The organism is Lentzea sp. NPDC006480 (assembly GCF_040611995.1).
Lineage (GTDB): Bacteria > Actinomycetota > Actinomycetes > Mycobacteriales > Pseudonocardiaceae > Lentzea.
Map to the genome: position 1 here is coordinate 57,672 of NZ_JBEXPJ010000005.1, position 54,837 is coordinate 112,508.

Sequence of the window (54,837 nt, forward strand, 5' to 3'; positions counted from 1 at the left end):
TGTCGCCTGCTACTCATCATTTTGGTAGCCCACCGGTCGTTCCTTCCTCATGGGTGCTGACTGCTCACCGAGACGACCTCGCCCGTGAGGTAGGACGAGTAGTCGCTGGCGAGGAACACGATCACATTCGCGACCTCCCAGGGCTCGGCGGCGCGCCCGAAAGCCTCCCGGGACGCCAGTTCGGTCAGCAACTCCTCACTGGTGACCTTGGCGAGGAACGGGTGCGCCGCCAAGCTGGGCGCGACCGCGTTCACCCGGATGCCGTGCTCGGCCACGTCCATCGCGGCGCAGCGCGTCAACGCCATGACTCCGGCTTTCGCTGCCGCGTAATGGGCTTGACCCTTCTGGGCGCGCCAGCCGATCACACTGGAGTTGTTAACGACGACACCGCTTCGTTGGGCGACCATTTGGCGTAGTGCGGCCCTGGTGCAGCGGAAGGTGCCGTTGAGCGTGACGTCGAGGACTTTCGCCCACTCGTCGTCGGCCATGTCGAGCACCGACCTCTCGCCGCCGAGACCCGCGTTGTTGACCATCACGTCGATGCGGCCGAACCGCTCGACCGTGCCATCGACCAGCGCCTGGACCTGCTCCTCGTTGGTGACGTCGCACGGGATCGCGTGCGCGGTGCCGAGTGCCTCGTGGGTCTCCTTCAACCGGCGCTCGTGCCAGTCGGAGATGATCACGGTCGCGCCTTCTTCGAGGCAGCGTTTCGCGGTCGCCGAGCCGATGCCCGTGCCCGCCGCGGCCGTCACGACGACGACCTTGTCCTTGAGCAGGTTGTTGTTCATCGCGGCAGCCCCAGGATTCGATGGGAGATGATCTCGCGCTGGATCTCGTCCGAACCGCCGTAGATCGTCTCCGCGCGGCTGAACAGGAACATGCGCTGCCACTCGTTGCCGTCGAGCATCGACTCGGGGCCGAGCGACTCCATCGCGAGCTCGCCGAGCCTGCGGTGCCAGCCGCCCCAGAACAGCTTCAGCACGGACGCCTCCGGGCCGGGGTCGTCGTTCATGGTCCTGAGCGTGTGCGAGCGCATGACGTGCAGCTCCAGCCACGCCCTGGTGAGCTTCTCCCGCATCTCCTCCGGCGCTGACGCCATGATCGCGTCGAGCTGGCGGCGGAAGCTCACCTGGTGGCCGAGCATCGCGGTGCCGCGTTCGAAGCCGAGCGTGGCCATGGCGATCTTCCAGCCTTCGCCAGGTCGGCCCACGATGTTCTCCGCGGCCGTGACAGCGCCGTCGAAGAACACCTCGTTGAACTCCGAGGTGCCGGTGAGCTGGCGGATCGGCCGGACCTCGATGCCCGCCTGGTTCATCGGCACGAGCAGGTACGAGAGGCCGTGGTGGCGTTGCGAACCCGGTTCGGTGCGGCACAGCACGAAGATCCAGTCCGAGTAGTGCGCGTTCGACGTCCAGATCTTCTGGCCGTCGATCACCCACTGCTCATCGACGAGGGTGGCCTTCGTCTGCACGTTCGCCAGATCGGAACCCGCGTTCGGTTCCGAGTAGCCCTGACACCACAACTCGTCGAGGCTTTTGATCTTCGGCAGGAAGCGTTCTTTCTGCGACGGCGTGCCGAACGCGATGAGCGTCGGGCCGAGCAGTCCCTCGCCGACGATGTCGACCTTCGCGGGAGCGTCGGCCTCCGCGTACTCCTCGTGGAAGACGACCTGCTCCTCCACACTGCGCTCACCGGGCCAGCCGAGGCACGTCCACCCGCTCCTGGCGAGGTGCCGGTGCCAGCGCAGCCGTCCCTCGAACGCCTCGTGCTCGCGACCGGGTCCACCCAGGCCGCGCAGCTCAGCGAACTCACCGACGAGGTTGGCGGACAACCATTCCCGCACCTCGCGCCGGAAGGACTCCATGGGCCATACTCTAACCTACCAAGCACTTGCTTTGGAGGACGTCACAGTGAGCGATCCAAGCAGGCAAACGGTTTCAGCCGCGCTCGACCGAGCAGCTGCTTCGTACATCGACGCGGAAGCGTTGGTGGACGGGGAAGTCAGGCTCACCTATCCCGCGCTGCGCGCCTCCGTGCACGAGGTCGCGCGCGCTCTCGTCGGAATGGGTGTGCGGCCCGGCGATCGGGTCGCGTTGTGCGCGCCCAACTCGGCTGACTGGGTGATCGCCGCGCTCGGGGCTCTTCGTGCCGGGGCGGCTCTCGTCCCGATCAACACCCGGTTCACCGCCACCGAGACCTTGGACGTGGTGCACCGCAGTGCCGCGCGGGCCTTGATCGTGGCAGGCGAGTTCCTGGGGCGGGATCGGCTCGCCGAGCTGCGGGCGTTGTCCGCGGATCTGCCCGAAGTGCTGGTGCGACTACCGATCACGTGGTCCGCGCCGGACGTGGATCTGCCCGAGACGTCTCCGGATCAGCTGTGCGACGTCATGTACACGTCGGGGACGACCGGGCGCAGCAAGGGGGCGATGAGTGCGCATCGGCAGTCACTCGGCGTGGCTGCGGCCTGGGGTGCTTGTGGTGAGCTGACTTCCGCCGACCGGTACCTGATCGTCAACCCGTTCTTCCACACCTTCGGTTACAAGGCCGGGATCCTGGCCTGCCTGCTCACCGGGGCGACGATCGTGCCGCAGCCGGTGTTCGACGTGGTCGAGACGATGCGGCTGATCGAACGGGAACGGATCACCGTGCTGCCCGGGCCGCCGACGATCTTCCAGACCCTGCTCGACCACCCGGAGCGCGGCTCGTTCGACCTGTCCAGCCTGCGGCTCGCGGTCACCGGTGCCGCTGTCGTGCCCGTGGCGCTGATCGAGAGGATGCGCTCGGAGCTCTCGCTGACCGTGCTCACCGCGTACGGGCTGACCGAGGCCGTCGTCGCGACCATGTGCCGTCCTGGCGACTCACCGGAGACGGTCGCGCACACGTGCGGGGCACCCATGGCCGGCTTCGAGCTGCGGCTGGGTGAGCAGGACGAGGTGTTGCTGCGCGGGCCGAACGTGATGCTCGGCTATCTCGACGATCCCGAGGCGACCGCGGCAGCGGTTGACGCCGACGGCTGGCTGCACACCGGCGATGTCGGGAAGATCGACGAGCGCGGGTATCTCTCGATCACCGACCGGCTCAAGGACATGTACATCTGCGGCGGGTTCAACGTGTATCCGGCGGAGATCGAGCAGGTGCTGGCCCGGCTGCCCGGCGTTGCGGAGTCGGCCGTGGTGGGGCTGGCGGACGCGCGGCTCGGCGAGGTCGGCGTGGCGCACGTCGTGACGTCTGCCGGGTTCGAACTGACCGAGGCCCAGGTCATCGAGTTCTGCCGGGAGCGGCTGGCGAACTACAAGGTGCCGCGCGTGGTCGAGTTCGTGCCCGCGCTCCCCCGCAACGCCATGGGCAAGGTCCTCAAAACCCAACTGCGCAAGGAGAACGCGTGACAGTGGAGTATGAGCGGCGGGACGCGGTCGCCGTCGTGACCATGAACCGCCCCGAGTACCGCAACGCGCAGAACTCGGCGATGACCTACGCGTTGGACGAGGCTTTCACCCGCGCGGTCAACGACGCCGAGGTCAAGGTGATCGTGCTGGCCGGCGCCGGCGACCACTTCTCGGCGGGCCACGACATCGGCTCACCCGGCCGGGACGTCGACGTGTCGTTCGAGCGCAAGGCCGTGCTGTGGTGGGACCACGTGGGCCGCGAGGGCGGTGATCTCCGGTTCGCCCGCGAGATGGAGGTCTACCTCGGCATGTGCCGGCGGTGGCGGGAGATCCCGAAGCCGATGATCGCGATGGTGCAGGGCGCGTGCGTGGCCGGCGGCCTGATGCTCGCCTGGGTGTGCGACCTGATCGTGGCCGCCGAGGACGCGTTCTTCGCGGATCCCGTGGTGCGCATGGGGATTCCGGGGGTCGAGTACTTCGCGCACCCGTGGGTGCTCGGGCCGCGCGCCGCCAAGGAGGTGCTGTTCACCGGCGACCGGTTCTCCGCTCAGCGCGCCTACGAGTGGGGCATGGTTTCGCGCGTCGTGCCGCGTACGTCCCTTGAGGACGAGACCTTCCAGCTCGCTTCGCGGATTTCCGCGATGCCGCAGTTCGGGCTGGCGCTGGCGAAGAAGGCGGTCAACCAGTCCGAGGACCTGATGGGCATGCGGGCCGGGATGGACTCGGTGTTCGGGTTGCATCACCTGGCCCACGCGCACAACGCCGAGGTCAGCCCGGACGCGCTGGCGGGGATGGACGCCCGGTCGATGAAGAAGGCCTCCAGCTGATGGATCTCTCCCTCGACTCCGCCACGCTGGACTTCCAGGCCGAGCTGCGGTCGTGGCTGGCTGCACACGTGCGGCCCTTGTCCTCGATGGACACAGCTCTGGGCTTTGAGGAACACCGCTCGTGGGAACGGCTGCTGGCTTCCGAGCGCTTGTCGGTCGTTTCGTGGCCCGAGGAGTTCGGCGGCCGCGACCTGGGGTTGTTGCAGTGGCTGATCTTCGAGGAGGAGTACCACGCCGCCGGGGCGCCCGGCCGCGTGTCGCAGAACGGGATCTTCCTGCTGGCACCGACGTTGTTCGCGCACGGCACCGACGAGCAGCGTGCTCGGATCCTGCCGTCGATGGCGCGCGGCGACGAGGTGTGGGCGCAGGCGTGGTCCGAGCCCGAGGCCGGGTCCGACCTGGCTTCCTTGCGCAGCACCGCAGTCCGGACCGACGGTGGCTGGCTGCTGCGCGGGCAGAAGACCTGGAGCTCGCGGGCGGCGTTCGCGGATCGGGCGTTCGGGCTGTTCCGGACCTCGCCCGAGGGACGTCACCGCGGCCTGACCTACCTGATGTTCGACCTGCGGGCTGACGGGGTGACCGTCCGGCCGATCGCCCAGCTCGACGGCGAGCCGGGGTTCGCCGAGATCTTCCTGGACGACGTGTTCGTGCCGGACCGCGATGTCATCGGCGACGTCGGCGACGGCTGGCGGGTCGCGATGAGCACCGCGGGCAACGAGCGCGGGTTGTCGTTGCGCAGTCCCGGCCGGTTCGTCGCGGCTGCCGGGCGGTTGGTAGAGCTGTACCGCAAGAATCCTGATCCGGCGTTGCGTGATCGCGTGGTCGACGCGTGGATCGGGGCCCAGGCGTATCGGCTGCACACCTTCGGAGCGTTGGGGAACCCGCCCACCGGACCGGCCGCCAGTGTCACCAAGGTGTTCTGGTCGGAACTGGACGTGGAGTTGCACGAGACGGCGATGGACCTGCTGGGTGAGGTCGCGCCGGGGTGGCGGGACGGGTGGCTGTTCTCGTTGGCCGGGCCGATCTACGCGGGTACCAACGAGATTCAGCGCAACGTGATCGCCGAACGGATCCTGGGGCTGCCACGATGATGTTCACGTTGTCCGAGGAGCAGACCGACCTCGCCGCGGTGCTGCACGGGTTCCTCGCTTCGGGGAAGCGGGACCTGGCCGAGCTCGGCGTGGACGAGGTGACCGACCCGGTCGACCTGGTCGTGGTGTTCGAGGAGCTGGGACATCACGCGGTCGCAGGTCCGCTGATCGAGTCACTGGCGGTCCTGCCCGCCCTCGGTGTTGGTCCTGGCTCGGTGGCGTTCCCGCCTCATGTCCCGCACGCCGTCAAAGCCGACCGCTACTTCCTCGTCGAAGCCGGCACGCTCCACGAAGCCTCCCCCGTCGCCGAGCTGTCCTCCGTGGACCCGGCTCGCACGCTCGTCGAACTGACCGCCGGCGCGGTCATCGCCACCGACGTGCCTGCGCGCGCCTTCGACCTCGGCGTCCTCACCTGCTCGGCCCAGCTCCTCGGCCTGGGCCGCGCCATGCTCGAAATGACCACCGCCCACGTCAAGGCACGTACTCAGTTCGGCCAGCCCATCGGCCAGTTCCAAGCCGTCAAGCACCACCTCGCGAACGTCCTCATCGGACTCGAACTCGCGCGTCCGCTGGTGTTCGGCGCGGCGGTCACCATGACCCGACGCGACGTCTCGGCGGCCAAGGTCGCCACCTCCGACGCTGCCTGGCAAGCTGCCCGCACCGCCCTGCAGGTCCACGGCGCGATCGGCTACACCGCCGAGCACGAGCTGAGCCGGTTCCTGCTGCGGACCCGAGCCCTGCGCACCGCGTGGGGCAGCCCGTCGATGCACCGAGCGCGCGTGCTGGAGGCGTTGTGACACCGGAACAGGAGGCGCTCCGCGACGCCGTCCGCGGCCTGCTCGCCAAGCACTCGGACGTCCGCGCGGCCATCGAGACCCCGCACGGCTACGACAAGGCGTTGTGGGCCAGGCTGTGCGACATCGGCGTGCTCCCGATCCCCGAGGAGCACGGCGGATCCGGGGCGACCCGAGCGGAAACCCGGGTGGCGCTGGAAGAACTCGGCCGCACCCTCACCCCGTCGCCGCTGCTCGGCTCGATGATCGCGGCCCAAGCACTCCTGACCACCACCGGCAACGGCATCCTCCTGCGCCGCATCGCCGAGGGAGCCATCGCGACGGTCGCCTGGGACCACACCGAGATCACGTCGACGGACGCGTTCGACTACCCCGAGGTCAACGCTCGCAGCGACTACCTCGATGGCACCGCGCGCTACGTCCTCGACGGCGACCTCGCCGAGATCCTCCTGGTCAGCGACGGCCGCTCGCTCTACGAGGTCGACCTGGCCGGCGTCACCCGCGAACACACCCCGACCGTGGACCAGACCCGCCGCCTGGCCACGATCCACTTCGCCAAGACCCCCGCCACCCGCCTGGGCCCGTGGAAGCCGGAGATCCAGGACATCGCCCTGGCCGCCCTCGCCGCGGAACAGGTCGGCGCGGCACAGCGAGCCCTCGAACTCACCGTCGAGTACACCAAGACGCGTGTCCAGTTCGGACGGCCGCTCGCGTCGTTCCAGGCGTTGAAGCACCGCATGGCCGACATGCACGTGCTCGTCGAGACGGCCCGCTCAGCCGCCCGGGCCGCCAACGACGAGGTGTCCGCGGCGGTCGCGAAGGTCTACTGCTCGGAGGCGTTCCTCAAGGTCGCGTCCGAGATGGTCCAGCTGCACGGCGGCATCGCGATCACCTGGGAGCACGACGCCCACCTGTACTTCAAGCGCGCCCACGGCAGCAGTCAGCTGTTCGGGAGTCCGGCAGATCACATCAAGCGCCTCACCCGTTCCGCCCAACTGTGATCATTTTCGTGCTTACACTCCCGGCCCGTGGACGAACGCATCTTGGACCCGGACGGCGCGCGTGAGCGTTTGGCGGCGTGGAAAGGCCGGATAGACAAGCTGGCCGCCGACACCAAGTCCATGAGCGAACAGCTGCGGGGACTGCGGATCACGGCGCACGATCCGGCCGGCATGGCCGAGGTCGCGATCGACTCGACCGGCACGATGGTGAGCCTGAAGCTCACCGACCGGATCGGGAAGGCGACCCCCGACACCGTGGCCGCGACGATCATGGCCACGCTCAACACCGCGCGCAGGCAGCTCGCGGAGCGGTCGAAGGAGATCGTCGCCGACACCGTGGGCACCGAGTCCGCGGCCGCCAAGGCCATTGTGGACAGCGTCAGCCGCAACCTGGGCACGGCCGAACCCGAGCCCGTGCGCAACGACGACCGGACCGACCGCACCTACACCGAGGAGCGGTGGTGAGCGGGTTCAACGTCGAGGCCGAGCAGCTGCGGTCGCACGCGGGCAACATCGACGCGCTCAAGCAGCGGCTCGCGAAGGTCAAGGCCGCCAGCGCGCACATCACCGGTGACGACCAGGCCTACGGGCTGCTGTGCGGATGGATCTCCGGGGTGCTGGAGAGCCGGCACACCGAGGTCGACGACGTGATCGCGCAGGTCGACACGAACCTGGAGCTGGTCGCGAAGGAGCTTCGAGCCAGCGCCGAGACGTACGAGGTGGCCGACGGTGACAACGCCGACCGCATCACCGCGGCCGGAGGTGACGCATGAGCGACCTGATTGCTCCGGTCCAGTCGTCCCGCGAGGCGTGGACGGGTTCCAGCCTCGCGGACGGCGTCGAGGGCCTGGTCGACGCGATCAAGAGCGAAGGCTGGGTCGACGACCTGCTCGCGGGTGCGTCGCTGGGAGTCGACGTCGCGGCGAGCGTGCTGGACCCGTTCAGCGCGCTGCTCTCGAACGGCCTCGGCTGGGCGATGGAGTACTTCGATCCGTTGCGGGAGATGCTCGACGAGCTGACCGGCGCGCCGGACGTCGTCAGGTCGCACGCCGCGACGTGGAACAACATGGCCACCGAGCTGCACGACATGTCCGCCGACCTGCGCGCGGACCTGGAGAGCGACCTGGTCGGCTGGGAGGGCGACGCCGCGGAGGCCTACCAGCGGCTGATGGGCAACAACGTGGAGGCGATCGGTGGCCTGGCCGCGATCTCGGCGGCGATGGCGGCCGCGACGGAGGGTGCGGGCGGCCTGGTGGAGATGACCCGCGAGGTCGTCCGCGACCTGATCGCGGACCTGGTCGCCAGGGTGATCGTGTGGGCGGTGGAGGCGATCTTCGTCGTCACGATCCCGGTGATCGCGGCCCAGATCACCGCCGCGGTGGTCAAGTGGGCGGCGCGCATCATCGGCTACACCACCGCGTTGATCTCCAGCCTGACCAACCTCACCAAGCTGCTGAACGGATAGGGCCCGATGACCGGCAAGGCCAAGAACCCAGGCCCTGGAAAGAAACCTGCGCAGACGCACGGGCACATCAACGCGGGCGCGGGCCTGTCGAGCGCGACGAAGGCCGCCAAGCAGGCGGCGACAGCGGGCCAGCCGGGCGGTGGCGGCAAGCCGGGCACTCCGGCGGGCAAGGGCAACAACAAGCCGCCGAAGAAGCCGCTGCCGCCGAAGCCCACCTCGGACCCGAAGCCCGAGGACATCCACCACAGCGAAGCGTCCAAGAAGCACATCATCCACGGCGACGGCGGCAAGCAGGGCGGCCACATCGCGGGCACCGGCTTCTCCGGCAAGACGGAGTTCCCGCCGAGCTGGAAAGAACCGAAGATCCTCGACGCCGCGTACCAGGTCACCCAGCAGGGACCGCCGGTGTCCGGGCCGAAGCCCACGAAGGACGCCAACGGCGACCCCGCCTGGGCCTACAACTACGAGGGCGTGGTCGACGGCGTGATGATCCGCACGACGGTGCTGTCGACCGGCGAGATCCGCACGGCGTTCCCGCCCGACTCGACCAACCCCGGCGTGATCCTCAACCCGCCCGCGCCCAACCCGGCGCCGGACGGCGTGCCGCAGAGCACCCCGCCGCGCTACAGCCACCCGGACGTCGGCGGTGACAAGAGCTGGACCTGGGAAGGCCCGAAGGGTGATCGGGTCATCCGGATAGTCCAGGACGAACACGGTAACGTCACCAAAACCGACCTCGGCCCGCACAAGAAGAAGTGACTCTCATGGATGTGAAGACCTACGCCACGGTCACGGACCTGTGCGCGCGGCTCGCCGGCCGGTTGGAGGACGACACCCTGCGGTCGGTGCGCGAGGACTACTTCGGCGGAGAACCCGCGCAGGCCGAGGGCACTCTGCTGCTCTCCATGGCGTACGAGAACATCGGCATCACGGCCGAGGAACGCGCGCTCATCGCGTCCACTTTGGATGATCCGGACAGCGACGACCTCGCCGCGGTGCCGGGCATCGACGAGGTGCCGCCGGTCGCGTACCGCTTCACCGCCCAGGCACCTGCCGACGCCCCGGACCCGGGCAAGGCCGACATCGTGCTGACCGCCGACGCCGCACGACACGGCGGCCGCCGGTTGCGCCGGGTCTGGCGCGAGCCGCTCGAAGGCGCACCGGACACCGCGAAGTGGGTGTACGTGCTGCAGGTCGCCGAGGGCGCGAACCTGCTCGGCGCGTTCGCCGGTCTCTCCGGACGGTTGTGGGTCGTGCTGAAGGAGAAGTGGCCGATCGAGGTCGTGGTCGAGGGCAAGCCGCTACCGCCCTACCAGGCCGCCGCCGTCACCGTCGCGCCGCAGATCTGGAGCGTTTAGCACGCGCTGGAACGAGGGACACTCCAGGTGGGACGGTGCCGGGCAGGCTGCCGCGTGCCGCAGGTCGTCCCGCATGGACGCGAGCCTGCGGATGGTCGCGTCCAGCTCATCGGCCTTCGCCGCGAGCATCGCGCGGTTCGGGCTGGGGCGGCCGTCCGGGGCGAACATCAGCAGGATCTCGTCCAGCGAGAACCCCGCTGACCGGCAGACCGCGATCAACGCCAGCTGTTCGAGCACGGTGGTCTCGAAGACACGGGCGAGGCCGCGGCGGCGAACGCAGCTGATCAGGCCGCGTTCCTCGTAGTAGCGCAGGGTCGAGGCCGGCACGCCCGAGCGGCGCACGACCTCTCCGATGCCGATTTCGACATTGTCCACGACACTTGACCTCAAGCCGACTTGAAGCAGGACGGTGGGAGCATGACAGCAGAGGTCAACAGCGAACAGGCCGAGTGGTGGAACGCCGCGGGTGAGGGCTGGGCGAACGCGCAGGACATCGTGGACCTGGTGCTCCGGCCGTTCGAGGAGCTGCTCGCCGCCAAGGCGCTGGAGCGGCCGCGGGACCGGGTGCTCGACGTCGGATGCGGCACGGGCGCGGTGACCAGGGCGATCGCGGACGCGCTCGGCGACGGTCCGGAGTGCGTCGGGCTCGACATCTCGCGGACGATGATCGCCGGCGCCGCCCAGCGCGGCAAAGTCCGGTTCGTGGTCGGCGACGCGCAGGTGCACCCGTTCGACGAGACGTTCGACCTGGTCGTGTCGCGGTTCGGGGTCATGTTCTTCGACGATCCCGTGGCCGCGTTCCGCAACCTGCTGCGCGCCACCACGCCCGGCGGTGAGCTGTGCTTCATCACCTGGCGGTCGGCGCGGGAGAACTCGTTCATGACGACCGCGCAGAAGGCCTCCGCGCCGTTCCTGCCGGACGCACCGCCGCCGGACCCCGACGGGCCGGGGCCGTTCTCGCTCGCCGACGCCGACAGGACGCGCGAACTCTTCGAGCAGAGCGGCTGGAGCGGGGTCGTCATCGAGCCGGTGGACCGCGTTTGCACGATGCCCGAGGAGCTGCTCGTGCCATACGTCAGCAACCTCGGGCCGATCTCCCGGGCGCTCAGGGCGGCATCCGAGGCCGACCGGCCGCGGATCATCTCCGAGGTCCGCGGCGCGTTCGACGAGTTCGTGCACGGTGACGAGGTGCGGATTCCGGCCGCCTGCTGGCAGATCACGGCCTCAGTGCCATTCTGACTGGCGTTGCCAGGTCAGCAGGTTGTCGAGAACCTCGCCCGACCAGCCACGCGGGTCCAGTTCGGCGTGCGAGGCGTAACGGCCGCGGTAGAACAGCAACGGCTGCGCGTCCCGTGTCGGCCCGAGCTCCACGACCGAGCCGATGATCATGCGGTGGTCGCCGGCCTCGTGCACCGCCGACACCTGACAGTCGACCCAGGTCAGGGCTCCGTCGAGCACAGGAGAACCGGTGCTCGACGGCGCCCACGCCACGCTGGCGAACTTGTCCTCGCCCGCGCGTCCGAACACAGCGGAGACCTCTTTCTGGTCTTCCGCCAGCACGTTCACGCAGAAGGAGCCGCTCGACGCCATCGCCGCCCAGCTGCGCGAAGTCCGTTGTGGACAGAACAGCACCAGCGGCGGGTCGAGTGACAGCGCCGCGAAGGCCTGGCAGGCGAATCCGACCGGGCCGTCCGCGGACATGCCGGTCACCACGGTCACTCCGGTGCAGAAGTGACCGAGTACGGAACGGTAGCGGGCCGCTACTTCTGACTGCACCAATTCTGGCTGCATCACTTCTGGTGGCCAACGCTGAAGTCGTGTCCCCACAGGCTCACCGCCGTGCTCTCGCGTGCGATCCAGTCCTCATCGGACACCTGCCGTCCCTCGCAGCCGAACTCGACGTCGAACCCGCCGGGTGTCTTCATGTAGAACGACAACATGAGGTCGTTGACGTGCCGGCCGAGCGTCGCCGACATCGGCACCTTCCTGCGTAGGGCCCGGTCCAGCGTCAGGCCCACGTCGTCGGTGTTCTCGACCTCGACCATCAGGTGCACGATCCCGCTCGGCGTCGGCATCGGCAGGAACGCGAGGCTGTGGTGGCGCGGGTTGCAGCCGAAGAACCGCAGCCACGCCGGTGGCCCGTCGGCCGGACGCCCGACGAACTGGGGAGGCAGCCGCATCGAGTCGCGCAGCCGGAAACCCAGCACGTCCCGGTAGAAGTGCAGCGCGGCCTCGTCGTCCGAAGTGGACAGCACCACGTGACCGAGGCCCTGCTCCTCGGTCACGAAGCGGTGGCCGTATGGAGAGACCACCCGCCGGTGTTCCAGCGCCGCGCCGTGGAACACCTCGAGCGTGTTGCCGGACGGGTCCTCGAACCTGATCAGCCCGTTCACCCGCCGCTCGGCCAGGTCCTCCGCGGTGCCCTCGGTGTAGGACACCCCGGCCGAGGCCAGCCGTTTCGCCACTTCCTCCAGCTCGGCCTCGGTCGCGGCCTCCCAGCCAGAGGCCTGCAACCGGTCCTTCTCCCCCGGCACGATCACCAGCCGCGCCGGGAAGTCGTCCATCCGCAGGTAGAGAGCGCCTTCGGTGGAACCCCTGCCCTCGACCATGCCGAGGACCTTCAGCCCGAACTCGCGCCACCGCGCCATGTCGGTGGCCTCGATCCGGAGATAACCCAGCGAGCGGATCCCCATCACGCCTCCGTCAGGAAGTCGGTAGCGAGCCTGTTGAACTCGTCGAACTTCTCCAGCTGTGCCCAGTGCCCGCACCCGCCGAACACGTGCAGCTGCGCCCGCGGAATGAGCTTCATCGCCAGCAACGCGCCGTCCAACGGATTCACGCGGTCCTCGCGACCCCACACGAGCAGAACCCGTTGGCGCAGCTTGTAAGCCTCACGCCAGAGCATCCCCTGCTCGAAGTCCGGCCCGGCGAACGACTTGCCCAAAGCCGCCATGGCCCGCAACGACTCCGGCTGTCTCGCCGCCTCGAACCGCTCGTCGATCAGCTCCTCGGTGACCAGCGACTGGTCGAACACCATGATCCGCAGGAACTCCTCGATCTTCTCGCGCGTCGGCGTCCTGGCGAAGGCGCTGAGCTTGCGCACGCCCTCGGTCGGATCCGGCGAGAACACGTTGAGGGACAACCCGCCCGGCCCCATCAGCACGAGCCTGCCCGCTCGTTTGCCGTGGTCCAGCGCGAACCGGACCGCGGTGCCGCCTCCGAGCGAGTTGCCCAGGATGTGCGCCTGCTCGACGCCCAGTTCGTCGAGCAGGTCTTTCAACGCCCTGGCCGCGAAGGTGAAGTACTGGTCGTGCTCCGCGGGTTTGTCCGACTGGCCGTAACCGGGCAGGTCGACGGCCAGCACGCGGAACGACTTCGCGAACACCGGGATGTTCGCGCGGAAGTTGCTCATCGCCGACGCGCCGGGCCCGCCGCCGTGCAGCAGGACCAGCGTCTCGGAGTGGTCCGTTCCGGCTTCGTGGTAGTGCAACCGAACCTTCACAGCACTCCCTCACCACAACCCGTCGCGGACCTGGATGCCGAGCTCGTTCTTGCCGTACAGCACGAGCACGCGCTCCGGGTCGTTGGCCGCGTGCACACGTGCGGCGTGCGCGTCGCGCCAGAACCGGGGCAACGGCAGGCCCTGGTTGATCGCCTTCCCGCCCGCGCTCTCGAACAGCCGGTCGATCGCGGAGATGGCCCGCGCACTGCCCAGCACCTGGTCACGCCGGGCCCGCAACCGCAGGTCGACCGGGATCTTCGTGCCCGCGACGGCGTGCTCCCACTCGTCGTTGACGTCCTTCTCCAGCTGCCACCACGCGGTGTCGATGTCGTTGGCCGCAGTGGCGATCCGGACCTGTGCGAACGGGTCCTCGACCGCCTTCTCGCCCAGGTACGCGGCCCGGACGCGCTCGCGGGTCGCGCCGACGTGGATGTCGTACGCCCCAACGGCCATGCCGATCATCGGCGCGGTGATCGCGTACGGGTGGATCGTCCCGTACGGCATGCGGAACAACGGCCCTGGGTTCACGTCCTGGCCGGGGCAGATGCACCGCGCGGTGTGCATCATGCTCAACGCGCGGTGTTCCGGCACGAACACGTCCTCGACCACGATGTCGTTGCTGCCCGTGCCGCGCAGGCCGACCGTGTCCCACACGTCGTTGATCGTGTAGTCGGCGATCGGCAGCAGGAACGTGCGGAAGTCGACCGGCTTGCCCTCGTCGTTCATCACCAGCCCGCCGAGCAGCACCCACGTGGCGTGGTCGCAGCCGGACGAGAAGCTCCACTTGCCGCTGAACCGGAACCCGCCCTCGACCGGCGTCGCCCGGCCCGTCGGCGCGTACGACGAGGAGATCCGGGTGTCCTGGTCCTCGCCGAACACCTCTTCCTGGGCCTGCACGTCGAACAGCCCGACGTGCCACGGGTGCACGCCCAGCACCGACGCGACCCAGCCGGTCGACCCGCACGCGCTCGCGATCAGCTTGACCGCGGTGTAGAAGTCCAGCGGATGCGACTCGAAGCCGCCGTACCGCACGGGTTGCAGCATCCGGAAGAACCCGGTCTCCTGCAACGCCTTCACCGACTCCGGCGGCACCTTGCGCAGCTCTTCCGCCTCCGCCGCGCGTTCCCGCAGGCTGGGCAGCAGCTCCCGCACCTTGCCGAGGATTTCCTCGCTCATCGGACTTTCTCCCTGCTCAGCTCCAGTGCGATGTCGATCAGCTGGTCCTCTTGCCCGCCGACGAGCTTGCGTTCGCCCGCGCGGACGAGGATCTGCGCGCCGGACACGCCATAGCGTTGTGCCTGCGTGTACGCGTGTTTGAGGAAGCTGGAGTAGACGCCCGCGTACCCCATCATCAGCGCCATCCGGTCGAGCAGGCACTCCTCGGGCATGACGGGCCGGACGACGTCCTCGGCCGCGTCCACGATCTTGAAGAAGTCGACGCCGGTGGAGAACCCGAGCTTGTCGCACACGCCGACGAACGCTTCCAACGGCGTGTTTCCCGCGCCGGCACCGAATCCGCGCACGCTGCCGTCGATCTGCTGCGCACCCGCTCGTGCCGCGGCAACGGAGTTCGCGACGCTCAAGCCGAGGTTCTCGTGGCCGTGGAACCCGACCTGCGCGTCGTCACCCAGCTCGGCGACCAGCGCTTCGACCCGTTCGGAAACCTGTTCCAGCACCAGGGCTCCGGCCGAGTCGACCACGTAGACGCACTGACAGCCCGCGTCGGCCATGATCCGCGCCTGCTTCGCCAACGCCTCGGGCGGCTGCGAGTGGGCCATCATCAGGAACCCGACGGTCTCCAGCCCGCGCTCCCGCGCCAACTGGAAGTGCTGCACGGACACGTCGGCTTCGGTGCAGTGCGTGGCGATCCGGACGATCGAAGCGCCGTTGTCCTGCGAGATCAGGATGTCGTCCTTCACGCCGACGCCCGGCAGCATCAGCACGGCGATCTTGGCCTGCCGGGCCGTCTCGACCGCGACCTTGATCAGCTCCTGCTCGGGCGTGTGGCTGAAGCCGTAGTTGAACGACGACCCGCCAAGGCCATCGCCGTGCGTCACCTCGATCACCGGCACCCCGGCGCCGTCGAGAGCCGCCACGATCGAGCGCACGTCGTCGGCCGTGAACTGATGGCGCTTGTGATGCGAGCCGTCACGCAGTGACGTGTCGGTCAACCGCAGAACTGGACGCTGCTGCACGGGCGATCTCCTCCCCCACCTTGGTCGCGGCGGCCGTCATGATGTCGAGGTTCCCGGCGTACTCGGGCAGGAAGTCGCCCGCTCCCGCGACCTCCACGAAGATCGCCACCCGGCCGGCGTCGTACTGCGGTTCGCGCAGCAACCGGAATCCCGGCACGTACGAACGGATGTCGGTCTCCATGCGGGCGATCGAGTCCGTGATCGGGTCCGGATCGGCGTCCTCGGGAATCGCGCAGAAGATCGTGTCGCGCATGATCATCGGCGGGCTCGCCGGGTTCAGCACGATGATCGCCTTACCGCGCGCAGCTCCGCCGATCGCCTCGATGCCGTGGCTCGTCGTGCGGGTGAACTCGTCGATGTTGGCCCGCGTCCCCGGTCCCGCGGAGACGCTTGCCACGCTCGCGACGATCTCCGCGTACGACACCGGAACCACGCGGGAAACCGCGTGCACCATGGGAATCGTGGCCTGACCGCCGCACGTGATCAGGTTGATGTTGGGCGCGTCCTGGTGCTCGCCGAGGTTCACCGGGGGCACCACGTACGGGCCGACCGCGGCCGGTGTCAGGTCGATCGCCCGGATCCCCGCCTCCGCGTAACGCGGCGCGTTGGCCCGGTGCACCGCCGCGGACGTCGCCTCGAAGACGATGTCCGGCAGCTCGTCCTGACGCAGCAACCACTCCGCGCCGTCGACCGACACCTCCAGGCCCAGCGACGCCGCGCGCCTGAGCCCCTCGCTGGCCGGGTCGATGCCCACCATCCAGCGCGGCTCCAGCACTTCGGAGCGCAGGAGCTTGTAGAGCAGGTCGGTGCCGATGTTGCCGGACCCGACGATGGCCGCCTTCACCCAGTCACCTCACTCGAATTTCAGGTCTACAGAACCAAGTCCGGCGAACTCGGCGTGGAACTCGTCTCCCGGCCGCGCGTCGATCGCCCGCGTGCACGACCCCGGCAGCACGATGTCCCCGGCCAGCAACCGGACGCCGAAGGAAGCCACCTTCTCCGCCAGCCACGCCACCGCGATCGCCGGATCACCCAGCACCGCGTCTCCACGTCCCTCGGCGACGACTTCACCGTTGCGCCGCAACGTCGCCGCCACCGAACATATGTCCAGTTCGGACGGATGAACGCGCTCGGTGCCCAGCACGAACCCGGCCGACGACGCGTTGTCCGCGATCGTGTCCTGCAAGCCGATCTTCCAGTCGGCGATCCGGCTGTCGATCAGCTCGATGGCCGGCGCCACGAACTCGGTGGCAGCCAGGACGTCCTCGACCGTGCAGCCTTCACCGGGCAGGTCCTGGGCGAGCACGAACGCGATCTCGACTTCGACGCGTGGATACAGGTAGGCCGAGGCATCAGCAGTTCCGGCCAGTTGCATGTCGTCGAGCAGGTGGCCGTAGTCCGGTTCGTCGACACCCATCATCTGCTGCATCGCCAACGACGACAGCCCGACCTTGTGGCCGATGACATCGCGGTTGCGGTGCCGGACGTTGAGCAGCTGGATCTCGTACGCGTCGACCACGTCGATCTCGGGGTACAGCTCGACCAGCGGCCTGATCGGCACGCGGTCCCGTTCCGCGACGCGCAGCAGCTGGGCGGCCGCTTCCCTGTTCTGGATCGTCAGCACCTGGCCTCCTTCACGACGTGCTGCCCGGCACGGCGGCCTGAAAAGACGCAGTCGGCGAGGGCGAGCCCGCTGACGTAGGACTCGGAGCAGACCCCGACGGCCGACCGTCCGGCCGCGTACAGCCCGGGAACCCCCTGCACCTGCCCGGTTTCCTCGTCGACGACGAGCCCGCCGAGCGTCAGCATCGGGCACGGGTAACCGAACCCGGCCCGCACACTCACGTTGATCAACGAATAGGGCGGCGTTCCGAACGGTTCGGGCGTGCCGATGCCGGCCTTGGCCGCGACCTCTTGCACTGTGGGCGCGGTGACCAGGCCGCGGTTCAGGAAGTACCGGACCTGCCACTTCTGGAACGACGCGGTCTGCGTCTTCACCTGAGCCCGGGCCACGCGCAGGATGTCGTCGTCGATCAGCAGCCACGCCTTGCCGCCGCGTTCGACGATCTCGCTCCCGATGGCCGCGCCGTACCGGGTCGGGTCAGCGAAACGCTGACCCTTGACGTCAACGAGCACCCCGCGTTGCAATGCGCTTGGTGGTGTCACGAACCGCCACACCGAGACCTTGTCCAGCCGCGCGGCCTTGCCACCAGCGGAGATGCCGAGCCGGATGCCACTCCCGTCATCACCGGGTGTGCCCAGCGCGAGACCACCACGGTGCGCCGGAGCGTTCTCGTGCACCATCTTGCGGTTCGCGATGAACCCACCCGCCGAGATGACGACACCCTGTCGTGCGGTGATGGTCTGCGAGCGGCCGAAGCGGCGTTCCAGCCACCCCGCCAGCCCGAACAGCCTCCTGCCGAGCGGCGGGTAGTAGAGCCACGGCTTGGCGCCGGCCCTGGTCAGCGCGCCATGGACAGCCCGCGGCAGCCCGGTGAGAGTGCGGCACCGCACGCCCGTCACGCGCCCATCGGTCGTGATCAGCTCTTGAGCACGGGTCTGCGGCATGACCTGCGCACCCGCACGTCGAGTCGCCTCGGCCAATCGAGCGAAGAAAGCCTTGCCGGACGTGCCCTTCGCCCTGGTGCGGTGCCCGCGCGGGGCCGGATTCGGCCAGGCGTCCTCACTGCCGGACTGGTACAGGTAGTAGTCGTCCGTCGGGTACGAGGTCTTGAACGGGCACAGGCTCGCGTCGAACGGCACTCCCTGATCCTCCAGCCAGGCCAGCATCTTGGCGCTGTCCTCGCAGAACCGCCGCAGCGTCGCCTCCGACACCGCGTCCCGGACCTCGTGCTTGAGGTAGGAGAACATCGCCTCGGGCGTGTCGGTGACCCCGGCCTCGACCTGCTGCCGTGTTCCGCCACCCGCGTAGACGACGCCACCCGAGAGAGCAGTCGCTCCACCGCCCGTGAACCGGTCCAGCACCACTACCAACGCACCAGCCGCCGCAGCCTCGATGGCGGCGCACGCGCCGGCAGCACCGAAACCGATGACGACCACGTCCGCGGTGACGTCCACGACCAGCCTCCCGGAACGTGTTCTCGGTGAGTCGACTTGCCTGGAACTCCTACACCATAGCGCCAAAGCGCCCCAGAACTATAACCTGTTCTAGTCTGACTTCCGGGGAGGTGCGATGTACGACGTGATCGTCGTCGGCAGCGGCGCGGCGGGCATGACAGCCGCGCTCTGCACCGCTCAGCACGGCCTGCGCACCCTCGTCGTCGAGAAGGCCGAGCACTTCGGCGGCTCGACGGCGCGGTCCGGCGGAGGCATCTGGGTGCCCAACAACCACGTCGTCGCCGCGGCCGGGCGACCCGACTCGCCCGAGCAGGCCAGCAGCTACCTGGAGCACATCGCCGGGGACGTGCCGGCCGAACTCCGGGAGGCGTTCCTGGACGCCGGACCCGCGATGCTCGCCTTCGTCGTCGCTCACACGCCGCTGAAGTTCCGCTGGGTCCGCGACTACGCCGACTACTACCCAGAGGCACCGGGCGGACAGCCGCGCGGCCGCTCCGTCGAACCGCTTCCGTTCAACACCGCCCTGCTCGGCGAGGAGATCAAGGACCTCGAACCGCCGTACGTGCCGACCCCGGCGGGCATCGTGATCACCCAGTCCGACTACAAGTGGCTGACGCTGATCGGTCGCCATCCACGCGGCCTGCTCACCGCCGTGAAGGTCTTCGCCCGCCGGTTCCTGCCGGGTCGCCGCCTGACCATGGGCCAAGCGCTGGCAGCAGGGCTGAGAGCCGGGCTCAAGGCGCTCAACGTCGAGGTTCGGCTCAACACCGCGATGACCGACCTGCACTACGAGAACGGCCGGGTCGCCGGAATTCTCGTCGGCGAGAAGCTCATCCTGGCGAAGCACGTCGTTCTGGCGGCCGGCGGGTTCGAGCACAACGAACAGCTGCGCAAACAGCACCAGGACATCGGTACGGAGTGGACAGTCGGCGCGAAGGCCAACACAGGCGACGGCATCGAGGCGGGTGTCAGGGCAGGTGCCGCGGTGGGCCTCATGGACGAAGCCTGGTGGGGGCCGTCGGTTCCGCTGCCGCGCGGCCCGTTCTTCCTGCTGGCCGAACGCTCGTTGCCCGGCTGTGTACTGGTCAACAGCACCGGCGAGCGCTTCGTCAACGAGGCCGCGCCCTACATCGACGTCGTGAAGGCGATGAACGGCAAGACCTGGCTGGTGTTCGACCACGCCTACCGCAGCCGCTACCCGTTCTGCGGCATCCCGCCCCGCCGGCCGTTGCCGCGGCGCTGGAAGGACTCCGTGCTCACCGCCCCCAGCCTGGAAGAACTCGCGCAGGAAGCCGATCTGCCCAACCTCGTCGATGCGGTTCGACGGTTCAACACGCTCACCGTCGAGGGCAAGGACACCGACTTCCACCGCGGCGACAGCGCGTACGACCGCTATTACGGCGATCCGCGCAACCACCCGAACCCCAACCTCGCACCGCTGACCACCGGCCCGTTCTACGCGGTCAAGATCGTGCCCGGCGACCTCGGCACCAAGGGCGGCCTCAGGACCGACACCCGTGCGCGCGTGCTGCGCGAGGACGGTTCGGTGATCGACGGCTTGTACGCGGCGGGCAACACCATGGCGTCCGTGATGGGCCACACCTACGCGGGTGCGGGCGCCACTCTCGGACCGGCGATGACGTTCGGTTATCTCGCCGGACTCGACATCACTGGAGGAATGCGATGACGCAGGACGCGGTGCGGACGATCGACACCGGCGCGCCTCCCGCCCGGTTCGCGCGCGGCTGGCACTGCCTGGGCCTCGCGGACAGCTTCCGCGACGGCAAACCCCATGCCGTCGAAGCTTTCGGCACGAAGCTCGTCGTGTTCGGGACGGAGGACGGCAAGCTCAACGTGCTCGACGGGTACTGCCGGCACATGGGCGGCGACCTCACCCAGGGCACGGTCAAGGGCAACGCCATCGCCTGCCCGTTCCACGACTGGTGCTGTGGCTCGCGATCCCTTACGCCAAGCGGGTTCCGTTGCGGGCGCGCACCCGGTCGTGGATCACGCTGGAGGAGAACAAGCAGCTCTTCGTGTGGAACGACCCGCAGGGCAACCCGCCGCCGGAGCACGTGACGATCCCGCGCATCGACGCCGCGTTCAGCGACGAGTGGAGCAACTGGACGTGGGACTCGGTGGTGATCGACAACGCGAACTGCCGCGAGATCATCGACAACGTCGTCGACATGGCCCACTTCTTCTACATCCACTTCGCGTTCCCGACGTACTTCAAGAACGTGATGGAAGGCCACGTCGCGTCGCAGTACCTCACGACGCGCGGACGGCCGGACGTCGCGATGGGCTCGAACTACACCGGTGACGTGGAAGTTCGGTCGGAAGCCTCGTACTACGGGCCGTCGTACATGATCGACTACCTGTGGAACGACTACAAGGGCATCGAGATCGAGACGGTGCTGATCAACTGCCACTACCCGATCTCGCCGACCTCGTTCCGGCTGCAGTGGGGCGCGATCGTGAAGAAGCTGCCGGGTGTGTCCGACGAGCACGCCGACAAGATCGCGCACAAGTTCGCGCGCGGCATCGGGGTCGGGTTCCTGCAGGACGTGGAGATCTGGCAGAACAAGACCCGGATCGACAACCCGTTGCTGTGCGAGGAGGACGGGCCGGTCTACCAGCTGCGGCGCTGGTACGAGCAGTTCTACGTGGATGTGGAGGACGTGTCCGACGACATGGTGCGGCGCTTCGAGTTCGAGGTCGACACGAGCCGCGCCGTGGAGGCGTGGGAGAAGGAAGTCGCCGAGAACCTCGCCAAAAAAGAACCGGCACCTCAGCAGTCATGAACGAGCGGGACGAGTTTCTCGTCGGTGGCATGGTTCCGGTGGGCTGCGACTGCGGGAACCGGGTGCTGGTGAAGAAGAACAGCCCGCAGCACACTTCCGTGCAGTGGCTGTCCGACACCAGCACGTGTCCTGAGCTGTGCGGGCCGCGGTCGGCGTTCATGCGGACGTGCCTGCGGTTGCGGGACAGCATCGAGAAGGCCGTGCGGGACGGGACGCTGGAGGTCGCGGATGGCTGAGGTGCACCGGATGCGGGTCGACGCGGTGATCGAGGAGACCGCCGACGCGCGCTCGTTCGTGCTGTCGGGCGCGGATTTCTCGCCGCGGCCCGGGCAGTTCCTGACCGTGCGAGCGGGCGACGTGGCGCGCTGCTACTCCCTGTCCAGCGCGCCGGGTGAGCCGGTGAAGATCACGGTCAAGCGGACGCCGGACGGGTACGGGTCGCACTGGATGTGCCGTGAGCTGTGCGTGGGCATGGAGCTGGACGTCCTGGCGCCTGCCGGGGTGTTCACACCATCTTCGCTGGACGGGTCGCTGCTGGCGTTCGCGGCCGGCAGCGGGATCACGCCGGTCATGTCGATCATCAAGTCGGTGCTCGCGGCTTCCGGTCGGGTGTTCCTGTTCTACGCCAACCGGGACGAGAGCTCGGTGATCTTCGCCCGGGAGCTGGATGAGTTGTGCCGGGCGCATCCTGATCGGCTGACTGTCGTGCACTGGCTGGAGTCGGTGCAGGGGTTGCCGCACCTGGGCGCGTTGCGGGCGTTCGTGCGGGAGTGCGACGAGGCGTTCGTCTGCGGGCCCGGGCCGTTCATGGAGACTGCGCGCAAGGCCTTGCACGACGTGCCGGTCGTCCACATCGAGAAGTTCGTTTCTTTGTCGAGTGATCCGTTCTCCTCCGTCGAACCGGTCGCGGACGACCGGCCGGACGCGGTGGTCGAGGTGTCGCTGGACGGTGCGGAGCACCGGTTTCCCTGGCCTGCTCGGCAGAAGCTGCTCGACCTGTTGCTGGAGAAGGGACTCGACGCGCCCTACTCGTGCCGGGAAGGTGCGTGCAGCGCGTGCGCGTGCCGGCTCGTCGAGGGCGAGGTCAAGATGCTCAACAACGACGTGCTCGACTCCGAGGACATCGCCGACGGCATCGTGCTGGCGTGTCAGTCGGTTCCGGTCACCGACACGGTGAAGATCACCTACGAGTGAGGGGCTTGTGCATGCCGATCGACCCGGACGTGGCCGTGGGGGCGGAACTTCCCGAGATCAAGTTCTCCTGGACGCACTCGGACGTGCTGCTCTACCACCTGGCACTGGGCGCCACCGAGCTCCGGTACGTCTACGAGCAGGGGCTGCGGGTGCTGCCGACGTTCGGCGTGGTCGCACCCCGGTTCCACGAGACCGCGCCGCCCGCCGTGTCGTTCCCCGGTGTCGACATCGATCTCGCCCGAGTTCTGCACGGCACTCAGGAGATCGCCGTGCATTCTCCTTTGCCCGCGGAGGGCGAGGCCGTGCTGCGGACGCGGATCGCGGACGTGTGGGACAAGGGCAAAGCCGCGGTGATCGTGCAGGAGTCGACCGCCGTGACGCCCGACGGAACCGCGCTGTACACCACGAGGTCCAGCATCTTCGCTCGTGGCGAGGGTGGGTTCGGTGGCGAACGCGGGCCGTCGGGCAAGGTCGAGGTGCCCTCACGTGCGCCGGACTTCGTGATCGAGACCCCGACTCTGCCGCAACAGGCCTACCTGTATCGGCTTTGCGGAGACCGGAATCCCTTGCACGCCGATCCGGAGTTCGCCCGCATGGCCGGATTCGACCAGCCGATCCTGCACGGGCTGTGCACGTACGGCGTGGTGTGCAAGGCGGTGATCGACGCCGTGCTGGACGGGCCGGAGCAGGTGCTGTCGTTCGGTGCGAAGTTCGCGGGCGTGGTGTTCCCAGGCGAAACCTTGACCACTGAGGTGTGGCGGGACGGCTCGCAGCTCGTGCTGACGACGTCCGCTGGTGATCGTCCCGTTCTGGCCGACGCCGTGCTCACCCTGTCCTGACCAGGGTCTCCATCCCCTCGTCCCAGCGCCAGTCCCCGAGCAGGTGCACTCCTCCGAGCCACCTGTCGATCCCGTTGAGGGTCACGTGATCCGCCCGTCCGGCGAGCACGTCCGCTCCCGCGGGAGTCAGTCGCAGGGTGGGCGCGGTCTCCAGCAACGGGACGGTGGCGCGGGCCATCCGTGCCATCATCGCGAAGCACCACGTGTCGCCCAGGTACGGACGTGTCTCCCTGGCAGCCGCGCGAACGAACGCCGTGCCCTGGTCTTCAGCGCCGTTCGCGATGGCCGCCAGTACGCGCCGTTCGGTCAGCGACAGACCGTCGCGTGTGGACGGATACTCGCGGCTGAGGCGGTCGAAGGCCTCGCCGAGGAACCGCAGCTCACCGGAGCGGGTGGCGGCGATGGCGGCCAGGCCTTCCGGAGTCGGCGCGCAGAACGCGGCCCACGCCACCTGGGCGAGTTCCAGCGCCGCAGGGGTCAGCCGGGCACACGCCTTCGTGGCCGGCAGCTCTTGCAACTGAGCCGCGGTCAGCTCACCGAGTCCGCCGAACCGGGCGATGCCGGGATACTCGCCGATGCAGATCAGGGTGATGCGGTCCGCGGGCACGCCAAGACCGGCAAGCCGGTCGAGGATCTGGATGATCTGCAGCTGGTCGTACAGGTCAGCCTCGAACCACAGCACGTACTCGCCGTCCCTGGCCGCCGCCAGGGTCAGGTCGCGCTCGGCGAACATGTCCGAGCTCTCCGCGCGGTCGTCGACCCCGCTCTCCACGAGGAAGCCGGCCCTGATCCGGCGGAGCTCCTCCGGCCCGACCGCGGGCACCGGACCCTCGTGCAAGGAGTCGCGCCAGTACAGGACCCGCTTCGCGGGCACGTCGGTGGCGTCGCCGTTGCTGACGTGCAGCGCCGCCGGGTCGAGCTCGGTCACCTGCCCAACAGTAGCCCGCTCGTCGGAACCCCGGTACCTGCCGTGACCAGCACGTGCTCGACGTTCGCGACCTGGTTCGCCGCAGTGCCGCGCACCTGCCTGACACCCTCGGCGATGCCGTTCATGCCGTGCAGGTAGGCCTCGCCGAGCTGGCCGCCGTGCGGGTTGAGCGGCAGGTCGCCGTCCAGTTCGAGAGCACCCGACGCGACGAAGTCCTTGGCCTCACCCCGGCCGCAGAAGCCCAGCTCTTCCAGCTGCACCAGCACGAACGGCGTGAAGTGGTCGTAGAGCACGGCGACGTCCACATCGGACGGTCTGATGCCCGACTTCTCCCACAGTCCTCTGGCCACCACCCCCATCTCGGGGAGCCTGGTCAGGTCGTCGCGGTAGTAGCTGGTCATCGTGAACTGGTCGACGCCGCTGCCCTGCGTCGCCGCCCTGATGTGCGCGGGCTTGCGGGGCAGGTCGCGAGCGCGTTCCGTTGACGTGACGACGAGAGCGACACCGCCGTCGGTTTCCTGACAGCAGTCGAGGAGGTGGAGCGGCTCGGCGATCCACCGCGACGCCTGGTGCTCTGCGAGAGTGATCGGGCGGTTGTGGAACCACGCGTGCGGGTTCGTGGCCGCGTGCTTGCGGTCGATCACCGCGATCCGGCCGAAGTCCTCGGAAGTCGCGCCGTACTCGTGCATGTACCGGCGGGCGAACATGGCGACCATCGCGGCCGGCGTGCCCAGGCCCATCGGGTACGACCAGCTGTTGTCGATGTTCGCGGCGGCCGCGGTCTGGACCTGGCCGAACCGGTGGCCCGACCGTTCGTTGAACGCGCGGTAGCAGACGACTGTTCTGGCTGCCCCGGTCTCCACGGCCATCGCGGCCTGCTGAACGGTCGCGCACGCCGCCCCGCCGCCGTAGTGGACGCGGCTGAAGAACGTCAGCTCCGGGATGCCCAGCTCGCGGGCGACCGCGATCTCGGCGTTGGTGTCCATGGTGAAGCTGACCAGTCCATCCACATCGGACGGTTGCAGACCGGCATCCTCTATCGCCGCTCGAACGGCCTCGGCGGCGAGCTGCAGTTCGCTGCGGCCCGAGTCCTTGGAGAAGTCGGTCGCGCCGATGCCCACGATCGCGGCGCTCATGCCGGCACCTCGATCTTCACGATTCCGGTGACGTGGTCGCCGTGATCGGTCCTGCCGACGACCTCGATGGTCAGGTCCTGGTCTTGACGTTCGACGACCTGGCCGAAGAACTTCAGCGTGTCGTAGGCGTAGCAGGGCGCACCGAGCCGGATGTTCACCTGCCGCACCAGCGCTTGCGGGCCCGCCCAGTCCGTCACGTACCGCTGCACCAGGCCGGTCGTGGTGAGGATGTTGATGAAGATGTCCTTCGACCCGCGTTGAACGGCCAGGTCGCGGTCGTGGTGGACGTCCTGGAAGTCGCGGGTGGCCAGCGCGGTGCTGATCACGAACGTCGGCGTGGCCTCGACGTGCCACTCAGGCAGGGAATCACCGGTCCGCACGGGGCCTCCAGCTCGGCATCGTCAGTTCGTCGTCGACCTTGGTGAACACGACCTCGACGGGCAGCCCGATGCTCGGTTCGCCGTCCAGCTCGCCGAGCATGCGCACGCCCTCGTCCAGTTCGACCAGGGCGATGACGAACGGGGTCTGCTTGCCCGGCACCTGCGGGTGGTGGTGCACGACGTAGCTGTAGACGACGCCGCGGCCGTCCGAGACGAGGTACTTCGGTTTGGTGGCACCGCATTCCGGGCACATCGGGCCAGGTGGGTGCCTGAGCAACCCGCAGCCCCCGCACCGCTGGATGCGCAGCTCCCCCTGGTTGCAGCCCTCCCAGAAGTACTCGGTGTCCCGGTTGACGGAGGGACGAATGACCTGGGTGACCTGAGGTTCGGGAGTGGGCGCGGCTTTCTCCGCCGGGCGGAACTTCAGCACCCGGAACCGCATCTCCGCGACCGGTTCGTCGCCCACCCACCAGGTGCTCCTGGTCGTGACGAACCAGCCGTCGCCCAGCCCGGTCTTCTTCGGACCGGTGACGTCCTCCAGGCTCGTCGTCACCGACAGGTGCTCGCCGACCTTCAGGTACCGGTGGTAGGTCTGGTCGCTGTTCGTCGCCACGACGGAGGTGAACCCGGCCTCGTCCAGGATCTTCATCATCGCGCCGAGCGGGTCGTCGAGGGTGCGCTGGCCGTGCAGCCCGGCCATCGTCCACACCTGGACCATCGCGGGCGGCGCGACCTCGGTGTAGCCGGGGTGCTGGTCGCCGATCGCCTCCAGCCAGTTGTTGATCATCGGCAGGTTGACCGGATCGCGGGCGAGCCTCGGCGCGCACTCGCCCTGCTCGGCGATGCGGGCGGCCTCTTTCTCGATGTCGATCATCGCACCACCCTGGGTAGGCCGAGCCCGATGTTCGCGATCAGCTCGCGCTGGATCTCCTGCACTCCCCCGCCGAACGTCAGCACGAGGTTGCGCCGCGCCTGCACGTCCAGCCACCGCACCAGTTCCTGATCCGCGCCGTGGCGTCCGACGAGCTCCTCCAGGATCCGGCCGACGCGCTGGGTCCGGTCCGCCGCGAACACCTTCGTCGCTGACGCGTCCGCGACCTCCACCTCACCCGCAGCGACCTGCCAGTTGAGCAGCTCGTTGACCCGGTGCACCGCGCGTGCCTCGGCGAAAGCGCGCTGCACGTCCGGCAGATCGAGCAGCCCGCGTGAGGCCGCCCAGTCGTGGACCCGGGAGATGAGCGCGCCGAGCCGGCCGGACGGGCCGAGCATCACGCGTTCGTGGTTGAGCTGGGTGGTGATCAGCCGCCAGCCCTTGTTCTCCTCGCCGACCCTGCGGTTCTCGGACACGCGCACGTCGTTGTAGTAGGTGGCGTTGACGTGGTGCGCGCCATCGCACGTGATGATCGGCGTCCACGAGTAACCGGGATCGCGAGTGTCGACGATGAGGATCGTGATGCCCTTGTGCCGCGAGTCCGGCGTACCTGTGCGACAGGCGAGCCACACGTAGTCCGCGTCGTGCCCGCCGGTCGTGAACGTCTTCTGCCCGTTGACGACGTAGTGGTCGTCTTCCCGGACTGCCTTGGTGCGCAACGCGGCCAGGTCCGTGCCCGCGTCGGGTTCGGTGTAGCCGATCGCGAAGTGGAGGTCACCGCTCAGAATCTGCGGCAGGAAGAAGTCCTTCTGCTCCTGAGTGCCGAACGCCTGCAACGTCGGCCCGACGGTCTGCAGCGTCACGTACGGCAGCGGCACATCGGCCCGCGCCGCCTCGTTGACGAAGATCTGCTGCTCGACCGGCCCGAACCCGAGACCTCCGTACTCGACAGGCCACCCGACGCCGAGCCTGCCGTCCCGCCCGAGCCTGCGCACCAGCTCGCGGTAGACCTCGCCGTGGCGTTCGGTGAGCATCGCCTCGCGTTCGTGATCGGACATGAGACCGGCGAAGTACTCGCGCAGCTCGTCCCGCAGCTTGAGCTGGTCGGTGGTGAGGTCAATGAACATCGATGGCCCCCAAGCGGTGCTCCACTCCGCCGACGAACCGCGTCAGCTCCTTGGCCATGCCGTAGTACCGGTGCATCGGATACGTGATGTCGAGGCCCAGCCCGCCGTGCAGGTGGTGGCACGTGTGGACGGCCGGCAACGCCTCGGCCGCCAGCCAGTAGGCCGCGGTGCCGAGGTCGTTGTCGTCGAGGTTCCAGCAGGCGGTCACCGTCGCCAGGTGCAGCGTGCGGGACGCGATGTAGACGTCCGCGACCTGGCAGGCGGCCGATTGGAAGGTGGACAACGGCTTGCCGAACTGGTGGCGCGTACCGACGTGCTTCACCGTCAGGTCGAGCGCGCCTGCCAAGACGCCGTCCGCGACCGCGCAGGCCCCTGCCAGCGCAAATCGACGCAAGTCCTCAGCCGCACCCTGGAGTTCGTCGCCACGCGCACCTTCGAAGCGCACAGTTCCGTCCGATGTGGACACACCGGGCTGCGCCGGATCGACGACGTAGACCCCGGCGTCCGTGCTCACGAGGATCCGCCGTGCCTCAGCCGCGTGCGGCACGTTGATCTTCACACCGAAGATCCCGTCAAGCCCCGCGGTCGTGCTCGGCGAGGCGGGCAGCGGTGACGACGGCTCGCTCAGCGCCGCCGTCAACACACCGTGCTGCTCACTCACCAGCGGCAGCAACTCGTCCTGCTGCTCCGCCGTTCCGTGCTTCACGATCGGCAGCACGCCCAACGCCAGCGTGGCCAGCGCCGGCACGTCCACCGCCCGCCGCCCGACCTCGGTGAGCAACACGGCCGTCTCCAGCACGCCAAGCCCATCGCCACCGAGCCGTTCCGGAACGGCGAGGGACAGCAATCCCGCCTCCCCCAAGGCTTTCCAGGGCGTGTCGCCCTCCCTGCCCAGCACGTCCGCCGCCAACCGGGCGATCTCCTGCTGGGTGTCGTCGAGCCCGAAGTCCATCAGCTCTCCCTCGGCAGTCCGAGAATGCGTTCTCCGGCGAGGTTCATCAGCACCTGAGTGGTTCCGCCCGCGATGCTCAGGCACCGGGTCAGCAGGAACTCGTGCACCAACGAGTTGTCCGCAGCGGCATCCGGTCCGAGCAGCTCGACGGCGAACTCCGCCACGTCCTGCCGCTGCCGCACCCCGACGAGCTTGCGCACACTGGACTCCGCGCCCGGTTCCTGTCCGCTCAGCACCCGCAGGCTCGCCCGCAGGTCCAGCGCCGCCACCGCGAGCCCCTGTGCCACCAGCTCACCCAGCCGTTCCGCGTGTTCAGGGCCGACCGGTGACTGCAGAACACGTTCCAGCGCCTCGCCCAACGACGACCCCATCGCCACGCGCTCGTTGGCCAAAGTGGTCCGCGCCAGGCGCCAGCCGTCGTTGACCTCACCGACCACGCAGGAGTCCGGCACGAACACGTCGTCGAGGAACACCTCGTTGAACCGCGCGTCCCCGGTGATCTCCCGCAGCGGCCGCACGTCCACACCGGCGGACTTCATGTCGACCAGGAAGTACGTGATGCCCTTGTGCTTCGGGACGGTCGTGTCGGTGCGGGCGAGGCAGATCGCCCAGTCCGCCTGGTGCGCGAGCGAGGTCCACACCTTCTGCCCGGTGAGCTGCCAGCCGCCGTCCACCCGGACCGCCTTGGTGCGCAACGACGCCAGGTCCGAACCGGCCTCGGGCTCGCTGAACAGCTGGCACCAGGTGAGCTCACCGCTCAACGTCGGCCGCACGAACCGTTCCTGCTGCTCAGGTGTCCCGTGGCGGAGGATCGTCGGCCCGGCCCAGCCACCGATGATCAGATCCGGCCGGCGCACCCCGGCACGCGCGAACTCGTCGTCGATCACGGCAACCCTCGCCGGTGACGCGTCCAGCCCGTACGGCCGGGGCCAGTGCGGCACCAGGAAGCCGCTGTCCGCCAGCCGTTTCCGCTGCTCTTCAAGCGACAACCCGGCGATCTCCGCCGCGAACGCCCGCACGTCCTCGTCGCGTTCGACCTCGACGGAGTGCGACCGGCGTGCCCCTGCCAGAGCCAATTCGGCGACCCGGCGGCGCCACACCCCGACACCACCCGCGAGCTGCTGCAACGACAGCGCGCGCCGCAGATAGCGGTGAGCCTCGTGCTCCCAGGTGAACCCGATGCCGCCGAGCACCTGGATGCAGTCCTTGGCGTTGCGAACCGCCGCGTCGAACGCCACCGCCCCGGCGACCGCCGCCGCCAGCGGGTGTTCGTCCTCGCCGAACGCGCGCGCCGCGTCCCACGCGACCGAGCTCGCCTGCTCGGCCCGGCACAGCATCTCCACGCACAGGTGCTTGATCGCCTGGAACGACCCGATGACACGCCCGAACTGCTGCCGCTGTTTCGCGTACTCCACAGCGGTGTTCAGGCACCACGCGGCGATCCCGCTCGCCTCGGCGGCCATCAGCGTGATGGCGAGGTCGGTCGGGTCGTCGAACGGCTGCCCCGGCTCGTCGACCACCACCGACCCGAGCGAACGCGACAGGTCCACCGCATCGAGCGGCGTGACAGAAACCTGGGACGCGGGCACGAGCTGCCAGGAGTCCGTGCGCACCAGGAGATGCGTCGCCTCCGCGGCCCCGACCACGTGCTGAGACGAAAATCCGAACCCGGCGATCCCCTCGAAACCTGGCACCAGCACGGACACCAGTGCCGTGGGCAGCAACGGCCCCGGCACGAGGTTCTCCGCCGCCCGTTCCAGCATCACCGCGAGATCGGCGACCGTGCCGCCCTCCCGCGTCACCTCGAAGAACCCGACCCGGACGAGGTCAGCCCACTCGCCCTTGGCCGCGTCCACACTGTCGCGCAACGCGCGTTGTTCCCCGGTCGTGGCGATCGGCATGCAGCCTCCTCCAATACGTGAAGGAGTTTATAGAACGTGTTCTAATTCCGTCTACAGATCATGGCCGCCAAACCGATCGAGTACGATGAAGGGGCTGCTGCAACACGTTTCAGGAGGATCATCTCCGTGTCACCTTCGAAGGCGCGCACCGACGCACTCATGGCGGGCGAGGAGCTCAGCTCCGCGGCCCAGCGCGAGCGGCGCAAGCGGATCGTCGACGCGACCATCGCGCTGGCGTCCAAGGGCGGGTTCGACGCCGTCCAGATGCGCGCCGTGGCCGACCGGGCGGACGTCGCGCTCGGCACGTTGTACCGCTACTTCCCCTCGAAGGTCCATCTGCTCGTGTCGAGCCTCGCGGTGGAGCTCGAACGCGCCCAGGAGAAGATGGACCGCACCACGGTCCCGGGCGACAGCCCCTACGAGCGCGTGCTGTTCGTCCTCGGCCGCATCACCAGGGGCCTGCAGCGCAACCCCCACCTCACCGAGGCGATGACGCGCGCGTTCACCTTCGCCGACGCCTCCGCGGGCGCCGAGATCGACCGGGTCTCGCTGCTGATGGAGAGCATGTTCACCCGCGCTATGAGCGCCGAGGAAGCGACCGAGGAGCAGAAGGCCATCGCCCGTGTGATCAGCGACGTGTGGCTGTCCAACCTGGTCGCCTGGGTCACCCGCCGCGCCACCGCCACGGACGTCGCCAACCGCCTCGAACTGACGGTCCGCCTGCTGCTCAAGTAGGTCGTCCTGCGGGATGACCCCGCAGTCACTCCGCCGAACGATGCAGGCGCACGCCGGTCCCAATACCGTCTGTCCTATGAAGACGCTCGCGGTCGTGCTCGGTGTGCTGGTGGTCCTCGGCGGCGGCACCGTCGTGCTGGTGAACCACTTCGGCGGCTGGAACACGCTGATCGGCAAGGCGTGGGCCATCACCTACGAGGTGACGACCCAGCCCGCCGCCGGCGCTCCCGTGCAGGTCGAGTACACGGAGAACCCGGACCGCAACAAGAAGGAGTCGCCGCACGTCGTCAGCAAGGCGGTGGCTCCCGTCCCGTTCACGACCGAAGTGATCATCAACTACGGCGAGAAGGCCGAGATCACCGCGACACCCAGCGGCGACCAGGTGCTGAAGTGCCGCATCCTGCTCGACGGCGTCAAGGAACTGGCGACTGCGACGGCCGCGCCGGGGCAGAAGGTCAGCTGCACGGCGGTCACCGCGACGTGAGGTCAGGCGGTGAGGACCGGTGCGGCCGCGAGGCCCAGTGGCCGCTCGGCGAACGCCTGCTCGGCCGCCACGGCGTAGCTGCGGTTCTCGCTCGCGTCACCGAGGACCGAGTCGACCCAGTCCTGCACCAGGGCGACCGAGTCGGCCTCCCACAGGCACGTCACCAGGGCCATGTCCTGGCTCGGGTAGAACTGCAGCACCTTGACGCCGTCGGGAGCGCCGTCGCCCGAGATGAGCCGCTGCCCGCGCGGGAACGCGGTCTCGGGGTTCTTGATGTGGTGGTGGACGATGACGTACATGGCGTGCCTCCTCGTGTCGAACCGATGGGCACGACGCTAGGCAGCCAGGACCAGGCACCGCCTCGCTCGGATTGACCAACCCGGACACCGAGGGCATCACCAGGATTGACCACTCAGGCGAGATGGTGCTCGTGAGCGAACGCGCTCGCGGCCGTCCGCGACGAGACACCGAGCTTCACGAAGATGTTCTGCAGGTGCCGGGCCACGGTGTGCTCGCTGAGGAACAGCGCCGCGGCGATCTGGCGGTTGCTCCTGCCGGTCGCGACGAGCCGCAGCACCTCGATCTCCCGGTCGCTGAGGCCGTGCCGATGGTCCGGCACCAGGGCGGCCACCTCCGGCCGGGCACCGAGCGCCGTGAGCGTCTCCAGTGCGGCTTGCATCTCCAACGCGCACGAATCGTTGTCGCCCAACAGGCTGCACGCCCGCGCGATCAGCGCACGGCTGCGGGCGGCCTCGTAGGGAGCCTCGATCTGGTGCCAGGCCTGCCACGCCTTGCGCAGCGACGCCAGCGCCGCCTCCGGCTCACCCGACGCCAGTGCCAGTGCCCCGCGGGCCTGCCACGACATCGCGTCGATGGCGTCGTTCTCCTGCTGCCCCGCGATCTCGCCGAGCTCGCGGCAGGCACCGGCGGCCGCGTCGAGGTCGCCCGCCACCAGCATGATCTCGACGTAGGCCGGCAGCAGCGCGACTCTGGGCAGCCCGCGGGACGTCTCAGCCACGATCCGGCGGATCATCGCGGCGGCCGAGCCGGACCTTCCCTGCGCCAGGAGGAGCAGGGCGTGGCCGGGTTGCGGTTGCCTGCCGAGGGCGCTCGCCCTGCGGTAGCCGTCCTCGGCGAGAGCGAACTCCCCGCGCAACCGGCGCACCTCGGCCTCGCGGTACGCGGCGTCACCTCGCGCCCGCTCGTTCAGCACTCCCCTCGTCAGGTCCTCACCGAGCCTGCCCAGCTCCGCGAGCGCCTCGTCCCACGCCCCGCTCAGCGTCATGATCTCCGCGCGGTGCACGAGGCAGACGCCCTTGTGGGCCACCATGCCCGGCTGACGCGCGCACCACCGCGTGAGCGCGGCGGTCCACTCCCGCACCCGGCGCAGCTGGTAGACCTCGCGGCAGAAGGAGATCGTGTTGCAGTACACGATCCCGGCGACGATCGGCGAGAGCTCCCCCGTGGTGACGGCGACCATCGACTCGTCGATCAACCGCAGACCGTCCGGTGTGTTCCCGCACCGGACGAGCGAGTGGCCCTGCTCCATCATTCCGAGCGCGACCAGGTCGTCGTCGCCGAAGCGCTCCCCCACCTCGACGATCTCGGCGGCCACCACGCCCGCCGCCTCGGCCTCGCCGCTCATCAGGTGGTCCAGCATGTCCGTGATCAGCACGTAGCCGCGCTCGGCGACGTCGTCCCGCTCCCGTTCGAGCAACCGCCGCGCCCGGCCGAACCAGCCCGTCGCGGGCGCCACGTGCCCGCGGAACAACCAGCTGTGCCCGATCCAGAACGCGCACCGCAGCGCTCGCATCGGCGCGCCGTCCCGCAGGTGCGCCCGATGCGCCTGCTCCAGAGCGCTCACGTACTCGTCGTCGCGGCCGAGCATGTAGGCACTGCGGGCGAACAGCTCCAGGTCCGCCGCGTCCAGGTCTCGCCCGGTGAACGCGGTGTAGGCGTCCTGCCAGTTCGCCGGTTCCACGACCACCTCCGACCGCCGCGCCATCCTGGCACAGGTCACCTCTTTCAGCCTGGTGAACCGACAGGGCGGAGCGAACAGGACAAAACGCCGCGATACATCGGATCTCTTCGTACCGGGAAACCGGTTACCAGTCAGATTCGGCGCCTTGGCGCATTGACCCATCGGAGCAGTACTGCTTGTGTGGCCCCGAGCACAGGGGGTCACATGACAACCAGCAGACGGCAGTTCTTCGGTCAGGCAGCGGCGGTCTCGGCCGGGGTCGCGATGGCGTCACCCGCCGTGGAGGCGCTCGCGGCTGCCGATCCGCCCGGCGGCGCCGGCCTCGTCGAGGTGGCCTTCAAGGTCAACGGCGAGCGCAAACGGCTCAGCATCGACCCCCGCGTGACGCTGCTCGACGCGCTGCGGGAACGGTTGCAGCTCACCGGCACCAAGAAGGGCTGCGACCGCGGGCAGTGCGGCGCGTGCACGGTCCACGTCGACGACCGGCGCGTGCTGTCGTGCCTGACGCTGGCGGCGACCTTGCAGGGCAAGGAGGTCACCACGATCGAGGGCATCGCGGACGGCGACGAGCTGCACCCGGTGCAGCGGGCGTTCATCGACCACGACGGGTTCCAGTGCGGGTTCTGCACGTCCGGCCAGATCATGTCCGCGGTCAAGGTCGTCGAGGAACGCGAGGTGCGGACCGACGACCAGATCCGGGAAGCCATGTCCGGCAACATCTGCCGCTGCGGTGCCTACCCGAACATCCTCGAAGCGATCAAGCAGGCCAAGGACGGTGGGCGCTGATGCACGCGTTCGACTACGCCGCACCGTCTTCGGTCGCCGACGCGTTGAAGCTCGCGAAACCCGGCTCCGCGTTCCTGGCCGGCGGCACCACACTCGTCGACCTGATGAAGCTCGACGTCCTGACGCCGGACCGGGTGATCGACGTCAACGGCCTGCCGCTCAAGGGAATCCGGCTCCACGACGGCGCACTGCGGATCGGCGCGCTGGAGCGGATGGGCGACGTGGCCGCGCACCCGGTCGTGAACGCGACGCACTCGATGATCTCCCGCGCGTTGCTGCTCAGCGCGTCCGGGCAGCTGCGGAACATGGCGAGCATCGGCGGAAACCTGATGCAGCGCACCCGATGCGACTACTTCCGCGACGTGACGTCGGCGTGCAACAAGCGCCTGCCGGGCAGCGGCTGTCCGGCGCTGACCGGGATCAACCGCGGTCACGCCATCCTCGGCACCAGCGACTCGTGCGCCGCCACCCACGCGAGCGACGTCGCGGTCGCGTTCGTCGCGCTGGAGGCCCAGGTGGTCCTGCGCGGCAAGGACGGCGACCGAACCGTGCCCCTTGAGGACTTCTACCGCCTCCCCGGCAGCACACCGGAACGCGAGAACGTGCTCGGACCTGGCGAGCTGATCGCCGAGGTGGTCGTGCCGACGCTCCCCTGGGCTCGCCACAGCACCTATCTGAAGATTCGCGACCGCCAGTCCTACGAGTTCGCACTCACCTCCGTCGCGGCGGCGGTCAACCTCAAACGCGGTGTCGTCCAGGACGTCCGGCTCGCCGCGGGCGGAGTGGGCACGAAACCGTGGCGACTACGCCAAGTCGAGGAGGCGCTGAAGGGCAGCGTGGCGGTGGAACGCACCTTCGCGGACGCCGCCGAGTCCGCTGTGGACGGTGCGCGACCACTGGCGCACAACGCGTTCAAGACCAGTCTGCTCAAGCGCACGATCGTCCGCGCCCTGCTCGACGCGGCAGGTGTGCGATGATCGGGCGCTCGGTCGACCGCGTCGACGGTCGCGTCAAGGTCACCGGCGCGGCACCGTACGCCGCCGACACCAAGATCCCCGGCCTCACCTACGGCTACCTCGTCACCAGCACGATCGGCCGCGGCCAGCTCACCTCGATGGACACGAGCGCGGCACTGGCATCTCCCGGCGTGCTGGCCGTCTACACGCCGTTCAACCCGCTCAAGCTCTTCGCGTACGTGCAGGAGCAGAACGACGAGCGCTTCCCGCCGTTGCAGGACAAGGAGATCCGCTTCTTCGGCCAGGCCGTCGGGTTCGTCGTCGCCGAGACGTACGAACAAGCTCGGGACGCCGCCGGCCTGATCACCGCGACCTACCAGCAGCAACCGCCGGTCACCGAGTTCCCCGGCCTCACCCTGCGGAAGATCGAGGAAGTCGAAGAGGTCAAGGGCACCCAAGCCCTGGGCGACATCACCTTCACCGCCAGCTACACCACTCCGTTCCAGCATCACTGCGCGATGGAACCGCACGCGACCGTGGCGACGTGGACCGGCGACCACCTGACCGTCTACTCGGTGTCGCAGGGCGCGCTTCTGGTGCAGCGCAGGCTGTCCGAGACGCTCGGCATCGACGCGGCCAAGATCCACGTGCTCAGCCCGCACGTCGGCGGCGGGTTCGGCGGCAAGTGGGGCAACTGGGCGCAGGTCCCGCTGGCGTGCGCGGCTGCCAGAGCGCTGGGCAGGCCCGTCAAGGCGGTGCTGACCCGCGAGCAGGTGTTCGCGATGGCGGGCCACCGGCCGATGACCAAGCAGACCCTGCAGATGACCTGCACTCCGGACGGCAAGCTCACGTCGATCGTCAACGACGGCGTGACCAGCCGCGGCCTGGGCGGCAACTGGTCCGAGTCCGTCGCGAACTGGACGCTCACCACCTACGCGAGCCCGAACATCCGCGTCACCAAGACGATCGTGCCGCTCAACCTCGGCGCCGCGACCGTGATGCGCGCACCCGGCGAGGCCAACGGCTCGTTCGCGCTGGAGAGCGCGATGGACGAACTGGCCGAACAGCTCGGCATCGACCCGCTCGAGATGCGGCTGCGCAACTACGCGACTTTCGTGCCGAACACCGGGAAACCGTGGTCCGCCAAGCACCTCGACGAGTGCTACCGGATCGGTGCCGAGCAGTTCGGCTGGTCGAAACGGCCGAGCAAGACGCGTGCGACCGTCGACGGCGACTGGCTCGTCGGCACCGGCATGGCCACCGCGACCTACAACGCCTCCCGCGGCCAGGCCTCCATCAAGGTCCGGCTCCACCCCGACGGCACCGCTTCCGTGTCGGGTACCGCGGCCGACCTGGGCACCGGCCAGTACACGGTGTTCGCGATCCTGGCGGCGGACGAGCTCGGCATCCCGGTGGAACGCATCCGCCCGGAGCTAGGCGACTCCACCTCCCCCACCGCGGCCAACGCGGGCGGCTCGGGGTCGACCTCCACCAACGGCCCGGCCGTGCAGGCCGCGGCCAAGGCGGTGCAGGCCGAGCTGATCACCTTGGCGACCACCAATCCGCGTTCTCCGTTCTACGGAAAGGAAGCCTCCTACCGCGACGGCAGCGTGTCGTCCGGCGGCCTGACGATGAGCTTCGGCACCCTGCTCACCACGTGCGACGTCGGCGGCGTCGAAGCGGTCGGCACCTCACCGCGGCTGGTCGATCCGGAGCACGGCTTCCGCTCGTTCGGCGCGCACTTCTGCGAGGTGCGCGTGCACCGCCTCACCGGCGAACCACGCGTGACGCGCTGGCTGTCCGTGTGCGACGCGGGCACGATCGTCAACGCCAAGGCGGCCCGCAGCCAGATCCAGGGCGCCGTCGTGATGGGCATCGGCCAGGCGCTGCTGGAGGCCACTGAGGTCGACCACGCGACCGCCCGGTTCTCCAACGCCAACCTGGCGAGCTACCTCGTCCCGGTGCACGCCGACATCCCGCGGATCGACGTGGCGTTCGTCGACCGGCCGGACCCCGTGATCAGTGGGCTCGGCGCGAAGGGCATCGGCGAGCTCGGCATCGTGGGTGTGGCAGGGGCGATCGCGAACGCCGTGCACCACGCCACCGGTGTGCGGGTCCGCGAGCTGCCGATCACGCTGGAGAAGCTCCTGGACTGACCCTCCGCGAGGTGGCGCGGAACTGCGAGCGGGTGCTGGGGCCGGACCACGTCCTGACCACCACCACCCGCCGCAGCCTCGCTTTCTGGCAGATCCGTGCTACCGGCTGATCACACGTTGTCGGTGTGTTCGACGCCGGCGCTGCGGTAGTTCTGCACCGCCGTCTTCACCTGGGCCGGGCTGAGCACCCGGTCCTTCGCGAAGTACACCCAGTCGACGTCCTGCTGGTAGGCCCGCTCGGCACTGCCGCCCTGCAGCCCGCCCGAGATGAACCACAGGTTGAAGTTGATCGACATCGGCGTCTCCGGGTAGTACTTGTCACCGTGGTCGGCCACCAGAGCGCCGTCGATGAAGTACTTCACCCGGCCGCCACCGACCTGGATCACCAGGTCGTGCCAGCCTGCGTAGCTGATCCGCTGCTCGTTGTGGATGTTGTCGGCGACCCACGGCTCGTTCTGGTAGGTCTCCCAGGTGGTCTCGTAGAGGACGTTGGCCGGTTCGCCCCAGCCGCCGTTGGGCAGGTACTCGAAGTCCATCTCGCCGTAGTCCGGGTCCATCGGCGCGTTCAGCGGCGTGATGGTGAAGAAGGTCTGCACGACGTTGTCGCCGTCCGGGCCGAACACCGGGGCGTCGCTGAACTTGACCCGCGCCGCGTAGGTGCCCTCGAAGAACTTGCGCTGGTGGAACATCTCGGTCTGCTTCGCCGCGGTTCCGTTGTTCCACGAGTCGAGCCGCAGCACCTTCGAGCCGTCCACGGTCGGGAACGTGACGCGCGACGGGTCCCATTCCGCGCCCGGCACACCGGGTCCGCCACCACCCGAGCGCACGGTCCAGCCGCGCTGACTGATCCGCGCGTCGCTGGAGCTGGTGTAGCTGAAGTCGTCGAACATCGTGGGGCCGTTGGGGTTCGGCGGCGTCGAGCTCGTCGTCGTCGTGGTGGGCGGGCTGCCACCGGGCGGAGTTCCCCACAACAACGTGCTGCCGCGGTAGACGGTCACCTTGTTCCACGCCGAGTAGGTGCTCTCACCGCGGAACGAGTAGTCGTCCGACTGCGTGATCGGGCCCCAGTTCGTGCGGTAGAACCTGAGCTGCAGGTCGCCGGTGTCCTGGCCGGCAGACAGGGTTCCTGCACCAGACGTGAATCCGACTTCCAGGTACCGGTCGGTGGTGCCGCTCAGGTTCCCGAACGTGCCGGTGACGTTGGCGCAGCCGCGGACCGCCCACGAGCAGGCGAACCGGTAGCCGACGTCCGGGGTCTCGCTGCGGAAGTAGTAGCGGATCTTCACGTCTGCCAGCGGCACTGTGGTGGTGCCGGAGTTGACCAGCTTGAACCACGGTTCGACCTGGTCGGTGGTCGCACCGGACGCGCTGGTCCGGTACTGGGCGGTGAGTGCATCGGCCGCGAAGGCGGTGGGCGCCAAGGCCAAGGCGGCGACGGTGAGCGCCGCGCAGGAAGCGGCCCAGAAAACGGTTATTGGTGCTCGCAAGGTTCTCTCCTCACTTCGGCAGGGATGGACAGTGCGGCGAGCCTTGATGCGTGGTGACGCATCCGGGTGGTGAAGCCCTCCCACTCCCGGCGCTGCGACCAGAGGGTGTCGGCCAGCGCGGCGAGGCGCGGAAAAGCCATGTACTCCAGGTGTTCTCTCGTGCGGATGTGCTCGGTCCACAGCTGGCACTGGGCACCGAGCACCCCGTCCGGCAGTGGCACGTGGTAGACGTCCTTGCTCGTCACGACGTGGCCGGGCTGGCCGGGCGGTTCACCCGAGTCCGACTGCGGGTAGTCGAGGTAGGTGGACGTGTGCGGGGTCATCACGACGGGCTGGCCCCGTTCCAGCGCTGTCGCGGCCTGGGTGACGTCCTTCCACGGCATGACGACCGAGCGCGGTTCGCCGGTCGGTTCCCAGGCCGCCGGGATGCGGCCGCGGTCGAGCAGGTACTTGGCCGCCTGCTTCAGGAACCTGCCGTGGATCTCCTCTGGCAGCAGGCATTCGTCGCCGCCGAGGTGCACGTACTCGCCTGGGAAGATCTCCAGCACCTCGGCCAGGACCTCGCGCACGAAGCCGAGCGCGTGCAGCCCGAACGCCGCATCGCTGATGCCCCAACGAGTCCAGACGGGCAGTGGTTCCGGCGCGACGCCGAGGTCCGGGTAGGCGGCGAGCGCGGCGCGGGCGTGGCCGGGCATCTCGATCTCGGGCATGATCCGGATGCCGCGCTCGGCCGCGTGCGCTACGAGTCCTTCCAGCTCGGCGCGGGTGTACGAGCCGCCGTGCGGGACGCCGTCGCCGTTGGTCTCGGTTCGCCAGCTGCCGACCGAGGTGAGCAGCGGGTGGCTCGGGACCGGCATGCGCCAGCCCTGGTCGTCGGTCAGGTGCAGGTGCAGGACGTTGAGCTTGTGCAACGCCATGAGGTCGATGAACCGGCGCACGACGTGGATCGGCTGGAAGTGCCTGGCGACGTCGAGCATGAACCCGCGCCACGGCAGCCTGGGCACGTCCCGGATGTCGACACCGGGCAGTGTCCAGTCCACATCGGACACTCTGGATCGCTTGAGCGCCTCGACCGGGAGGAGCTAGCGGATCGTCTGCACACCGTGGGCGAGGCCATTTGTGGTTGCTGCTCGGAGCAGGACGCCGTGTTCGTTGGTGGTCAGCGCGTAACCCTCCGCGCCGAGACCGACGAGCTTGGCGTCCAGCGCGATGACGATCTGGCCGTGGTCGGCGATCGGCAGCGGCAGTCCCGTGGCGGGCCTGAGGAGGGCGCGGAGCAGTCTGGCCGCCTGCTCCGCGCCGGGCGTGACGCGGACGCTCGTGCCGCAGTCGAACGTGAAGCCCTTGCCGCGGCGGACGATCCTGGTCGGGTGCGGGACGATCACCCCTTCACCGCCCCTCCGACGATCCCGGTGGTCACCCGGCCCTGCAGCCCGAGGAAGATCAGCAGCACCGGCACCATGAACAGCGTCGAGGCGGCCATCGTGGCGCCCCAGTCGGTGCCGAAGGTGTTGTTGAACGACGAGAGCCAGACCGGCAGCGTGCGGTCGTCCTGGTCCTTGATGATCAGCACGTTGGCGAAGGCGAACTCGTTCCACGCGGTGATGAAGCCGAACAACGAGGTCGCCAGCAGTCCCGGTGCCAGCAGCGGGAAGACCACCTTGCGGAACGCCTGACCGCGCGAGCAGCCGTCGACCTGGGCGGCTTCTTCGAGGTCGACCGGGATCGCCGCGAGGAACCCGCGCAGCGTCACGATCGTGAACGGCAGCGTGATCATGAAGTAGACCAGGGTGAGCATCCAGAGGGTGTCGAGCATGCCGGTGTCCCTGGCGATCACGTAGATCGGGATGAGCAGCGCTTCCCACGGGGTCATCTGCGCGACGAACACCATGAGGACGAACGCCCTGCGCCCCTTCCACCGCAGCCGTGCCACCGCGTACGCGGCCAGGAGGGCGACCAGCAGCGCGAGCAGCACCGCCCCACCCGCGACCAGGAGACTGTTGCGCCAGAAGGAGAAGAAGCCCTTGGCCGCGACCGCCGTGCCGAAGTGGTCGAACGTGATGCTCGCCGGGAGGAACGTCGGTGTGGCGCTCTGGATGTCCCGCGTCGGTTTGAACGCGGTGAGGACCATCCAGTAGACCGGGAAGACCGAGATGACGAAGACCAGGAGCGCTGCGGTGTTCTTGGCGATTCTCATGCCTCCCGCTCCTGCCGGTAGAGCTGGCGGAAGTAGGCCAGCAGCGCGAGCACGAGCAGCACGACCATGAGCATCGAGACGGCCGCGCCCAGGTCGTAGCGCTGCAACGACTGCGCGACCTGGAACGCGTAGACAGGCAATGTCGTCGTGGCCCGGCCCGGACCGCCCTGACTGATCACCCAGATCTGCACGAACGCCTTCACCACCCAGATCACCTCCAGGCACGTGATCAAGCCGAACATCGCTCTGAGCATCGGGAAGGTGATGGTGGAGAACACCCGCCACCCGCCGGCGCCGTCGATCCGCGCGGCCTCGTACAGCTCCTGCGGCACGGTGATCATCGCCGCGTACAGCGACAGCGCGGCGAACGGGATCGACTGCCAGACGATCAGCGTCACCAGGATGCCGAACGTGGCCTCGCCGTCCGCGAACCACGTGTAGTCGCGGTACTCCTCGAAGCCGAGCGAGACGAGTGCCCAGTTCACGACGCCGAGCCGTGACTGGAAGAGCCACTGGAACACGGTGGTCGCGGCGATGATCGGCGTGGCCCAGGTGAGCACCAGGCCGCCCATCACGAGCAGCCTGAGCCACCTGGTGAGCCGGACGAGCAGCAGTGCGACCACAGTGGACAGTCCCATGATCAGCACGACGTTGATCGCGGTGAACCACAGCGTTCTCCTGACCACGCCCCAGAACTCCGGATCCGCGACCACGTGCGCGTAGTTCGCGAGCCCGACGAACTTCGCGTCGCCGCGCACGAGCTGCGGCAGCCCGAACTCCTGCAGCGAGATGATCACGTTGCGGACCAACGGGTACAGCAGCAGGTAAGCGGTGGCCAGCAGCGTCGGCGCGATCAGCAGATACGGCAGGACCGGTCGCCTGCGCCGTCTCGGGGTGGCCGGTGTGGAGGTCCGCGCCGGCCGTTCCGCGAGGAGCGTCATTTGCCCGAGTTGAGGGCTTGGGTGATCGCTTCGTCGGCCTTGGCGGCGGCGGTTTTCGGATCCGCGCCGGTCAGGACCGCTGTCTGGAACTCCTTGATCGGGTTGCGCGCCTCGACGGCGGCCCAGTTCGGTGAGTTCGGGGTGGCGTGCCCGTTGGCCGCGCCGACCGCCATGGCCGCGGTGCCGGGATCGCCGGTGATCTGCTTGGCCAGCGCCTTGCGGTTCGGCACGTAGTTCATCGCCCTGGCCAGCTCGACCTGCCACTTCTCACCGGCGAGCCCCTTCACGACCTCGTACGCGCCGTCCTGGCGCTTCGAGCTCAGCGGGACGATCAGGTCGGAGCCGCCGGTGAACACCGCTCCCGGCTGGTCCGCGGTCTTGCCGGGAATCGGGAAGAACCCGATCTTGCCCTCCAGCGCCGGGTTGGCCTTGGTGACGAGCTTGGCCGCACCGGGCACCGCGATGAACTGGGCGACCTTGCCGCCCGCCACGACATCGGTCTGCTGCGGCTTGGCCTCGTCGGCGTCCTTGGGACCGTCGCCCAGCGCCTGGAGCTGTTTGTAGAAGTCCATGCCCGCCAACGCTTCCGGCGTGTTGAGTGAGCCCTTCCAGGCGGGATCCTGTTCGGCCAGGTCGCCGCCCTCGTCCCAGATGAAGCCCGAGAGCGTGTACCAGTTCTGGCCGGGCAGGTAGATGCCCTGCTGGTCGCCCTGGTCGAGCTTCCGCGTGGCGGCGAGCCACTCCTCGCGGGTCTTCGGCGGGGTGACTCCAGCGGCTTCGAACAGGTCCTTGCGGTAGATCACGACCCGGTTGGCCGCGTAGAACGGGATGCCGAACTGCTTTCCGTCCACCGCACCGGGTTGCGCGAGGCCGGGAATCCAGTCGTCGCCCTGGAGCTCCGACTTCTTGCCGGACAGGTCCGTGACGCCCTTGCTGGCCACGTACTGGGCGACCTGGGTGTTGCCGACCTCGATCACGTCCGGCGGATCGGTGCTGGCCAGCGCACTGGTCACCTTCTGCGTGATGCCGTTCCACTCCTGAATCTGGATCAACAGGTCGAGGTTCGAGTGCTCACGTTCGAACTCGGTCTCGAACTTCGACACGAAGTCGTCGGTGGCCGTGTCCTTCATGAGCCACACGGTGATCTCCTGCTTCTCACCTCCTCCTGCTTGAGCACCGCAGGCGGACAACGTGAGCGCCAGGACGAGCAGAGCGGCGGAGCGCGACACGACTCACCTCTCACCGGGGATGTGACCAATTGGTCAGGTCTGCTGAGGTGAGGTAGAAAGTGGCATAGACCACTTCGCTCGTCAATACCCAGCTCGGAGATGTGAGAGCGCTCCCGATCTTGGATCGACTGGTTACTTACCAGTGGTATGCGATACTGACCGCCGACGAAGCGGAGAGGCATGGCCGAAGCGATCCTGAAGCGTGAGCGGGTCCGCGACTACCTGCTCGAACTCATCGAGACCCACCCGGCGGGCGCCCCGATCCCCGCCGAACGCGTGCTGTGCCAGCAACTCTCGGTGTCCCGCCCCACCGTGCGCTCAGCCGTCGAGGAACTGGTCAACACCGGCCTGCTCGTCCGCCAGCACGGCCGCGGCACGTTCGTGGCACGCGCCAAGATCACCCAGGAAATGGTGTCCGGCCCGGGTTCCATGTCCCTGCCCCAGGCCGGCGGCACCTGGGAGTCGCGCGTGCTCGAACACGCCCGCATCCAAGCCGGCGCCCGCGTGGGCCGCCGCCTGCGCCTCTCCCCCGCCGCCGAGATCCACTACATCGCCCGCCTGCGCCTGGTCGACGGCGAACCGATGGCGCTGGAGTACCTGCACGTGCCCGCCGCCGTCGCGCCCGGACTGACCTTGCACGACATGGAGTCCGGCGACTTCTACGAACGGCTGCGCGAGCACGGCGTGCACGTCCGCGACGCGATCCAGTCGATCGAGCCGACCGTCACCAACGAGTCCGAGGCCGCGCTGCTCTCGGTCCCGGTGCTGGCGCCCGCGTTGCTGTTCGAGCGCCTCACGACCGACTCCGAAGGGCGCCAGGTGGAGTACGTGCACTCGATCTACCGGGGTGACCGCTACCGGATCGTCTCCCGGCTGACGCTGGGAGACTCGCCGCGCAGCACCGTGGACGTGCAGGCCAGGGTGGGCAACCAGGACCCGTTCTAGAGTTTGCGGAGGTCGACCGCCTCCGCCATCGCCTTGTACCCGGCGTCGTTCGGGTGCAGGTGGTCCCCGGAGTCGAAGGCGGGCCGCAGGACTCCGGGATCGGCAGGGTCGCGCAGCGCGGCGTCGAAGTCCACCACCGCGTCGAAGATCCCGGCGGACCTGATGTACCTGTTGACCTCCAGCCGGATCTCCTCACGCTCGGGCGTGTAGGTCCGCCAGCCCTTCCACGGCGCGATCGTGCCGGCCACCACCCGCACCCCGGCGACGTGGCTGCGTTCGACGACCTGCTGCAGTCCCATGATCAGCTGAGCCGCGGGCACCGTGGCCTGGATGTCGTTGATGCCCTCCATCAGCACGATCGTCCGCACTCCCGCCCTGGTCAGCGCATCGCGATCGAGCCGCGCCAGTGCGTTCTGCCCGGCGGTGGCGCTGGTTCCCTGACTGGCCAGGCGATTCGCGCTGATGCCCGCGTTCAGCACCCCGAACCGCAGCGGTGCCGGACGCTCGGCGAGCCGGTCGAACAGCTGGTCCGGCCAGCGCAGGTTGGCGCCACGGGTCGACCAGGCGCCGTCCGTGATCGAGTCGCCGAACGCCACCACGGAACCGCGGGCCTGCGAGGACCTCACTTCGACCCCGCTGACGTAGTGGAACGACGTGCTGCCGACGGCGAACGGCGTACCTGTCTCGTCGGCGGCGTGATCACCCGTCGCGAAGTACGTCTCGCGATAAGCCTGCGGGTGGTAGGTCGCGGGGCCGGACTCAGCCGGCGTGTAGACGGTGACGGCGAGATCCCCGTCCGCCGGCACGGTCAGCGAAACGGTATCGCTCACGACCTCCGCACCCACCGGGATCGTCACCGCGGGCAGCCCGCCGAAGGTCACCTCGCGGAGGGTGCCGGGCACAACCTCAGCGCTGCCAACGGACTGCGCCACCGTCACGTGCCCCATCACCACAGGGGCGGTGCCGAAGGCGTTCGACAGCCGCACCCGCGCGGACTTACCGCCGATCGAAGTGTGGACGACGTTGCGGATCGTCTTGTTCGGATGGCCGAGATCGGTGCCCGCCTGGGCCGACGCGGGCGCGGCCTGCCACGTGCCGATCCACTCCGGAGCGTGCCGTTGGACCTCGGGCGCCGAAGAGCCACTGACCACCAGCGCGAGCACCGTGCTCGCCAGCGCGACTTTCGCGGACATGCCACCACCCCTGAAAGGCCGTGGCGGCGGCTCAGGTCACGGTAGCCGATCAGAAGAACCGGGTGGACTGGCCGTCGATGAAGCTTTGGGCCCGTTCCAGGGTGTGCGAGGCGTAGGTGCCGCTGGAGCGCGCGTCCAGCAGAGCGTTCTGCTGGGCCTCCGTCATCATTCGCTGCAGCTCACGACGTTGATGCAGGGTGCTGTCCGGGTCCTGCTCCACGAACATCTTCTCCACGCCCTCGCTCATCGCGAGCGTGCGTTCACGCGTCTGTTCGAGCAACTCGGAGTCGAAGGACTGCCCGTTCTCCCGGCACAGGTCCGGGTTGCCCAGGAAGCTGTGGGTCGCGGTCATCAGCTCGCCCGCCAGCCGCGCGTACTCGCGGCGTTCGTGGTCGTCGTCGTTGCCGCGGATGCCGAGCCACCGGATCACCAACGGCAACGAACCGCCCTGCACGACCAGAGTGACGATCGCGACCGTGAAGGCGATCAGGATCAGCTCGGGGCGGTGCTTCAGGTCAGTGGGCAACGTCTGCGCGGCCGCGAGCGTCACGACACCGCGCATGCCCGACCACGCCAGCACCGCACCGCCGCGCCAGCTCAAGCCTTCGTTCGCGTAGAACTGCACGTCGGCCTGTTTGCGTTGGATCGCGCGAACTCCGCGGTCGTAGCGCTTCTCGTCGCCGGGACGCGGGCCTCGCGCGGTGAAGCGGTCCAGAAAGGACTCGATCTTGTCAGCGAACGCGTCGGCGCGGCGTTGCTGCCGGCGCAGCAACGCGATCAGCGGGATCACGAAGACCCCGCGCAGCACGATCAGCGCGAGCGTCACCAGCAGGCCGATCACCAGCGTCTGCGCCAGTCCTTCCCGCGCGACGTCGGCGACCACCGAGGTGAGCTCGAAGCCCATCAGCAGGAACACGCCGTTCTCCAGCAGCAACTGGATCGTGCGCCAGTTCGTGCGCTCGGAGATGCGGTCGTGCGCGGCGAACTTCCTGGCGCTCAGGTGGCCGGTGATCAGACCGGCCACCACGACCGCGATCACGCCGGACGCGTCCAACTCCTCGGCAGGGATGAACGCGAGGAACGGCACGACGTAGGAGATCGCGGTGGTGAGCACCGGCTGCCCGTGAATCCGAGAGCGCGCCCACACCGAGCCGAGGCCGACGACCGCCCCGATCACCACGCCCACCGACACCGCGAACGCGAAGTCGGCCACGGCCCCGCCGAACGACACGCTGGCCGTGATCGCGACGATCGCCGTGCGCAACAACACGAGCGCCGTCGCGTCGTTGACCAGCCCCTCACCCTCGAGAATCGTGACGAGCCGGGGTGGCAGGCCGAGCTTCTTGCCGATGGACGTGGCGGCAACGGCGTCGGGCGGGCTGATCACCGCACCGAGCGCCAGCGCCGCCGCGAACCCGATGTCCGGCAGCAGCCACCAGATCAGCAGCCCGGTCCCGAACGCCGACACCGCCACCAGCACGACCGACAGCGAGCCGATCGTCGCGAAGTTGCGCCGGAAGTCCACGACCGGCACGTTCACCGCCGCCGAGTACAGGATCGGCGGCAGCACGACCGTGAGGATCACCTGCGGTTCCACGAACACGTGCGGCGCGCCGGGCAGCTGGCTGCAGCCCATGCCGACGAGCACCAGCAACACCGGCGCCGCCACCCCGAGCTTCGGGGCGAGGTACGACACCGCGACGATGATCAGCACGCCCGCGACGGCGAGCAACGCCAGCTCCTGCATGGAGCGGATCTTGCCTGATCACGGCAGCACGTGCAGACCCGCCCGGTCGGTGCTCAGGCACAGTGAACAGATCGTGCCGCCGGTGGCACTCGCCGTCACGTCCGGTCGCTCGTACTCCTGTCCGCACACCACACAGCCGTACAGCGTGCCGCTCGGGTTCCCGTCCTCGTCGAGCACCGGCTCGGCGATGCCGTCGTCGTTGCGGCGCAGGTAGAAGCGCCCCTTCGTGAGCACCGCCAGCAGTGGCGTCAACACAACCGGGATCCCGACGGCGACGAGTGGCGAGTACGGCTGGATCGCCGCGCCGAAGAGTCCGAAGTAGACGGAAATGGAGAAGAAGGACGATGCCAGGAACGACCCGACCCCGACGGGGTTGACCGCGTAGAGCATGCCGCGCCGGAACTCCGGCTGCTTCGGCGACAGCTTCAGCACGTACTTGTTGATCGCGATGTCCGTGGCGACCGTGACGACCCAGGCCATCGCGCAGTTGGAGTAGAAGCTCAGCAGCTTGTTGAGGAAGCTGAACATGTCCGCTTCCATCAGCACCAGCGCGATCGCGAGGTTGACCAGCACGAACACCAGCCGCCCCGGATACCGCTTGGTGACGCGGGTGAACGAGTTCGTCCAGGCCAGCGAGCCGGAGTAGGCGTTGGTGACGTTGATCTTCACCTGGCTCAGCACGACCAGCACCAGCGCGAGCGGCACCACCAGCCACGCCGGCATGAACTGCTTGAACACGCCCGTGAACTGCTCGATCGGCTCCACCGCGGCCACCGCGCCGACCGCGTCGAGCACGTAGACGGCCATGAACACACCGATCGTCTGCTTCAACGCCCCGAACACGACCCAGCCGGGCCCGGCGAGGATCGTCGCGGTCCACCACGCCCTTCGGTTCTCGTTCGTCCGCGGCGGCATGAACCGCAGGTAGTCGATCTGCTCGCCGATCTGTCCCATCAACGACAGGCACACGCCCGCGCCGAGCATGACCGCCGCGGTGTTCACGCCGGTGTCCCCGTGGGCCAGGAAGCGGCTCACCGAGTCCGGCTCCTGGGCGATCAGGACGACCAGCGGTGCCACCATCAGCAGCAGCCACAACGGGTTCGTCCAGCTCTGCAGCTTCGCCAGCACCCTCATCCCGTAGATCACCAGCGGGATGATCACCAGCGTCGAGGTGAGATACCCCAGCCACAACGGCAGCCCGAGCGCGTAGCGCAGGCCCTGCGCCATGATCGAGCCTTCGAGCGCGAAGAAGATGAACGTGAAGCTCGCGAAGATGACGCTGGTGATGACAGAGCCGTAGTAGCCGAACCCGGACCCGCGGGTGATCAGGTCGAGGTCGATGTTGTACCGCGCGGCGTAGTAGGCCAGCGGAAACCCGGTCACGAAGATGACGACGGCCGCGAACAGGATCGCCAGCAACGCGTTCCCGGTCCCGTGCGTGAGCCCGATCCCGGCGCCGATGGAGAAGTCAGCCATGTACGCGATCCCGCCGAGTGCCGACGCCCCGACCACCGCGGGCGTCCAGCGCCGGTACGTGCGCGGCGCGAACCGCAGGGTGTAGTCCTCCAGCGTCTCCTTGGACGCTTCGAGCGCCGGCGCTCGCACCTCGTCGTCAACGGTCATGGGCCGTGACGCTAGGAAGCCGGTGTTTCCGTCGACCCGTGCGTCTGTGACGGACGTGTGACGTAGTGTCAGCGCCCGTGGATGACCTTGTGGAATTCATGAAGGAACGCAGGCGCGCCGACGAGGCGGCAGCGGCGGCTTGGGCGGCGCGTTCCGCGACCATCTCGGCCTGGGCGGGCAAGGTCGCGACCCTGCTGACCCGCCACCAGATTCCTGCCGAGCAGACCCTCTACGACCGCGTCGGCGAGCAGAAGGTGCGGATCGCGTCCGGCTGGCTCGTGCTGACCACCCGGACGCAGAGCGCAGGACATCCCGGCGTGCTCAAGGACGCCGGGATCCTGCTGACCCCGAGTGGCGAGCTCTGGCAGTACGACAACGAATGGCCGATGTCCGCCCGTCTCACGCCGGCCGTCCCCGCCTTCCGCACCGCCGAGGGTGCCGTGCTCAAAGCCCGCTGCGACTGGATTCTCGACAACGTCATCGAGGCGTTCGCGGATGCGTTGGAACGCAACGGAATCGACGTCAGCGAGCTCGAAGAGCTCTAGCGCTGGTTCAGCTTCCAGATCCGGATGGTCTTGTCGCCGCAGCCCGCCGCGATCCGCTCCCCCTTGGGGTCGAACGCCACGGTCTCGATCGTCCCACCGGCGCCGATCACGGTCGCCCGGATCCGCTTCGTCGCCACGTCCCACAGCTGGATGAAGTTGCCCTGGCCCCAGGCGGCGATCGTCTTGCCGTCCGGGTGGAACCGCGCGTGGGTGATGGTGATGTGCAGGTCGTCGTCGGGACGGTCGAAGACGGCCTTGCTCTTCACCGTCGCCACGTCCCAGAGCTGCATGGCGTTCGTGCCGTCCGCGTCGACCACCGCGAGGGTCTTGCCGTCCGGCGAGAACGACACGCCGCTGCCGGTCGAGTCGTTGATGGTGCTGACGGTCTTGCCGGTCGCCGGGTCGGACAGGCGGATCTCCTGGTACTTGGTGCCGCCGTTGGCCAGCAGCTTGCCGTCCGGGCTGAAGGTGAGGTCGTGGCCGCCGTCGGCGTCGGGCAGGCCGATCTTCACCGCGCGTGTCGCCACGTCCCACACCTTGATGCTCCCGGTGTGGGTCAGCCCGGCCACGGTCTTGCCGTCCGGGGAGAACACCAGCGAGTTCATGATCGACCTGCTCTGGTCCAGCGGGCCGATCTGCGTGCGGTCGGCGAGGTTCCAAAGGTACGTGGTCGCGTCGCCGGTGCGGTTGCCGCCCACCGCGAGGATCTTGCCGTCGGGGCTGATCGCCACCGCGTCCGCCGAGGCGCCGCCGGGGCCGTCCGGGTTCGTGACCGTGCCGACGGGCTTGCCCGTCGCGGCGTCCCAGATGGTGGCCACGGCGCCGTCGTCGTCGAGGTGGCCGTCGCAGCTGGCGAGCAGTTTGCCGTCCGGGCTCCACGCGATCGACCGGACGGCGTCCTTGGAGCCGGTGAGCTGGACGTGCTCGGTGAGCTGCTCCACCTGTCCCGGTTTCGCGTCGGACGGGGTCGTCGTCTGCTCGGAGCCGCCCTCCTTGTTCGAGAGCTTCTGGTCGCCGGTGGTCGGCAGCTCGGCCGCGTCACCGTTGTTGTCCTTCTGGCTCAGCCACCACGCGGTGCCGCCACCGAGCAACGCCACCGCGCCGACCCCGGCGAGCAGCAGCGTGCGTCTGTTCGGCCCGGTCTTCGCCGCGGCGACCACGGGCAGCACGACCGGCGCGCCCGCCAGCAACGCCTGCGCCTGGTCGACGGACGCGCGCTCGGCCGGGTTCTTGCGCAGCAGTCCGCCCAGCAACGACGACATCCGCCCGGCGCGCACCGGAGGCGGCGGCTCCTGGGTCAGCAGCATCGACAGCGTCGTCATGAAGTCCGTGCCCTGGTACGGCGGCCGGCCCTCCACCGCCGCGTAGAGGGTCGCGCCGAGCGACCACATGTCGGTCGCGGGCGTGATCGGCGCGCCGGTGCCCTGCTCCGGCGCCATGTAGGCGGGCGTGCCGACGATCGATCCGTCGGTCGTGAGCGGCACGTCGCCGGTGAGCCGCGCGATGCCGAAATCCGTGATCACGACCCGGTCGCCGGACAGCAACACGTTGGCGGGCTTGAGATCCCGGTGCACGATCCCGGCCTGGTGCGCCGCCCGCAACGCGCTCAGCATCGCGTTCGCGATGTAGGAGACCTGGTCGACGGGCAGCGCGCCGCGGGCCTTGATGGCGTCGGCCAGTGAACCGCCGCGCACGAACTCCATCACGATCATGGGCGTGCCGTTGTACTCGACGACGTCGTGCACGGTGACGATGCCGGGGTGGTTCAGCTGCCCCGCGAGCTGCGCCTCACGCATGGCGCGCTGGCACAGCAACGCCCGCTGCTGCTCGTCCAGACCGGCCGGCAGCAGCAGCTCCTTGATGGCCACCTCACGGCCGATGACCTCGTCCCGGCCGAGCCACACCCGGCCCATGCCGCCGGTGCCGATCACCTGAACGAGCCGGTAGCGCTGCGCCACCAGACTTCCCGTCGCATCTGTCACGGCGCGCAGCGTAGATGAGAACACGCTCACGTTCGCGGGGATCCCTCAAGTTCGCGAAGTACCGGAACTGTTGGCGCCCAAGCAACATTGTGCGTGTTCAATCGGTCGAGAATGGACAGTTCCCTAGCGGACTCGCGCGACCTCGATGCCGACCTCACCGAACATCCGCAGTTTCCGCAACCGCGTCGGCTCGACGGTGAACCCGGCCGCGGCGATCCGCTTCGCCACCGCGTCCCCCACGTTGTCGTGCAGGTGCTCCTGCATCTGCCCGCTCGCACCGCGTTTGTGGCCGAGATGGGAGTGGTCGTGCACCGCCGCGTCGGCCAGCACCAGCACGCCGTCCGGCCGCAGCACCCGCCGCACCTCCGCCAGCATCTCGTCCTTCGACCGCGTGTCCAGGTGGTGCAACATCAAGCTGGAGAACACCACGTCGAACGAGTCGTCCTCGAACGCCAGCTCCTGCGCGAACCCGCGGTCCAGCTGTGCGGTGAACCCCGCCCGCCGGAGCTTGCCCTCGGCACGCGCCAGCATCTTCAGGTCGGGATCAACGCCGGTCAGCGAAACGTTTCGATGCCGCTTTCCGGTCGCCCGCAACAGGTTCCCGGTGCCGCAGCCGACGTCCAGCACCCGCTGACCGTCCCGCAGCCCGGCCAGCGCGACCATCTCGTCGTGCACGCGCGCGAGCCCCGACACCCGGTGCAGCACGTCGTAGAACGGCAGCAGGTAGTGCTTGCCCATACCGGGCAGGTAGTCCCGCTCCTGGGACGATGTTTCGGCCATGAACCCATTGTGACTGTCCTTGCAGCAACGTTTCTGTGTCGATCCGTGGTTTGACTGGGATGATTTGACGGTGCGCACGCGACGAACGGCCATGAGGGATGACGAGCCCGCGACCTACACGTGGCAGCCCGCGCCCGGCGAGCTGCCGGTGGCGGTCATGCGGCTCGGGCACGATCCCATCGCGGACGGCTCCCACGAGGCCCACTCGCACGACTTCCCCGGCATCGCCTTCTTCTCGGCGGACGGCGGCATCGTGCGCACCGGCAAGCACATCCGGCACGTCGAGGCGGGCGACCTGTTCGTGATAGCGCCGGGCGACGTCATGGGCCAGGCCCATTCCGACGACCTGATGGGCTCGCAGGGCTGGGGCGTGTTCTTCACGGCCGACGCGCTCGGCCCGGAGACCCCCGGCGCACACCTGGCATGGCGCACCCACCCGTTGCTGTTCCCGTTCGTCCACGGCGGCGCGACGAGTGCGTTGCGGCTCAAGGTGCCCGAACCGTTTCGACAGGAGTGGACCGCCCGCATCGAAACGCTTCACCAGGAGCTGACGCATCGCCAGGAGGGCTACCGGGAGGCGGTGTCAGCGCACCTGGTCCTGCTGCTCGTCGGGGTGTCCCGGCTGGCCGCGGACGTCGTCGGCGACCTGCGCGAGAACGCCGAACCACTGCTGGCCGAGGTGTTCGACGTGATCGAGCGCCGGTACCCGGAACCGTTGTCGCTGCGGGAGGTCGCGGCCGCTGTCCGCATCTCTCCCGGCCATCTCACGTCGACCGTGCGGCGCAGGACCGGGCGGACGGTGCAGGAGTGGATCACCGAGCGCCGGATGGTGCAGGCGCGGCGGCTGCTGGCCGTCACGGAACTGCCGGTCGGCGACATCGGGCGGCAGGTCGGGTTCCCGGATGCCGGGTACTTCGCCAGGACGTTCGGCAAGGTGCACAACATGAGCCCGACCCGGTGGCGCCGGGTGAACGGGGGCTGAACACCTGCGGACAGGCTGACGAGCCGTGGGCGATTCGTCGGATTCCCCCCTCGCCGTCGTGGCACTGTCGTGCCATGACCGGCGGGGAATCTTCCACCTTGAGTGACAACAGAAAAGACTTCGGACAGCGGTTCCACGCGCTGATGGAAGTTGTGGTGAGGTGGCTGCCGTTCGGCTTGTCGCGGGTCGTCGCGCCGAGCTTCCTGGGCTTCGTGATCATCAACGGGTGCACGTTCGGCATCGACCTGGTGCTGCTCATGATGTTCCGCAGCGGCCTGGGCCTGCCGGTGCCGATCGCGTTCACCCTGGCGTACGTGCTCGCGTTCGGGCTCAGCTTCGTCCTGAACCGCGCGCTGAACTTCCGCTCGCACGCCCCGGTCGGCCCGCAGGCGGGCCTCTACGCGGTCGCGATCCTGCTCAACTACCTGGCGTTCATCCTGGGTGTCGGCAGCGCGCTGACCGCGCTCGGCCTGCAGTACGTGCTCTCGCGCGTCGTCGCCGGCGCCTGCGAGGCCGCGTTCATGTACAGCGTCATGCGCTGGATCATCTTCCGCGACACCAAGGGCCAGTGAGCGCGGTCTACTGCAGGTACCCCTCGACCTCGCCCACCGGGCGCGGGGGAACCTCGTCCGCCGGCAAGCCCTGCGACCGGGCCGCGCGACGCCGGCGCAGCAGGTCCCAGCACTGGTCGAGAGCTTCTTCCAGGGCACGCAGCCGGTCGTGTTCCTCGGCGGTCGAGATCTCGCCGGCCACCACGCGTTCGCGCAGCCGGTGCTCCTCATCGACCAGCTCGTTGATGCGGCCCAGCACGTTCTCGTCAGTCATCTACGCCTGTCCCGTCTCGAAGCGGCTCACCTTCCCGGACTCTACGACGAATCTCCAGTAGGTGCGCATCTCGCCCCAGGTGTCGTTGCGGTACCGGATGATGAGGGACTTTCCGCCGTCGGAGGACGATTCGACCACCATGTGGCCGTTGTCGTCGAAGATCTCCTTGGCGGTCCACGCGCGGAGGTCGCGGTCCGTGCCGTCGTCGGACATCGTGGCGTCCGGCGTGAGCAGGTTGAAGAGGGCGGTCCTGTCGCCCGCGTTCACGGCGGCGATGAACGCTTCAACGGTCGGATCGGTCGTCATGGCGTCCAGTCTTGTCGCAAAAGGATGCAGACCGCATGTGGAACGTTCACTCAGTGCACGGCCACCAGATAGATGCCGTACCCGACCAATGCCGCACACGCCGCGAAACTCACCGCGGGTACGACCCG

59 protein-coding genes and 1 pseudogene (2 of these 60 running past the window's edge) are annotated in these 54,837 nt (G+C 68.7%); 25 read left to right on the top strand and 35 right to left on the bottom strand.

From position 1 onward, the window contains the following. The 3 genes in view from ABZX92_RS03610 to ABZX92_RS03620 are tightly spaced (at most 30 nt apart) and all read right to left on the bottom strand, a layout consistent with a single transcriptional unit that may run on beyond the window. Positions 1-17, bottom strand: the 5' end (the start) of a protein-coding gene (locus ABZX92_RS03610) for a TetR/AcrR family transcriptional regulator (RefSeq protein WP_355553456.1). The gene continues 583 nt to the left of window position 1, outside the view; only the first 17 of its 600 coding nucleotides appear in the window; the start codon lies at positions 15-17; its stop codon lies off the left edge, out of view. A 30-nt stretch (positions 18-47) separates the two neighbouring features. Continuing rightward, a complete protein-coding gene (locus ABZX92_RS03615; RefSeq protein ID WP_355553459.1) occupies positions 48-788 on the bottom strand; it encodes an SDR family oxidoreductase in 741 nt (246 codons plus the stop codon). Next, positions 785-1,864, bottom strand: a complete 1,080-nt coding sequence (locus ABZX92_RS03620) for an acyl-CoA dehydrogenase family protein (protein WP_355553462.1) — start codon at positions 1,862-1,864, stop codon at positions 785-787. Before ABZX92_RS03620 ends, ABZX92_RS03615 begins: the two co-directional genes overlap by 4 nt. A gap of 46 nt (positions 1,865-1,910) precedes the next feature. Between ABZX92_RS03620 and ABZX92_RS03625 the strand changes: the two genes are divergently transcribed. Genes ABZX92_RS03625 through ABZX92_RS03670 form a run of 10 tightly spaced genes read left to right on the top strand, consistent with a single transcriptional unit; the run spans position 1,911 to position 9,922 of the window. Further along, positions 1,911-3,386: a FadD3 family acyl-CoA ligase gene (locus ABZX92_RS03625; RefSeq protein WP_355553465.1), complete on the top strand. Its 1,476-nt coding sequence runs from the start codon at positions 1,911-1,913 to the stop codon at positions 3,384-3,386. Beyond that, complete coding sequence (locus ABZX92_RS03630) at positions 3,383-4,213, top strand: enoyl-CoA hydratase (RefSeq protein WP_355553468.1); 831 nt, start codon at positions 3,383-3,385, stop codon at positions 4,211-4,213. Before ABZX92_RS03625 ends, ABZX92_RS03630 begins: the two co-directional genes overlap by 4 nt. Beyond that, positions 4,213-5,304, top strand: a complete 1,092-nt coding sequence (locus ABZX92_RS03635; protein ID WP_355553471.1) for an acyl-CoA dehydrogenase family protein — start codon at positions 4,213-4,215, stop codon at positions 5,302-5,304. Before ABZX92_RS03630 ends, ABZX92_RS03635 begins: the two co-directional genes overlap by 1 nt. After that, positions 5,301-6,101: an acyl-CoA dehydrogenase family protein gene (locus tag ABZX92_RS03640; RefSeq protein ID WP_355553474.1), complete on the top strand. Its 801-nt coding sequence runs from the start codon at positions 5,301-5,303 to the stop codon at positions 6,099-6,101. Before ABZX92_RS03635 ends, ABZX92_RS03640 begins: the two co-directional genes overlap by 4 nt. After that, the gene (locus ABZX92_RS03645) at positions 6,098-7,099 is read left to right on the top strand and encodes an acyl-CoA dehydrogenase family protein (protein ID WP_355553477.1); all 1,002 of its coding nucleotides are present in this window, start codon (positions 6,098-6,100) and stop codon (positions 7,097-7,099) included. The genes ABZX92_RS03640 and ABZX92_RS03645 overlap by 4 nt, the downstream gene beginning before the upstream one ends. A gap of 27 nt (positions 7,100-7,126) precedes the next feature. Continuing rightward, positions 7,127-7,564: a YbaB/EbfC family nucleoid-associated protein gene (locus tag ABZX92_RS03650; protein WP_355553480.1), complete on the top strand. Its 438-nt coding sequence runs from the start codon at positions 7,127-7,129 to the stop codon at positions 7,562-7,564. Beyond that, positions 7,561-7,872: a type VII secretion target gene (locus ABZX92_RS03655; protein ID WP_355553483.1), complete on the top strand. Its 312-nt coding sequence runs from the start codon at positions 7,561-7,563 to the stop codon at positions 7,870-7,872. The genes ABZX92_RS03650 and ABZX92_RS03655 overlap by 4 nt, the downstream gene beginning before the upstream one ends. After that, the gene (locus ABZX92_RS03660; RefSeq protein ID WP_355553486.1) at positions 7,869-8,564 is read left to right on the top strand and encodes a WXG100 family type VII secretion target; all 696 of its coding nucleotides are present in this window, start codon (positions 7,869-7,871) and stop codon (positions 8,562-8,564) included. Before ABZX92_RS03655 ends, ABZX92_RS03660 begins: the two co-directional genes overlap by 4 nt. A gap of 6 nt (positions 8,565-8,570) precedes the next feature. Continuing rightward, positions 8,571-9,323 (top strand): EndoU domain-containing protein, encoded by a 753-nt coding sequence (locus tag ABZX92_RS03665; RefSeq protein WP_355553489.1) that lies wholly within the window; start codon positions 8,571-8,573, stop codon positions 9,321-9,323. A gap of 5 nt (positions 9,324-9,328) precedes the next feature. Beyond that, positions 9,329-9,922 (top strand): hypothetical protein, encoded by a 594-nt coding sequence (locus tag ABZX92_RS03670; protein WP_355553492.1) that lies wholly within the window; start codon positions 9,329-9,331, stop codon positions 9,920-9,922. Here the strand turns inward: ABZX92_RS03670 and ABZX92_RS03675 are convergent. Further along, entirely contained in the window at positions 9,866-10,297 is a 432-nt protein-coding gene (locus ABZX92_RS03675) for a helix-turn-helix domain-containing protein (RefSeq protein ID WP_355553495.1), read from the bottom strand. The two genes, ABZX92_RS03670 and ABZX92_RS03675, sit on opposite strands and share 57 nt — an antisense overlap. 42 nt (positions 10,298-10,339) lie before the next feature. Here ABZX92_RS03675 and ABZX92_RS03680 point away from each other — a divergent pair, with 42 nt between their 5' ends. Then, complete coding sequence (locus ABZX92_RS03680) at positions 10,340-11,161, top strand: class I SAM-dependent methyltransferase (protein ID WP_355553498.1); 822 nt, start codon at positions 10,340-10,342, stop codon at positions 11,159-11,161. Here the strand turns inward: ABZX92_RS03680 and hsaB are convergent. From hsaB to ABZX92_RS03720, 8 genes are read right to left on the bottom strand one after another with little or no spacing between them, the layout of a single operon-like run. Further along, positions 11,147-11,713: a 3-hydroxy-9,10-secoandrosta-1,3,5(10)-triene-9,17-dione monooxygenase reductase subunit gene (gene hsaB, locus ABZX92_RS03685; protein ID WP_355553501.1), complete on the bottom strand. Its 567-nt coding sequence runs from the start codon at positions 11,711-11,713 to the stop codon at positions 11,147-11,149. The two genes, ABZX92_RS03680 and hsaB, sit on opposite strands and share 15 nt — an antisense overlap. Next, on the bottom strand, positions 11,713-12,615 hold the full coding sequence (hsaC, locus tag ABZX92_RS03690) for an iron-dependent extradiol dioxygenase HsaC (protein ID WP_355553504.1): 903 nt from the start codon (positions 12,613-12,615) through the stop codon (positions 11,713-11,715). Before hsaC ends, hsaB begins: the two co-directional genes overlap by 1 nt. Beyond that, positions 12,615-13,424, bottom strand: a complete 810-nt coding sequence (gene hsaD, locus ABZX92_RS03695; protein ID WP_355553507.1) for a 4,5:9,10-diseco-3-hydroxy-5,9,17-trioxoandrosta-1(10),2-diene-4-oate hydrolase — start codon at positions 13,422-13,424, stop codon at positions 12,615-12,617. The genes hsaC and hsaD overlap by 1 nt, the downstream gene beginning before the upstream one ends. A gap of 9 nt (positions 13,425-13,433) precedes the next feature. Next, the gene (hsaA, locus tag ABZX92_RS03700) at positions 13,434-14,600 is read right to left on the bottom strand and encodes a 3-hydroxy-9,10-secoandrosta-1,3,5(10)-triene-9,17-dione monooxygenase oxygenase subunit (protein ID WP_355553510.1); all 1,167 of its coding nucleotides are present in this window, start codon (positions 14,598-14,600) and stop codon (positions 13,434-13,436) included. Beyond that, positions 14,597-15,619 carry a 4-hydroxy-2-oxovalerate aldolase gene (gene dmpG, locus ABZX92_RS03705; protein WP_355553512.1) on the bottom strand — a complete coding sequence of 341 codons (1,023 nt, stop codon included), beginning with the start codon at positions 15,617-15,619 and terminating at the stop codon, positions 14,597-14,599. Before dmpG ends, hsaA begins: the two co-directional genes overlap by 4 nt. Continuing rightward, positions 15,573-16,463 (bottom strand): acetaldehyde dehydrogenase (acetylating), encoded by an 891-nt coding sequence (locus tag ABZX92_RS03710; protein WP_355553515.1) that lies wholly within the window; start codon positions 16,461-16,463, stop codon positions 15,573-15,575. Before ABZX92_RS03710 ends, dmpG begins: the two co-directional genes overlap by 47 nt. Positions 16,464-16,472: 9 nt before the next feature. Continuing rightward, entirely contained in the window at positions 16,473-17,243 is a 771-nt protein-coding gene (locus ABZX92_RS03715) for a 2-keto-4-pentenoate hydratase (RefSeq protein WP_355553518.1), read from the bottom strand. Continuing rightward, on the bottom strand, positions 17,237-18,697 hold the full coding sequence (locus tag ABZX92_RS03720; RefSeq protein WP_355553521.1) for an FAD-binding protein: 1,461 nt from the start codon (positions 18,695-18,697) through the stop codon (positions 17,237-17,239). Before ABZX92_RS03720 ends, ABZX92_RS03715 begins: the two co-directional genes overlap by 7 nt. Before the next feature lie 115 nt (positions 18,698-18,812). Here ABZX92_RS03720 and ABZX92_RS03725 point away from each other — a divergent pair, with 115 nt between their 5' ends. From ABZX92_RS03725 to ABZX92_RS03745, 5 genes and pseudogenes are all read left to right on the top strand, one after another. After that, on the top strand, positions 18,813-20,384 hold the full coding sequence (locus ABZX92_RS03725) for an FAD-dependent oxidoreductase (protein ID WP_355553524.1): 1,572 nt from the start codon (positions 18,813-18,815) through the stop codon (positions 20,382-20,384). Then, positions 20,381-21,501 (top strand): annotated as a pseudogene (locus ABZX92_RS03730) (Rieske 2Fe-2S domain-containing protein). Before ABZX92_RS03725 ends, ABZX92_RS03730 begins: the two are co-directional and overlap by 4 nt. Beyond that, positions 21,498-21,737, top strand: coding sequence for a hypothetical protein (locus ABZX92_RS03735; protein WP_355553527.1), 240 nt, complete (start codon positions 21,498-21,500; stop codon positions 21,735-21,737). The pseudogene ABZX92_RS03730 and the gene ABZX92_RS03735 overlap by 4 nt, the downstream one beginning before the upstream one ends. Continuing rightward, a complete protein-coding gene (locus tag ABZX92_RS03740; RefSeq protein ID WP_355553530.1) occupies positions 21,730-22,695 on the top strand; it encodes a ferredoxin--NADP reductase in 966 nt (321 codons plus the stop codon). The genes ABZX92_RS03735 and ABZX92_RS03740 overlap by 8 nt, the downstream gene beginning before the upstream one ends. Before the next feature lie 11 nt (positions 22,696-22,706). After that, positions 22,707-23,534, top strand: coding sequence for a MaoC/PaaZ C-terminal domain-containing protein (locus ABZX92_RS03745; protein WP_355553533.1), 828 nt, complete (start codon positions 22,707-22,709; stop codon positions 23,532-23,534). Here ABZX92_RS03745 and ABZX92_RS03750 read toward each other — a convergent pair. Genes ABZX92_RS03750 through ABZX92_RS03780 form a run of 7 tightly spaced genes read right to left on the bottom strand, consistent with a single transcriptional unit; the run spans position 23,521 to position 30,829 of the window. Next, positions 23,521-24,462, bottom strand: coding sequence for a hypothetical protein (locus ABZX92_RS03750; protein WP_355553536.1), 942 nt, complete (start codon positions 24,460-24,462; stop codon positions 23,521-23,523). The genes ABZX92_RS03745 and ABZX92_RS03750 overlap by 14 nt on opposite strands. Further along, positions 24,459-25,598, bottom strand: coding sequence for a lipid-transfer protein (locus ABZX92_RS03755; protein ID WP_355553539.1), 1,140 nt, complete (start codon positions 25,596-25,598; stop codon positions 24,459-24,461). The genes ABZX92_RS03750 and ABZX92_RS03755 overlap by 4 nt, the downstream gene beginning before the upstream one ends. After that, positions 25,595-25,978 (bottom strand): MaoC family dehydratase, encoded by a 384-nt coding sequence (locus ABZX92_RS03760; protein ID WP_355553542.1) that lies wholly within the window; start codon positions 25,976-25,978, stop codon positions 25,595-25,597. The genes ABZX92_RS03755 and ABZX92_RS03760 overlap by 4 nt, the downstream gene beginning before the upstream one ends. Next, a complete protein-coding gene (locus tag ABZX92_RS03765) occupies positions 25,965-26,849 on the bottom strand; it encodes an OB-fold domain-containing protein (RefSeq protein ID WP_355553650.1) in 885 nt (294 codons plus the stop codon). Before ABZX92_RS03765 ends, ABZX92_RS03760 begins: the two co-directional genes overlap by 14 nt. Continuing rightward, a complete protein-coding gene (locus ABZX92_RS03770; RefSeq protein ID WP_355553545.1) occupies positions 26,849-27,976 on the bottom strand; it encodes an acyl-CoA dehydrogenase family protein in 1,128 nt (375 codons plus the stop codon). The genes ABZX92_RS03765 and ABZX92_RS03770 overlap by 1 nt, the downstream gene beginning before the upstream one ends. Then, positions 27,966-28,928, bottom strand: a complete 963-nt coding sequence (locus ABZX92_RS03775) for an acyl-CoA dehydrogenase family protein (RefSeq protein WP_355553548.1) — start codon at positions 28,926-28,928, stop codon at positions 27,966-27,968. The genes ABZX92_RS03770 and ABZX92_RS03775 overlap by 11 nt, the downstream gene beginning before the upstream one ends. Further along, positions 28,928-30,829, bottom strand: a complete 1,902-nt coding sequence (locus ABZX92_RS03780; protein WP_355553551.1) for an acyl-CoA dehydrogenase family protein — start codon at positions 30,827-30,829, stop codon at positions 28,928-28,930. Before ABZX92_RS03780 ends, ABZX92_RS03775 begins: the two co-directional genes overlap by 1 nt. Before the next feature lie 159 nt (positions 30,830-30,988). Between ABZX92_RS03780 and kstR the strand changes: the two genes are divergently transcribed. Beyond that, positions 30,989-31,564: a cholesterol catabolism transcriptional regulator KstR gene (gene kstR / locus ABZX92_RS03785; protein WP_355553653.1), complete on the top strand. Its 576-nt coding sequence runs from the start codon at positions 30,989-30,991 to the stop codon at positions 31,562-31,564. A 76-nt stretch (positions 31,565-31,640) separates the two neighbouring features. Continuing rightward, entirely contained in the window at positions 31,641-32,048 is a 408-nt protein-coding gene (locus ABZX92_RS03790; RefSeq protein WP_355553553.1) for a hypothetical protein, read from the top strand. A 2-nt stretch (positions 32,049-32,050) separates the two neighbouring features. Here ABZX92_RS03790 and ABZX92_RS03795 read toward each other — a convergent pair whose 3' ends face one another. Together ABZX92_RS03795 and ABZX92_RS03800 are read right to left on the bottom strand one after the other, a co-directional pair. Next, the gene (locus ABZX92_RS03795) at positions 32,051-32,347 is read right to left on the bottom strand and encodes a hypothetical protein (protein ID WP_355553556.1); all 297 of its coding nucleotides are present in this window, start codon (positions 32,345-32,347) and stop codon (positions 32,051-32,053) included. A 113-nt stretch (positions 32,348-32,460) separates the two neighbouring features. Further along, positions 32,461-34,068 (bottom strand): LuxR C-terminal-related transcriptional regulator, encoded by a 1,608-nt coding sequence (locus ABZX92_RS03800; RefSeq protein WP_355553559.1) that lies wholly within the window; start codon positions 34,066-34,068, stop codon positions 32,461-32,463. 225 nt (positions 34,069-34,293) lie between these two features. Between ABZX92_RS03800 and ABZX92_RS03805 the strand changes: the two genes are divergently transcribed. From ABZX92_RS03805 to ABZX92_RS03815, 3 genes are read left to right on the top strand one after another with little or no spacing between them, the layout of a single operon-like run. Continuing rightward, entirely contained in the window at positions 34,294-34,815 is a 522-nt protein-coding gene (locus ABZX92_RS03805) for a (2Fe-2S)-binding protein (RefSeq protein ID WP_355553655.1), read from the top strand. Beyond that, entirely contained in the window at positions 34,815-35,792 is a 978-nt protein-coding gene (locus ABZX92_RS03810; protein WP_355553561.1) for a xanthine dehydrogenase family protein subunit M, read from the top strand. Before ABZX92_RS03805 ends, ABZX92_RS03810 begins: the two co-directional genes overlap by 1 nt. Beyond that, positions 35,789-37,927, top strand: coding sequence for a xanthine dehydrogenase family protein molybdopterin-binding subunit (locus ABZX92_RS03815; RefSeq protein WP_355553563.1), 2,139 nt, complete (start codon positions 35,789-35,791; stop codon positions 37,925-37,927). The genes ABZX92_RS03810 and ABZX92_RS03815 overlap by 4 nt, the downstream gene beginning before the upstream one ends. 110 nt (positions 37,928-38,037) lie before the next feature. Here ABZX92_RS03815 and ABZX92_RS03820 read toward each other — a convergent pair whose 3' ends face one another. From ABZX92_RS03820 to ABZX92_RS03845, 6 genes are read right to left on the bottom strand one after another with little or no spacing between them, the layout of a single operon-like run. Continuing rightward, entirely contained in the window at positions 38,038-39,414 is a 1,377-nt protein-coding gene (locus ABZX92_RS03820) for a cellulose binding domain-containing protein (RefSeq protein WP_355553566.1), read from the bottom strand. After that, entirely contained in the window at positions 39,399-40,454 is a 1,056-nt protein-coding gene (locus ABZX92_RS03825) for a family 20 glycosylhydrolase (RefSeq protein WP_355553568.1), read from the bottom strand. The genes ABZX92_RS03820 and ABZX92_RS03825 overlap by 16 nt, the downstream gene beginning before the upstream one ends. Before the next feature lie 42 nt (positions 40,455-40,496). Then, positions 40,497-40,799: a glycoside hydrolase family 20 zincin-like fold domain-containing protein gene (locus ABZX92_RS03830; protein ID WP_355553571.1), complete on the bottom strand. Its 303-nt coding sequence runs from the start codon at positions 40,797-40,799 to the stop codon at positions 40,497-40,499. Next, the gene (locus tag ABZX92_RS03835; protein ID WP_355553574.1) at positions 40,796-41,611 is read right to left on the bottom strand and encodes a carbohydrate ABC transporter permease; all 816 of its coding nucleotides are present in this window, start codon (positions 41,609-41,611) and stop codon (positions 40,796-40,798) included. The genes ABZX92_RS03830 and ABZX92_RS03835 overlap by 4 nt, the downstream gene beginning before the upstream one ends. Beyond that, on the bottom strand, positions 41,608-42,552 hold the full coding sequence (locus ABZX92_RS03840) for a sugar ABC transporter permease (protein WP_355553577.1): 945 nt from the start codon (positions 42,550-42,552) through the stop codon (positions 41,608-41,610). Before ABZX92_RS03840 ends, ABZX92_RS03835 begins: the two co-directional genes overlap by 4 nt. Further along, positions 42,549-43,781 carry an extracellular solute-binding protein gene (locus ABZX92_RS03845; protein ID WP_355553580.1) on the bottom strand — a complete coding sequence of 411 codons (1,233 nt, stop codon included), beginning with the start codon at positions 43,779-43,781 and terminating at the stop codon, positions 42,549-42,551. Before ABZX92_RS03845 ends, ABZX92_RS03840 begins: the two co-directional genes overlap by 4 nt. 180 nt (positions 43,782-43,961) lie before the next feature. Between ABZX92_RS03845 and ABZX92_RS03850 the strand changes: the two genes are divergently transcribed. After that, complete coding sequence (locus tag ABZX92_RS03850; RefSeq protein WP_355553583.1) at positions 43,962-44,726, top strand: GntR family transcriptional regulator; 765 nt, start codon at positions 43,962-43,964, stop codon at positions 44,724-44,726. On the opposite strand, the gene ABZX92_RS03855 is transcribed toward ABZX92_RS03850, so the two are convergent. The 3 genes from ABZX92_RS03855 to ABZX92_RS03865 are packed head-to-tail and all read right to left on the bottom strand — an operon-like array spanning position 44,723 to position 49,289. Continuing rightward, the gene (locus ABZX92_RS03855) at positions 44,723-45,919 is read right to left on the bottom strand and encodes an SGNH/GDSL hydrolase family protein (protein ID WP_355553586.1); all 1,197 of its coding nucleotides are present in this window, start codon (positions 45,917-45,919) and stop codon (positions 44,723-44,725) included. The two genes, ABZX92_RS03850 and ABZX92_RS03855, sit on opposite strands and share 4 nt — an antisense overlap. A 49-nt stretch (positions 45,920-45,968) precedes the next feature. Then, positions 45,969-47,666, bottom strand: a complete 1,698-nt coding sequence (locus tag ABZX92_RS03860) for a sodium:proton antiporter (RefSeq protein ID WP_355553588.1) — start codon at positions 47,664-47,666, stop codon at positions 45,969-45,971. An 18-nt stretch (positions 47,667-47,684) separates the two neighbouring features. After that, on the bottom strand, positions 47,685-49,289 hold the full coding sequence (locus ABZX92_RS03865; RefSeq protein ID WP_355553591.1) for an allantoin permease: 1,605 nt from the start codon (positions 49,287-49,289) through the stop codon (positions 47,685-47,687). Between the two features lie 77 nt (positions 49,290-49,366). On the opposite strand from ABZX92_RS03865, the gene ABZX92_RS03870 reads away from it, so the two are divergent. Next, positions 49,367-49,834, top strand: a complete 468-nt coding sequence (locus ABZX92_RS03870; RefSeq protein WP_355553594.1) for a hypothetical protein — start codon at positions 49,367-49,369, stop codon at positions 49,832-49,834. Here the strand turns inward: ABZX92_RS03870 and ABZX92_RS03875 are convergent. Both ABZX92_RS03875 and ABZX92_RS03880 read right to left on the bottom strand, forming a co-directional pair. Beyond that, positions 49,831-51,816: a protein kinase gene (locus ABZX92_RS03875; protein ID WP_355553597.1), complete on the bottom strand. Its 1,986-nt coding sequence runs from the start codon at positions 51,814-51,816 to the stop codon at positions 49,831-49,833. The genes ABZX92_RS03870 and ABZX92_RS03875 overlap by 4 nt on opposite strands. Before the next feature lie 123 nt (positions 51,817-51,939). Then, the gene (locus ABZX92_RS03880; protein ID WP_355553600.1) at positions 51,940-52,596 is read right to left on the bottom strand and encodes a methyltransferase domain-containing protein; all 657 of its coding nucleotides are present in this window, start codon (positions 52,594-52,596) and stop codon (positions 51,940-51,942) included. A 91-nt stretch (positions 52,597-52,687) separates the two neighbouring features. Between ABZX92_RS03880 and ABZX92_RS03885 the strand changes: the two genes are divergently transcribed. Together ABZX92_RS03885 and ABZX92_RS03890 are read left to right on the top strand one after the other, a co-directional pair. Next, positions 52,688-53,578 (top strand): AraC family transcriptional regulator, encoded by an 891-nt coding sequence (locus ABZX92_RS03885; protein ID WP_355553603.1) that lies wholly within the window; start codon positions 52,688-52,690, stop codon positions 53,576-53,578. A 98-nt stretch (positions 53,579-53,676) separates the two neighbouring features. Continuing rightward, entirely contained in the window at positions 53,677-54,150 is a 474-nt protein-coding gene (locus tag ABZX92_RS03890; protein ID WP_355553606.1) for a GtrA family protein, read from the top strand. A gap of 7 nt (positions 54,151-54,157) precedes the next feature. Here ABZX92_RS03890 and ABZX92_RS03895 read toward each other — a convergent pair whose 3' ends face one another. The 3 genes in view from ABZX92_RS03895 to ABZX92_RS03905 are tightly spaced (at most 50 nt apart) and all read right to left on the bottom strand, a layout consistent with a single transcriptional unit that may run on beyond the window. Then, positions 54,158-54,403: a DUF2630 family protein gene (locus tag ABZX92_RS03895; protein ID WP_355553609.1), complete on the bottom strand. Its 246-nt coding sequence runs from the start codon at positions 54,401-54,403 to the stop codon at positions 54,158-54,160. Beyond that, on the bottom strand, positions 54,404-54,709 hold the full coding sequence (locus ABZX92_RS03900) for a nuclear transport factor 2 family protein (protein ID WP_355553612.1): 306 nt from the start codon (positions 54,707-54,709) through the stop codon (positions 54,404-54,406). A gap of 50 nt (positions 54,710-54,759) precedes the next feature. Then, positions 54,760-54,837 carry the 3' portion of a hypothetical protein gene (locus tag ABZX92_RS03905; RefSeq protein ID WP_355553615.1) on the bottom strand. Its footprint extends 111 nt past the window's final position, so only the last 78 of its 189 coding nucleotides appear in the window; its start codon lies beyond the right edge, outside the window — the gene reads right to left on this strand; its stop codon occupies positions 54,760-54,762.

Excerpts from the sequence above, each read along its gene's own strand:
- ABZX92_RS03880 (WP_355553600.1), bottom strand. The coding sequence starts at position 52,596 with ATGGCCGAAACATCGTCCCAGGAGCGGGACTACCTGCCCGGTATGGGC.
- ABZX92_RS03725 (WP_355553524.1), top strand. The coding sequence starts at position 18,813 with ATGTACGACGTGATCGTCGTCGGCAGCGGCGCGGCGGGCATGACAGCC.
- ABZX92_RS03615 (WP_355553459.1), bottom strand. The coding sequence starts at position 788 with ATGAACAACAACCTGCTCAAGGACAAGGTCGTCGTCGTGACGGCCGCG.
- hsaA (WP_355553510.1), bottom strand. The coding sequence starts at position 14,600 with ATGAGCGAGGAAATCCTCGGCAAGGTGCGGGAGCTGCTGCCCAGCCTG.
- ABZX92_RS03745 (WP_355553533.1), top strand. The coding sequence starts at position 22,707 with ATGCCGATCGACCCGGACGTGGCCGTGGGGGCGGAACTTCCCGAGATC.
- ABZX92_RS03735 (WP_355553527.1), top strand. The coding sequence starts at position 21,498 with ATGAACGAGCGGGACGAGTTTCTCGTCGGTGGCATGGTTCCGGTGGGC.
- ABZX92_RS03805 (WP_355553655.1), top strand. The coding sequence starts at position 34,294 with ATGGCGTCACCCGCCGTGGAGGCGCTCGCGGCTGCCGATCCGCCCGGC.
- ABZX92_RS03815 (WP_355553563.1), top strand. The coding sequence starts at position 35,789 with ATGATCGGGCGCTCGGTCGACCGCGTCGACGGTCGCGTCAAGGTCACC.
- ABZX92_RS03665 (WP_355553489.1), top strand. The coding sequence starts at position 8,571 with ATGACCGGCAAGGCCAAGAACCCAGGCCCTGGAAAGAAACCTGCGCAG.
- hsaB (WP_355553501.1), bottom strand. The coding sequence starts at position 11,713 with ATGCAGCCAGAATTGGTGCAGTCAGAAGTAGCGGCCCGCTACCGTTCC.
- ABZX92_RS03775 (WP_355553548.1), bottom strand. The coding sequence starts at position 28,928 with ATGGACTTCGGGCTCGACGACACCCAGCAGGAGATCGCCCGGTTGGCG.
- ABZX92_RS03620 (WP_355553462.1), bottom strand. The coding sequence starts at position 1,864 with ATGGAGTCCTTCCGGCGCGAGGTGCGGGAATGGTTGTCCGCCAACCTC.
- ABZX92_RS03855 (WP_355553586.1), bottom strand. The coding sequence starts at position 45,919 with ATGTCCGCGAAAGTCGCGCTGGCGAGCACGGTGCTCGCGCTGGTGGTC.
- ABZX92_RS03780 (WP_355553551.1), bottom strand. The coding sequence starts at position 30,829 with ATGCCGATCGCCACGACCGGGGAACAACGCGCGTTGCGCGACAGTGTG.
- ABZX92_RS03900 (WP_355553612.1), bottom strand. The coding sequence starts at position 54,709 with ATGACGACCGATCCGACCGTTGAAGCGTTCATCGCCGCCGTGAACGCG.
- ABZX92_RS03860 (WP_355553588.1), bottom strand. The coding sequence starts at position 47,666 with ATGCAGGAGCTGGCGTTGCTCGCCGTCGCGGGCGTGCTGATCATCGTC.
- ABZX92_RS03795 (WP_355553556.1), bottom strand. The coding sequence starts at position 32,347 with ATGTACGTCATCGTCCACCACCACATCAAGAACCCCGAGACCGCGTTC.
- hsaC (WP_355553504.1), bottom strand. The coding sequence starts at position 12,615 with ATGGGGATCCGCTCGCTGGGTTATCTCCGGATCGAGGCCACCGACATG.
- ABZX92_RS03755 (WP_355553539.1), bottom strand. The coding sequence starts at position 25,598 with ATGAGCGCCGCGATCGTGGGCATCGGCGCGACCGACTTCTCCAAGGAC.
- ABZX92_RS03865 (WP_355553591.1), bottom strand. The coding sequence starts at position 49,289 with ATGACCGTTGACGACGAGGTGCGAGCGCCGGCGCTCGAAGCGTCCAAG.
- ABZX92_RS03850 (WP_355553583.1), top strand. The coding sequence starts at position 43,962 with ATGGCCGAAGCGATCCTGAAGCGTGAGCGGGTCCGCGACTACCTGCTC.
- ABZX92_RS03790 (WP_355553553.1), top strand. The coding sequence starts at position 31,641 with ATGAAGACGCTCGCGGTCGTGCTCGGTGTGCTGGTGGTCCTCGGCGGC.
- ABZX92_RS03770 (WP_355553545.1), bottom strand. The coding sequence starts at position 27,976 with ATGTTCATTGACCTCACCACCGACCAGCTCAAGCTGCGGGACGAGCTG.
- ABZX92_RS03740 (WP_355553530.1), top strand. The coding sequence starts at position 21,730 with ATGGCTGAGGTGCACCGGATGCGGGTCGACGCGGTGATCGAGGAGACC.
- ABZX92_RS03635 (WP_355553471.1), top strand. The coding sequence starts at position 4,213 with ATGGATCTCTCCCTCGACTCCGCCACGCTGGACTTCCAGGCCGAGCTG.
- ABZX92_RS03680 (WP_355553498.1), top strand. The coding sequence starts at position 10,340 with ATGACAGCAGAGGTCAACAGCGAACAGGCCGAGTGGTGGAACGCCGCG.
- ABZX92_RS03660 (WP_355553486.1), top strand. The coding sequence starts at position 7,869 with ATGAGCGACCTGATTGCTCCGGTCCAGTCGTCCCGCGAGGCGTGGACG.
- ABZX92_RS03840 (WP_355553577.1), bottom strand. The coding sequence starts at position 42,552 with ATGACGCTCCTCGCGGAACGGCCGGCGCGGACCTCCACACCGGCCACC.
- ABZX92_RS03810 (WP_355553561.1), top strand. The coding sequence starts at position 34,815 with ATGCACGCGTTCGACTACGCCGCACCGTCTTCGGTCGCCGACGCGTTG.
- ABZX92_RS03670 (WP_355553492.1), top strand. The coding sequence starts at position 9,329 with ATGGATGTGAAGACCTACGCCACGGTCACGGACCTGTGCGCGCGGCTC.
- ABZX92_RS03640 (WP_355553474.1), top strand. The coding sequence starts at position 5,301 with ATGATGTTCACGTTGTCCGAGGAGCAGACCGACCTCGCCGCGGTGCTG.
- kstR (WP_355553653.1), top strand. The coding sequence starts at position 30,989 with ATGGCGGGCGAGGAGCTCAGCTCCGCGGCCCAGCGCGAGCGGCGCAAG.
- ABZX92_RS03895 (WP_355553609.1), bottom strand. The coding sequence starts at position 54,403 with ATGACTGACGAGAACGTGCTGGGCCGCATCAACGAGCTGGTCGATGAG.
- ABZX92_RS03835 (WP_355553574.1), bottom strand. The coding sequence starts at position 41,611 with ATGAGAATCGCCAAGAACACCGCAGCGCTCCTGGTCTTCGTCATCTCG.
- ABZX92_RS03885 (WP_355553603.1), top strand. The coding sequence starts at position 52,688 with ATGAGGGATGACGAGCCCGCGACCTACACGTGGCAGCCCGCGCCCGGC.